At 67.4% G+C, this 56,893-nt stretch carries 43 protein-coding genes, 2 tRNA genes and 15 pseudogenes; 26 read left to right on the top strand and 34 right to left on the bottom strand.

Annotated features, from left to right (window positions below; translation table 11 throughout):
* Window positions 1-54 precede the first annotated feature (54 nt).
* From PE067_RS11225 to PE067_RS11140, 18 genes and pseudogenes are all read right to left on the bottom strand, one after another.
* Window positions 55-567, bottom strand: a complete 513-nt coding sequence (locus PE067_RS11225; RefSeq protein WP_276189441.1) for a sigma-70 family RNA polymerase sigma factor — start codon at window positions 565-567, stop codon at window positions 55-57.
* Between the two features lie 338 nt (window positions 568-905).
* Window positions 906-981 (bottom strand) — tRNA-Phe (locus tag PE067_RS11220).
* Window positions 982-1,057: 76 nt separating this feature from the next.
* A pseudogene (gene yacG / locus PE067_RS11215) lies at window positions 1,058-1,208 on the bottom strand (DNA gyrase inhibitor YacG).
* Window positions 1,205-2,272: pseudogene (locus PE067_RS11210) on the bottom strand (ribonuclease E/G). Before PE067_RS11210 ends, yacG begins: the two co-directional pseudogenes overlap by 4 nt.
* Window positions 2,269-2,892 carry a Maf family protein gene (locus PE067_RS11205; protein WP_062563788.1) on the bottom strand — a complete coding sequence of 208 codons (624 nt, stop codon included), beginning with the start codon at window positions 2,890-2,892 and terminating at the stop codon, window positions 2,269-2,271. The pseudogene PE067_RS11210 and the gene PE067_RS11205 overlap by 4 nt, the downstream one beginning before the upstream one ends.
* Before the next feature lie 13 nt (window positions 2,893-2,905).
* A complete protein-coding gene (gene infA / locus PE067_RS11200) occupies window positions 2,906-3,124 on the bottom strand; it encodes a translation initiation factor IF-1 (RefSeq protein ID WP_010397442.1) in 219 nt (72 codons plus the stop codon).
* Between the two features lie 170 nt (window positions 3,125-3,294).
* The gene (locus PE067_RS11195; RefSeq protein WP_276189440.1) at window positions 3,295-4,476 is read right to left on the bottom strand and encodes a flagellar motor switch protein FliM; all 1,182 of its coding nucleotides are present in this window, start codon (window positions 4,474-4,476) and stop codon (window positions 3,295-3,297) included.
* Window positions 4,473-7,193, bottom strand: a complete 2,721-nt coding sequence (locus PE067_RS11190) for an ATP-binding protein (RefSeq protein WP_276189439.1) — start codon at window positions 7,191-7,193, stop codon at window positions 4,473-4,475. Before PE067_RS11190 ends, PE067_RS11195 begins: the two co-directional genes overlap by 4 nt.
* Window positions 7,183-7,437, bottom strand: a complete 255-nt coding sequence (locus tag PE067_RS11185; protein WP_062563694.1) for a hypothetical protein — start codon at window positions 7,435-7,437, stop codon at window positions 7,183-7,185. The genes PE067_RS11190 and PE067_RS11185 overlap by 11 nt, the downstream gene beginning before the upstream one ends.
* On the bottom strand, window positions 7,434-7,790 hold the full coding sequence (locus tag PE067_RS11180; protein WP_062563695.1) for a response regulator: 357 nt from the start codon (window positions 7,788-7,790) through the stop codon (window positions 7,434-7,436). Before PE067_RS11180 ends, PE067_RS11185 begins: the two co-directional genes overlap by 4 nt.
* A gap of 22 nt (window positions 7,791-7,812) precedes the next feature.
* Complete coding sequence (locus PE067_RS11175) at window positions 7,813-9,096, bottom strand: helix-turn-helix transcriptional regulator (protein WP_276189438.1); 1,284 nt, start codon at window positions 9,094-9,096, stop codon at window positions 7,813-7,815.
* A 3-nt stretch (window positions 9,097-9,099) separates the two neighbouring features.
* The gene (locus PE067_RS11170) at window positions 9,100-9,336 is read right to left on the bottom strand and encodes a helix-turn-helix transcriptional regulator (protein ID WP_276189437.1); all 237 of its coding nucleotides are present in this window, start codon (window positions 9,334-9,336) and stop codon (window positions 9,100-9,102) included.
* Between the two features lie 145 nt (window positions 9,337-9,481).
* Window positions 9,482-9,676: pseudogene (locus PE067_RS21860) on the bottom strand (response regulator); the annotation flags it as partial.
* A gap of 107 nt (window positions 9,677-9,783) precedes the next feature.
* The gene (locus tag PE067_RS11160; protein WP_276189436.1) at window positions 9,784-10,077 is read right to left on the bottom strand and encodes a hypothetical protein; all 294 of its coding nucleotides are present in this window, start codon (window positions 10,075-10,077) and stop codon (window positions 9,784-9,786) included.
* Window positions 10,078-10,273: 196 nt separating this feature from the next.
* Window positions 10,274-10,426: pseudogene (locus PE067_RS11155) on the bottom strand (histidine kinase); the annotation flags it as partial.
* A 322-nt stretch (window positions 10,427-10,748) separates the two neighbouring features.
* Window positions 10,749-11,051, bottom strand: a pseudogene (locus PE067_RS11150) (LapD/MoxY N-terminal periplasmic domain-containing protein); the annotation flags it as partial.
* A gap of 221 nt (window positions 11,052-11,272) precedes the next feature.
* Window positions 11,273-14,398 carry an efflux RND transporter permease subunit gene (locus tag PE067_RS11145; RefSeq protein WP_062563699.1) on the bottom strand — a complete coding sequence of 1,042 codons (3,126 nt, stop codon included), beginning with the start codon at window positions 14,396-14,398 and terminating at the stop codon, window positions 11,273-11,275.
* A gap of 33 nt (window positions 14,399-14,431) precedes the next feature.
* Window positions 14,432-15,730: pseudogene (locus PE067_RS11140) on the bottom strand (efflux RND transporter periplasmic adaptor subunit).
* Between the two features lie 247 nt (window positions 15,731-15,977).
* On the opposite strand from PE067_RS11140, the gene PE067_RS11135 reads away from it, so the two are divergent.
* The gene (locus tag PE067_RS11135; protein ID WP_062563701.1) at window positions 15,978-17,609 is read left to right on the top strand and encodes an acyl-CoA synthetase; all 1,632 of its coding nucleotides are present in this window, start codon (window positions 15,978-15,980) and stop codon (window positions 17,607-17,609) included.
* Between the two features lie 148 nt (window positions 17,610-17,757).
* Here the strand turns inward: PE067_RS11135 and PE067_RS11130 are convergent, their stop codons facing one another.
* The 4 genes and pseudogenes from PE067_RS11130 to PE067_RS11115 form a co-directional block, all read right to left on the bottom strand.
* Window positions 17,758-18,231: a GNAT family protein gene (locus PE067_RS11130; RefSeq protein ID WP_062563702.1), complete on the bottom strand. Its 474-nt coding sequence runs from the start codon at window positions 18,229-18,231 to the stop codon at window positions 17,758-17,760.
* Window positions 18,228-20,084 (bottom strand): annotated as a pseudogene (locus PE067_RS11125) (M3 family oligoendopeptidase). The gene PE067_RS11130 and the pseudogene PE067_RS11125 overlap by 4 nt, the downstream one beginning before the upstream one ends.
* A gap of 81 nt (window positions 20,085-20,165) precedes the next feature.
* Complete coding sequence (locus PE067_RS11120; RefSeq protein ID WP_062563703.1) at window positions 20,166-21,110, bottom strand: alpha/beta hydrolase; 945 nt, start codon at window positions 21,108-21,110, stop codon at window positions 20,166-20,168.
* Between the two features lie 4 nt (window positions 21,111-21,114).
* Window positions 21,115-21,399 (bottom strand): SCP2 sterol-binding domain-containing protein, encoded by a 285-nt coding sequence (locus tag PE067_RS11115; RefSeq protein ID WP_062563704.1) that lies wholly within the window; start codon window positions 21,397-21,399, stop codon window positions 21,115-21,117.
* A 58-nt stretch (window positions 21,400-21,457) separates the two neighbouring features.
* Here PE067_RS11115 and PE067_RS11110 point away from each other — a divergent pair, with 58 nt between their 5' ends.
* From PE067_RS11110 to PE067_RS11090, 5 genes and pseudogenes are all read left to right on the top strand, one after another.
* Window positions 21,458-22,168 (top strand): tetratricopeptide repeat protein, encoded by a 711-nt coding sequence (locus PE067_RS11110; protein WP_276189435.1) that lies wholly within the window; start codon window positions 21,458-21,460, stop codon window positions 22,166-22,168.
* Window positions 22,168-25,080 (top strand): annotated as a pseudogene (locus PE067_RS11105) (helicase-related protein). Before PE067_RS11110 ends, PE067_RS11105 begins: the two are co-directional and overlap by 1 nt.
* A 142-nt stretch (window positions 25,081-25,222) precedes the next feature.
* Complete coding sequence (locus tag PE067_RS11100; RefSeq protein WP_276189434.1) at window positions 25,223-25,351, top strand: hypothetical protein; 129 nt, start codon at window positions 25,223-25,225, stop codon at window positions 25,349-25,351.
* Between the two features lie 176 nt (window positions 25,352-25,527).
* Window positions 25,528-25,866 carry a ferredoxin FdxA gene (fdxA, locus tag PE067_RS11095; protein WP_018000202.1) on the top strand — a complete coding sequence of 113 codons (339 nt, stop codon included), beginning with the start codon at window positions 25,528-25,530 and terminating at the stop codon, window positions 25,864-25,866.
* Between the two features lie 438 nt (window positions 25,867-26,304).
* Window positions 26,305-26,815: pseudogene (locus PE067_RS11090) on the top strand (CarD family transcriptional regulator).
* A 45-nt stretch (window positions 26,816-26,860) separates the two neighbouring features.
* On the opposite strand, the pseudogene PE067_RS11085 reads toward PE067_RS11090, so the two are convergent.
* A pseudogene (locus PE067_RS11085) lies at window positions 26,861-27,850 on the bottom strand (isocitrate lyase/phosphoenolpyruvate mutase family protein).
* Window positions 27,750-29,136: pseudogene (locus tag PE067_RS11080) on the bottom strand (dipeptidase). The pseudogenes PE067_RS11085 and PE067_RS11080 overlap by 101 nt, the downstream one beginning before the upstream one ends.
* Before the next feature lie 170 nt (window positions 29,137-29,306).
* Here PE067_RS11080 and hemA point away from each other — a divergent pair.
* From hemA to ispG, 3 genes and pseudogenes are all read left to right on the top strand, one after another.
* Window positions 29,307-30,537 (top strand): annotated as a pseudogene (hemA, locus tag PE067_RS11075) (5-aminolevulinate synthase).
* 105 nt (window positions 30,538-30,642) lie between these two features.
* Window positions 30,643-31,870, top strand: a pseudogene (locus PE067_RS11070) (RodZ domain-containing protein).
* A 114-nt stretch (window positions 31,871-31,984) separates the two neighbouring features.
* Window positions 31,985-33,109, top strand: coding sequence for a flavodoxin-dependent (E)-4-hydroxy-3-methylbut-2-enyl-diphosphate synthase (gene ispG / locus PE067_RS11065; protein ID WP_062563791.1), 1,125 nt, complete (start codon window positions 31,985-31,987; stop codon window positions 33,107-33,109).
* Window positions 33,110-33,457: 348 nt separating this feature from the next.
* On the opposite strand, the gene PE067_RS11060 is transcribed toward ispG, so the two are convergent.
* Complete coding sequence (locus PE067_RS11060; RefSeq protein ID WP_276189433.1) at window positions 33,458-33,640, bottom strand: hypothetical protein; 183 nt, start codon at window positions 33,638-33,640, stop codon at window positions 33,458-33,460.
* A 309-nt stretch (window positions 33,641-33,949) separates the two neighbouring features.
* On the opposite strand from PE067_RS11060, the pseudogene PE067_RS11055 reads away from it, so the two are divergent.
* From PE067_RS11055 to prfB, 5 genes and pseudogenes are all read left to right on the top strand, one after another.
* Window positions 33,950-35,068, top strand: a pseudogene (locus PE067_RS11055) (aminotransferase class I/II-fold pyridoxal phosphate-dependent enzyme).
* Window positions 35,065-35,880 (top strand): annotated as a pseudogene (locus PE067_RS11050) (N-acetylmuramoyl-L-alanine amidase); the annotation flags it as partial. The pseudogenes PE067_RS11055 and PE067_RS11050, both read left to right, overlap by 4 nt.
* 259 nt (window positions 35,881-36,139) lie before the next feature.
* A complete protein-coding gene (locus PE067_RS11045) occupies window positions 36,140-36,319 on the top strand; it encodes an N-acetylmuramoyl-L-alanine amidase (RefSeq protein WP_276189432.1) in 180 nt (59 codons plus the stop codon).
* Window positions 36,320-36,390: 71 nt separating this feature from the next.
* Window positions 36,391-38,925, top strand: a complete 2,535-nt coding sequence (locus PE067_RS11040) for a PBP1A family penicillin-binding protein (RefSeq protein ID WP_276189431.1) — start codon at window positions 36,391-36,393, stop codon at window positions 38,923-38,925.
* Between the two features lie 90 nt (window positions 38,926-39,015).
* Entirely contained in the window at window positions 39,016-40,143 is a 1,128-nt protein-coding gene (gene prfB, locus PE067_RS11035; RefSeq protein WP_276189430.1) for a peptide chain release factor 2, read from the top strand.
* A 3-nt stretch (window positions 40,144-40,146) separates the two neighbouring features.
* Here the strand turns inward: prfB and PE067_RS11030 are convergent, their stop codons facing one another.
* The gene (locus PE067_RS11030; protein WP_276189429.1) at window positions 40,147-40,410 is read right to left on the bottom strand and encodes a hypothetical protein; all 264 of its coding nucleotides are present in this window, start codon (window positions 40,408-40,410) and stop codon (window positions 40,147-40,149) included.
* A gap of 118 nt (window positions 40,411-40,528) precedes the next feature.
* On the opposite strand from PE067_RS11030, the gene PE067_RS11025 reads away from it, so the two are divergent.
* Window positions 40,529-41,575 (top strand): patatin-like phospholipase family protein, encoded by a 1,047-nt coding sequence (locus tag PE067_RS11025; protein WP_276189428.1) that lies wholly within the window; start codon window positions 40,529-40,531, stop codon window positions 41,573-41,575.
* A gap of 12 nt (window positions 41,576-41,587) precedes the next feature.
* On the opposite strand, the gene PE067_RS11020 is transcribed toward PE067_RS11025, so the two are convergent.
* Both PE067_RS11020 and PE067_RS11015 read right to left on the bottom strand, forming a co-directional pair.
* Complete coding sequence (locus PE067_RS11020; protein WP_276189427.1) at window positions 41,588-42,514, bottom strand: pseudouridine-5'-phosphate glycosidase; 927 nt, start codon at window positions 42,512-42,514, stop codon at window positions 41,588-41,590.
* On the bottom strand, window positions 42,511-43,407 hold the full coding sequence (locus PE067_RS11015) for a PfkB family carbohydrate kinase (RefSeq protein WP_276189426.1): 897 nt from the start codon (window positions 43,405-43,407) through the stop codon (window positions 42,511-42,513). The genes PE067_RS11020 and PE067_RS11015 overlap by 4 nt, the downstream gene beginning before the upstream one ends.
* A 231-nt stretch (window positions 43,408-43,638) precedes the next feature.
* Here PE067_RS11015 and PE067_RS11010 point away from each other — a divergent pair, with 231 nt between their 5' ends.
* The 9 genes from PE067_RS11010 (at window position 43,639) to PE067_RS10970 (ending at window position 52,276) form a co-directional block, all read left to right on the top strand.
* Window positions 43,639-45,012: a bifunctional phosphopantothenoylcysteine decarboxylase/phosphopantothenate synthase gene (locus tag PE067_RS11010; protein ID WP_276189425.1), complete on the top strand. Its 1,374-nt coding sequence runs from the start codon at window positions 43,639-43,641 to the stop codon at window positions 45,010-45,012.
* A complete protein-coding gene (locus tag PE067_RS11005; protein ID WP_276189424.1) occupies window positions 45,009-46,076 on the top strand; it encodes an aminotransferase class V-fold PLP-dependent enzyme in 1,068 nt (355 codons plus the stop codon). The genes PE067_RS11010 and PE067_RS11005 overlap by 4 nt, the downstream gene beginning before the upstream one ends.
* Before the next feature lies 1 nt (window position 46,077).
* Entirely contained in the window at window positions 46,078-47,601 is a 1,524-nt protein-coding gene (gene sufB, locus PE067_RS11000; protein WP_276189423.1) for a Fe-S cluster assembly protein SufB, read from the top strand.
* Between the two features lie 139 nt (window positions 47,602-47,740).
* Window positions 47,741-48,496, top strand: a complete 756-nt coding sequence (gene sufC, locus PE067_RS10995; protein WP_276189422.1) for a Fe-S cluster assembly ATPase SufC — start codon at window positions 47,741-47,743, stop codon at window positions 48,494-48,496.
* Complete coding sequence (locus tag PE067_RS10990; RefSeq protein ID WP_276189421.1) at window positions 48,496-49,848, top strand: SufD family Fe-S cluster assembly protein; 1,353 nt, start codon at window positions 48,496-48,498, stop codon at window positions 49,846-49,848. The genes sufC and PE067_RS10990 overlap by 1 nt, the downstream gene beginning before the upstream one ends.
* Window positions 49,845-50,348: a hypothetical protein gene (locus tag PE067_RS10985; protein WP_276189420.1), complete on the top strand. Its 504-nt coding sequence runs from the start codon at window positions 49,845-49,847 to the stop codon at window positions 50,346-50,348. Before PE067_RS10990 ends, PE067_RS10985 begins: the two co-directional genes overlap by 4 nt.
* Window positions 50,345-50,935 (top strand): YIP1 family protein, encoded by a 591-nt coding sequence (locus tag PE067_RS10980; protein ID WP_276189419.1) that lies wholly within the window; start codon window positions 50,345-50,347, stop codon window positions 50,933-50,935. The genes PE067_RS10985 and PE067_RS10980 overlap by 4 nt, the downstream gene beginning before the upstream one ends.
* Complete coding sequence (locus PE067_RS10975) at window positions 50,932-52,143, top strand: cysteine desulfurase (RefSeq protein ID WP_276189418.1); 1,212 nt, start codon at window positions 50,932-50,934, stop codon at window positions 52,141-52,143. Before PE067_RS10980 ends, PE067_RS10975 begins: the two co-directional genes overlap by 4 nt.
* A 56-nt stretch (window positions 52,144-52,199) precedes the next feature.
* Window positions 52,200-52,276, top strand: a tRNA-Arg gene (locus PE067_RS10970).
* Between the two features lie 167 nt (window positions 52,277-52,443).
* Here the strand turns inward: PE067_RS10970 and PE067_RS10965 are convergent.
* The 6 genes from PE067_RS10965 to PE067_RS10940 form a co-directional block, all read right to left on the bottom strand.
* Window positions 52,444-53,265: a hypothetical protein gene (locus tag PE067_RS10965; RefSeq protein ID WP_276189417.1), complete on the bottom strand. Its 822-nt coding sequence runs from the start codon at window positions 53,263-53,265 to the stop codon at window positions 52,444-52,446.
* Between the two features lie 13 nt (window positions 53,266-53,278).
* Window positions 53,279-54,817 (bottom strand): acyl-CoA dehydrogenase family protein, encoded by a 1,539-nt coding sequence (locus tag PE067_RS10960; protein WP_276189416.1) that lies wholly within the window; start codon window positions 54,815-54,817, stop codon window positions 53,279-53,281.
* A 22-nt stretch (window positions 54,818-54,839) separates the two neighbouring features.
* Window positions 54,840-55,256 carry a thioesterase family protein gene (locus PE067_RS10955; protein ID WP_276189415.1) on the bottom strand — a complete coding sequence of 139 codons (417 nt, stop codon included), beginning with the start codon at window positions 55,254-55,256 and terminating at the stop codon, window positions 54,840-54,842.
* A gap of 126 nt (window positions 55,257-55,382) precedes the next feature.
* Window positions 55,383-55,640: a hypothetical protein gene (locus tag PE067_RS10950; RefSeq protein ID WP_276189414.1), complete on the bottom strand. Its 258-nt coding sequence runs from the start codon at window positions 55,638-55,640 to the stop codon at window positions 55,383-55,385.
* A complete protein-coding gene (locus PE067_RS10945; RefSeq protein WP_276189413.1) occupies window positions 55,640-55,849 on the bottom strand; it encodes a hypothetical protein in 210 nt (69 codons plus the stop codon). The genes PE067_RS10950 and PE067_RS10945 overlap by 1 nt, the downstream gene beginning before the upstream one ends.
* Window positions 55,846-56,196, bottom strand: a complete 351-nt coding sequence (locus PE067_RS10940) for an ABC transporter permease subunit (protein ID WP_276189412.1) — start codon at window positions 56,194-56,196, stop codon at window positions 55,846-55,848. The genes PE067_RS10945 and PE067_RS10940 overlap by 4 nt, the downstream gene beginning before the upstream one ends.
* On the opposite strand from PE067_RS10940, the gene PE067_RS10935 reads away from it, so the two are divergent.
* Together PE067_RS10935 and PE067_RS10930 are read left to right on the top strand one after the other, a co-directional pair.
* The gene (locus tag PE067_RS10935; protein ID WP_276189411.1) at window positions 56,195-56,344 is read left to right on the top strand and encodes a helix-turn-helix domain-containing protein; all 150 of its coding nucleotides are present in this window, start codon (window positions 56,195-56,197) and stop codon (window positions 56,342-56,344) included. The two genes, PE067_RS10940 and PE067_RS10935, sit on opposite strands and share 2 nt — an antisense overlap.
* Before the next feature lie 63 nt (window positions 56,345-56,407).
* Entirely contained in the window at window positions 56,408-56,818 is a 411-nt protein-coding gene (locus PE067_RS10930) for a VOC family protein (RefSeq protein ID WP_276189410.1), read from the top strand.
* The last annotated feature ends 75 nt before the right edge of the window (window positions 56,819-56,893 follow it).

Genomic DNA, 56,893 nt, shown 5'->3' with positions numbered 1-56,893 from the left:
TGGCATCCGAGGATTGCAGCCGCGCCACCCACAGCGCCGCCTGTTCCTCGACCGTCACGGCGCGCCTCCGCCGCGCCGCGCCTCGGCGCAACCGATCAGCGCCCGCATGATGTGCTTTTCGACCATATTGCGCGAGATGCCGAGTTGCGCCGCGATCTCGCCATTCGGCAGCCCGTGCAGGCGGCTGAGGATAAAGACCTGCTGGCAGCGGCGCGGCAGGCGCCGGATCGCCCGCGCCAGCAGCGCCAGCTCTTGCCGGGCGGCCAGCAGCCGCTCGACGCCGGGGTCGGGGCAGGCGGCGGCCTCGGGGTCGGCGTCGGTGAACAACGCCCGGTCGCGGGCGGCGCGGCGGTCGATGGCGATGGCGACCGAGCGGGCGACCGCGAACAGATAGGCTTGGGGATTGGCGATGGCCTCGGGGCGGGGGGCGCCCATCAGGCGCAGAAAGGTTTCCTGCGTGGCATCGGCGGCATCCTGGGGCGAGCGCAGGGTGGCGCGAAAGAACCGCAGCAGGCGCGAGCCTTCGCTGGCGTGCAGCCGGCCGACCAGATCATGCGCGCCGGACATGGCGGCGGGTCTCAGGAGCGGCGGGCGCGGCTGGTCGCGCCGAAGAAGCAGCGGTCGGGCATGGTTCAGCTCCCTGCATCGGAAACCCAGGCTGGCGCGGCGCCTTGCACCCGCTGGCAGAGCGTGATGCCTGCCGCATTAGCGAGCCCCGGCGGCTGCGGCAAGCGTCTTGCGCGGCGAGGGCTGTGATGGGTTGCGCGTCCGCGACCGAAAGGCGGTGCCCGGGACATGTCGCCCGCGCGGGTGTCGCGATGCTGCGGCGGAAATCGTCCCGTGCGGAAGCCGACCCAAAGCGGCGCGGCTGACAGAAAAGCATGTATTTTCAAAGGGAGATGAAATGGTGCCCGGAGACGGATTTGAACCGCCGACACGCGGATTTTCAATCCGCTGCTCTACCAACTGAGCTATCCGGGCGCCGGCGCGTCTTGCTGCGGGCTGGCGCGTAGTTAGGCCAGGCTCGCCGCGCTGTCCAGAGTGAAATGTGAAATTTTCACTCCTCCTCGTCGCTTTGCGGCAGCGGCGGGCCGGGGATGCGGTAATCGCCGCGAAACCACCGCGCCAGATCGACATCGGCGCAGCGCCGCGAACAGAACGGCCGGTAACGCTCGGCAGACCGGCTTGCCGCAGATCGGGCATTTCATGCGCGGCGACGTCCGTGCTCGACCAGGCGTGAAAGCGGCAGGCGGTCGCGCTTGCGGCTGATCTCGTAAAGCCCCATCGCCGTCCAGCCGATCAGCACCGTCTCGGCCGATTCGGCGCGGAAGGCGGCGCGCAGCACCTGATCCAGCGTGCCGCGGTCGCGCTTGGGGCAGGGCGCGAAGTCCACGACGATCTGACCGCCCAGGCCGCGCAGTCGCAATTGCCGCGGCAGGGCGCGGGCCAGCGCGATATTCGCCTTGAGCCCGGCTGCGGGCGAGTGGTCGCTGCCGGTATTGACGTCGATGGCGACCAAGGCCCGCAGCGCCTCGATCTCGGCCCAGGCGCCGCCGCCCAAGTCGAGGCGGGGTCGCAGCAGTTGCCGCACGGCATCGGCCGCGCCGGTCGATCCTCGAATGCGTCCTCGCCCTCGGCAATGCTGTCGGGGGCGGGATCGGCCCAGTCCTGCCAGGCCTGTTCGGCCGGCTCGGGGGCGTCCAGCAGCAGCTCGGGCGCACCGTCGCGATCGGCGGCGATCGGCGCGGGCCAGGGCCAACAATTCCTGAAGCTCGGCGGCGATCTCGTCCTCGGGGGTTTCGGCAGCGATGCTGCGGAAGACCAGGCCCGGCGGCTCGTCCAGCCCGGCCAGCGCGGCCTCGCCAAGCTGGACCAGCGCTTCGCGCAGGGCACCGTCGCGGATCCGGCGCGACACGTTCACGCCGGGCGCGCCGGGGGTGACGATCAGCGTGCGGCCGCGGAAATTCAGCCGCGACGAGACCGGGATGGCCTTGCCTTCTTCGGCGCTGCCGCTGACCTGGACGACCAGCGACTGCCCCTCGCGCAGGCCGCCGCGGTCGCGCAGATAGCCGCGCGCGCCCGCGGGCAGGCGCAGGAAGACGCCGCCCTGGCCCTTGACCAGCCGGTCGACGCGGGCCCGGCAGATTGCGCCGGGCACCAGCGGCGTGGCGCCGGCGGGGTCGAGGATCAGATCCTCGAGCTGGCCGTCGAGCATCAGCGCGGCGGCGTTGCGACCAAAGACCTGGCCAAGGACGATCTGGCGACCCTTCATTCCGTGCGTTCCCGAATTCCGATTGCGGCGAGCAGCGTGGCGGTTTCGGCCAGCGGCAGGCCGACCACCGCGCTGTAGGAGCCCTGCATCCAGACCACGAAGGCCGAGGCCCGGCCCTGGATCGCATAGCCGCCGGCCTTGCCTTGCCATTCGCCCGAGGCGAGATAGGCGTCGATCTGGCCCGCGGTCAGCGGGCGGAAGCGCACGGTGGTCTCGACCAGCCGTTCGCGCAGCCGGCCGGCGCAGGCCAGGGCGACCGAGGTCAGCACGCGGTGGCGCCGACCTGACAGAAGCTCAAGGAAGCGGCGCGCCTCGGCGGCATCGGCGGGCTTGCCCAGGATGCGGCGTCCGGCGACGACGGCCGTGTCGGCGCAAAGCAGGGCGGCATGCGGGCTGAGGGCCTCGCCGGCCATTGCCTTTTCGCGGGCCATGCGCTGGACATAGTCGCGCGGCGCCTCGCCTCGCCTCGGGGTTTCGTCGATCTCGGTTGGAAGGACGCGGTCCGGGACGATGCCGATCTGCCGCAGCAGTTCGAGCCGGCGCGGGCTGGCCGAGCCAAGGACCAGTTCAGGCAAGCGCGAGGACGCGCCGGGGGCGGGGGGCAGGTCCGGGGCCGTCATGCCGGCCACGGTATCACTTGAAGCGGTAATTGATCCGCCCCTTGGTCAGGTCGTAGGTGTTCATCTCCACCTGCACCTTGTCGCCGGCAAGGACGCGGATGCGGTTCTTGCGCATCTTTCCTGCCATATGTGCGATGATCTCATGGCCGTTCTCTAGCTCGACCCGGAATGTCGCATTCGGCAGGAGTTCCTTCACGACGCCGGGAAATTCGAGCATTTCTTCCTTGGCCATGTCTTCTCCTGTAGGGGTGACCCGCGCCTTGGCGGGCGCAAGCTACATGCGTCCAGACGGGGCGCTTTTCAAGGGGAATCTGGCCTCTGGAGGCCGTTGCCGGGTTTTGGGGCGGCAAAAGCCCTCAAATTGTCGCAAAAGCCCCGCCGGACCGGATGCGACCCCGCTGCTTAGCCGGCAAAGCGGACCGGCGTCGCGTCGGGGTCGGGCTCGGCGCCGCGGAACGGATCGGCTTCGTGATAGTCCTGCAAGGGCGGCTCCTGCGGATCGGGCGGCAGCGACGTTGTGACGGCCGAGGCGGCGGCCAGGGAACCGGCCGGCCATGCCGGAGGAGCGGTTCGCGGGGCCGTCTCCTGCGCCAGATCGCGCAGGCGGATGGCGTGAAAGCCTTCGGCCTCGCCCAGCCGGCCGCGCGCCAGCAGCTGGCCTTGGGCGGTTTCGATGCGCGCGTCGTCCAGCACATTGGTCGGCAGGGGGATCGAGGCACCGGGGGTCAGGTTGCGCAAGAGCTGCAGGCTGACCTTGCGCCGGCACAGGATGCCGACCAGGGCGACCGGAGCCTGCTGCACCACCTCGGCGAGCGAGGCCCCTGGCGCCTGCCCGACCGGCGCGACCGGGCTGATGCCGGGCAGAACGGCGGCGGGCCGGGCCGCTTCGGACGGCGGGATGCGCATGTCGCGTTCCAGCGGCAGCGCGATCACCAGCGTGCCGTCGCGCTGTCCGCCCGGACCGATGCGAAAGCGCAGGGTCAGCCGCACCATGTCGCCATCCTCGAGCATCAGCGAAAGCGGGCGGGGATCGTCCATATAGGTGGCATAGCGGAAGGCGGCGAAATTCGGCGCGTCCTGGCCCTGGCATTCGCGCCCCAGTTCACCGAGCAGGGCATTGACGAAATCGGCCGAGATCGAGGCATCGGTGCGCGTCGGCTTGCGCGCCGGGGCGGGGCGGGCGGTGACACGGCCGATCGCCTGCATCTCGATCAGCGAGGCCAGCAGATTGGGGCAGATCGCGGCAACCCCGATGGCATCACGTCGCCCCTCGATCACGGCGAGCAGGGCGCGTTCCGGCAGGATCTCCGGCAGTTCCGACAGGGTCATGCGCGCCAGTTCGACCTTTTCGACGAAGACCGGCAATTGGGCCTGGCGTTCCGCCGCCCGGCCGAGCGCGGTCGCGGCCGCCCGCTCCAGCCGAAACTCGGCCGGTGTCGCGATTGCCGATTGGGCGCGGGCGTTGCCGCGCGCCGCGATCCAGCGGTGAAGCACGGGAGCACCCGCCGCAAGCGCGGGCCCGCTGCCTGCTGCCGGTCCGGTGCTGTCGGGGCCACCCGCCTGTTCCGTTGCTGCGCTGTTCATAACCCACGCGAATCCATAACGACTTTCGCGCAACATGCCATGCACAGGTTGCCAAATGGTTTAACGCGCCGCATTTTCATCATTTTCCGCCCGGCGCGCGGGCGCGGCGGCAGCGAAATACGGAAGCAGGCGCCGCCTTGGCCGGGCAGGTAAGCGATCGAGCCGCCCAGGAACTCCATGATTTCCTTGCAGATCGCCAGGCCCAGCCCGGCACCGCCGGCCCTGGCGGGATCGTTCAGCCTCGCGAACTTCTCGAAGATCAGCGCCTGGTTGCCGGCGCTGATGCCGGGGCCGTTGTCGGCGATATCGATCTCGGTGCCGCCGTCCGGGCTGCGGCGGCAGTCGATGCGGATCTGCGGCGCCTCGGCGCTGCAATATTTGCGCGCATTCGTGATCACATTGATCAGGACCTGAAGCAGCCGGTCCTGATCCGTGATCACAGGCAGGTGCTCGGCGGCGATATTGCGGCGGATGGCGAAGTCGCGCCCGGAGGCTGCGGCGCCGGCCGAGGCGAGCGCGCGCTCGATCAGGTCGTGCAGGTTGAAGACGCCGGGCTTCAGCCGCGCCTTGCCGGCCTCGAGCACGGAAAGATCCAGCAGGTCGTCCAGCAGACGGGTCATGCGGCCGGCCTCGTCATGGATGATGCCGGCAAAGCGGGCGCGTTCCTCGGTCGGAAGATCCGGCTCCATCAGGAATTCGGAAAAGGCGCGGATCGAGGTCATCGGCGTGCGCAGCTCATGGCTGATCTGGCCAAGGAAAGCGTCCTTCTGCGCGGAAAGCGCGGTGAGTTTCTCGTTGCTTTCCCGCAGCATGGCGGCGGTTCTTGCCAGTTCGGCCGAGGTGTTCTCCAGCCGCCGGTTGTCTTCGCGCGCGCGGCTGGCCTCGCCCGCCACCTCCATCAGGTCCGACACGGTGACCCCGCCGCGCCCGCCGACGCGGGTCATCAGCGCCGCGGCGGTGGCGGCGCCGACGGTGCCGGCCAGCAGCCGCTCGAAATCGGCGAGGAAGCGCGGCGTCAGGTCGGGCAGGTAACCGCCCTTGCCCTGGCTTTCGGCGGCGCGGCGAAAGGTTTCCAGCGCGTGGTCGTTGCCCCAGAGCCGCCCGGCCAGCGTCAGCAGCGCCTCGGGCTGCACGGCCGGGGCGCCGTCGCCGGGCGCGGCGTCGGGCGCGACGGCGTGGACGAAGGACAGCGACTGCAGCCGCTCGGCCGGTTCGGGGAAATCCATCAGCGAGATCAGCACCAGAAGCAGCAGGTTCACCGCCAGCGCCAGCAGCACGGCACCGGCGAAGGGGTCGATGCCTGCGGGCATCGCCGGCTGCGCCAGAAGCCCCAGCGAGGGCAGGAAGACCAGCAGCGTCCAGATCAGCGTGCCGCCGACCACGCCGGCAATGGCGCCGCGCCGCGTGGCGCCGCGCCACAAAAGCCCCGCGACCAGCGCCGGCAGCACCTGCGCCATGCCGGAAAAGGCCACCGTGCCCATGGCGGCCAGGGCCGAAGTGCCGCCCGACATGCGGTGGTAAAGCCAGCCCGCGCCGATGATCGCAAGGATCGCCAGCCGGCGGGCGTTGAGCATCAGCGTGCCCAGATCCTCGGGCGCGCGCGCCGGCCCGGCCAGCGCCGCCTGGCGCAGCCGCAGCCACAGCGGCACCAGCCAATGGTTCGCCATCATCGTCGACAGCGCGATGGCACTGACCACGACCATGGACATGGCCGAGGAAAACCCGCCCAGGAAGACCAGCGTCGCCAGGGCCTCGCGGCCCTGCGACAGCGGCAGGTCCAGCACGTAAAGGTCGGGATTGGCGCCCTTGGGCAGGATGTCGGCGCCGACCACGGCGATGGGCAGCACCAGGAAGGACATCAGCGCCAGATAGGCCGGAAAGGCCCAGCCGGCCTGGCGCAGCCGGTCCTCGTCGCTGGCCTCGACCACCAGGACGTGGAACATGCGCGGCAGCACCATCACCGCCGCGCCCGACAGCAGGATCAGCGTGAACCAGCGCTCGGGGTTGATCGGCCAGCCCTCGCCGCCGGCCGAGACGGACATGCGGTCGATGCGTGCCAGCACGTCGGCGGGGCCGTCGGCGATGCCCCAGATCACGAAGACCCCGACCGCGACGAAGGCGGCGAGCTTGACCACCGCCTCGACGGCGATGGCGATGACGACGCCGTGGTGGCGCTCGTCCACCGCAAGGTTGCGGGTGCCGAACAGGATGGCGAAGGCCGCGAGCCCCAGCGCCACCCAGACCGAGACATTGCGCGGCAGCGCGTGCTCGGGCGTGGCAAAGGCCGACAGCGCCATCGAGACCGACTGCAATTGCAGCGCGATATAGGGCGTCGCCGCCATTACCCCGATCAGCGTGACCAGCGCGGCCAGCCCCGCCGACTTGCCGAAGCGGCTGGAGATCAGGTCGGCGATCGAGGTCACGCGATGCATCCGCGCCACCCGCACCAGCCGGCGCAAGCCCCACCAAGCGCCGGAAAACACGATGCCGGGACCAAGATAGATGGTCAGGAATTCCAGCCCCGAGCGGCTGGCGTAGCCCACCGCGCCGTAAAACGTCCAGGCCGAGCAATAGACCGAGAGCGACAGCGTATAGATCACCGGCCGGTCCATCCAGCGCCAGCGCCCGGCGGCGGCGGCGCGGTCGGCGGCATGGGCCAGAAGGAACATCAGCGCCACATAGGCCACCGAAGCGGCGACCAGGGATTCAGGCGTCATCCTCGTCCTCCGCCGAGGGCCGTCCCAGCGCGCGATGCAGCGCGGCGGTCGCGGCGATGGCCAGCGCCCAGGCCACCGCCAGCCAGACCGCGCCGCGGGCATAGCTGAAATGCTGCGGCAGCCAGATCGGCGGGATCAGCACCAGCGCCGCGAACAGCACCGGGACCAGCCGGGTCGCCTCGGCCAGCCGGCGGCGGCGATAGGCGGTGCGGCCCAGGAACAGGCGGGGCGGGCGCAGCCTCATGCCTGCTCCAGCAATTCGCGCACCACGGCGCGCAGATCGGCATTGGCGAAGGGCTTGGGCAGCACGCGGTCGGCGCCGGGCGGCAGGTTGGCGGTGCCGCGCGCCGACAGGAGCAGCACCGGCAGCGCTGCGAGGGCAGGGTCGGCGCGCAGGTCGGCCAGGATCTCGGCGCCGGACCGGCCGGGCAGCATCAGGTCCAGGATCAGCATGCGCGGCGCCAGCGCCCGGATGCGCTCCAGCGCGCCGGTGCCCTCGGGCCATTGCTCGCAGCCCCAACCGTCGCGGGTCAGGATGAAGCGCACCGCCTCGGCGATGCTGGGCTCGTCCTCGATCAGCAGCACGTCGACGCTCATGCGCGGTTCTCCGGAATGGGGCTCATGCCGGGCCCAGGATCGAGGGTTCGTGCCGCGCCGGGCAGACCGTGCGCGGGCAGATCCGGCAGGCGGGACCGACGCCGAGCGCCGGGCGCGCGTCCTGGGGCCCGGCGGGGCGGATCAGCATCTGCGCCCGGCTCAGCACCGGGCCGTCGAAACCCATCGGCAGCAGCCGCTCGGCCACCGCCCAGGCGGCGAAGCGGCGGCCGCCGGCGGTCTCGATCAGCCGCGCGACCGGCAGCTGCGGCTGGGCCAGGGCCTCGAACAGCGGCCAGAGCGCGCAGCCTTCGCCGGGGCGGGGCAGCTCGAAGCCGGGCGCGGCGTGGCGAAAGGGCGTGGCGCCCGAGCCGTCGCAGACGATCAGCCCGGCCTGGGCCCAGGGACCGGGGCGCAGCATGCCCAGCCGGCGCAGCACCGGCTCCAGCGGCCGGCCCAGCCGCGCCGCGATCAGCGCCGGGTCGCCGCCGGTCTCGCCGGCCTCGTCCACCGCCGCCGCCAGCGCCGCGTCGGGCAGGGCGGCGCGGTCGCGGGCCTGCGCCGCCAGCAGGTCGCGCGCCATCACCCGTGCCGCGTCCGAGGCCAGTTCGGCCGCATCGGCCGGGTCGGGCTCTCCGGCGGCGATCCAGGCCTCGACCTCTTCCTGCGGCGACATCGGCACGGCCTCGTCCTCGAAACTGTCGAGATAGGCCACCAGCGATTGCGCGGTGCGCGACAGGCGCTGGCTGTCGCTGTCCAGGTTGGCGTGGAAGCGGTCGCGCCATTCGCTTTCGATTTCCGGCGTCTCGGCCAGGATGGTCGCGGTCGAGCGCAGCGCCGTCACTGCCGATTGCACCTCGTGCAGCGTGGTCAGCAGATAGGGGTCGCGGGTCATGCGGTCCGACAGCGCGACCAGCCGCCGTTCCAGCGCGTCGGCGCGGCGCACGGCCAGGGCCAGCACCGCCGCCCAGCCGGGAAAGCGGGCGGCGAATTCGGCGATCTGGTCCAGCTCGACCGGCTGCTCGCCCGCGCGCGCGGCCGCCTCGCGCAGGGCGCCGATCAGCGCCTCCTCGCGGTCCGAGGCAAGCTCGGTCGCGTCGATCTCCAACGCCTCGGCCAGCCGGGTCAGCAGCGCCTCGCCGACCGGGCGGCGGTTGTGCTCGATGAGGTTCAGATAGGCGGCCGAGATCTCGGCCCGCCGCGCCACCTCGGTCTGGCGCCGGCCGAGCGACAGGCGCCGCTCGCGGATGCGGGTGCCGATCAGCGGCCGGGCATGGGGCGAGCGGTGCGAGGCGGGCGGGCGCGCCATGGCTCAGACCTCGTCCCGGCTTTCGTCGAGATGGCGCACGGCCTTGACCACCAGATCGGCCAGGCTGGTGGCGCCCAGCTTGTCCTTCAGCGTCTGGCTGACGTTCGAGACGGTCTTGTAGCTGATATTGGCGCGGGCGGCGATGTCGCGATAGCTGAGGCCGCTGGCGATGGCGCGCAAGATCTCCAGCTCGCGCGGGGTCAGGCGCGGGCGGGCGGGGGCGGCGCCGGGCCGCTCCATCAGCGCGATCTTGCGGGCGAGGTCGGCGGGGACGTAATCGCGCCCGGCGGCCAGTTCGCGCAGCGCCTCGCAGATCTCGGCCGAGGGCGAGATCCTTCATCACGATGCCGTTGCAGCCGGCCTGCAAGGCGCGCCGGGCAATGAGCGGGCTGCGATGCATGGTAAAGACCAGGATCGGCAGTTCGGTCCCGGCGGCGCGCAGCCGCTCGATCAGCCGCACCCCGGCCAGCCGCGATTCGCCCATGGTCAGGTCGATCACCATCAGGTCCGGGGCCGCGCGCCGCCATGCCCGCCAGCCCTGCAAGGGCGTCGCCGCCGCGGTAATCCGACAGTCCAGCCGGCCTTTGGTGATCCATTCCCAGCCCTCGGCCACCACCGGGTGGTCGTCGACGATCAGCACCCGCAGGGCGGCGGGCTCGGCATCGGCGGCAGGGGCGCTGGCGTTCATCAATCGGTTTCCTGGTCCTGCGGTCCGGCCAGAGTCAGCCGGCATTCGGTCACGGTCATGGCGCCGTCGCGGCGGGGCGGCGTGTAGTCTCCGCCAAGCGCGCTGGCGCGGTCGCGCATGCCGGTCTGGCCCAGCCCCTTGCGGCCGGCGGGCCGGGGGCCGGCGCCGTCGTCCTCGACCCGGGCCAGCAGCGCGGCGCCGGGTGCCGTGGCCAGCGCGACCCCGACCCGCGTCGGACGGGCGTGGCGCAGCGCGTTCAGCACGCTTTCGCGCACGAAGCGGAACAGCGCCACCCGCGCCGCCTCGTCGGCCGCGGGCAGGTCCTGCGGCGCATCGAGCGCGAATTCGACCTCGGGCGCCATGTCGGCGAATTCGAACAGCAGGCTCCTGCAGCATTTCGGCCAAGCTCGCGCCCTCGGCCGGCGACAGGCGCAGGTCGTCGATGGCGGCGCGCGCGCTGGCCCGGATCGCCGCCGCATGGCGCGAGACCGCCGCCAGCGCCCCCGCCAGGGCCGGGTCGGCGGCCCCGCCGGCGCGTTCCCCGGCTTGGTCGATGGCGGCTTGCAGCGCGAAAAGCTGCGGGCCGACGCCGTCGTGCAGGTCGCTGGCGATGCGGGCGCGCTCGGATTCGGCCAGGGTCATCATCCGGCCCTGAAGGCGGCGGTTCTCGGCCCGCTCGCGTGCCAGATGGCTGGCCAACGCATTCACCCCGTCGCTGAGCTCGGCCCAGCTCGGCCAGCCCGGTCTGCGGCGCCCGCACGGCCAGGTCCCCCGCCCGCATCCGCGCCAGCGCCGCGCCCAGCACCCCCAGCCGGCGCAGCACCAGCCCGGTGATTGCCATGGTCACGCCCAGCACCGCCAGCGCCATGCCGCCCAGCAGCGGCAGCATCAGCCGGAAATCGGCCCAGGCCTCGGCGATCTCGTCGCCGGGATCGGTGCGGATCTCGAGCACGCCCAGCACGTTCGGATATTGCGAGACCGGGATCAGGTCGGCCCGCGGGGCCGGGCGCAGCAGGGCGGCGAACCAGCCCGGCGGCGGGTCGCGCGGGGGCTGCGGCGCCAGTGGCAAGGCCACCGGCCGGCCGGTGGCGTCGCGCAGCTCGGCCGAGACATGGCGCTGCGATTCGATGTCGGCGGCGATCTGGCGCGCCTCGGCCATCATGTCGCGACGCTCGAAGGCGGTGGGCAGGCGCATGGTGGCAAAGGCATTGGCCAGCCCGAAGGCGGCCTCGGTCTCGGCGCGCACGGCGGCGCGGGCGTTCAGCATCAGCACCGAGACGACGATGGCAAAGATCGCGAGCCAGGCCAGCGTCGCGCCCCCAGCGCCAGCGGGCGCAGCGCCACGCCATGCGGGCGGGGGCGTGCCTCATCCGCCTGCCGCACCCTGCGATCTGGCCGGTCGCCTCCATGTCCCCTCCTGCGGCCCCTTGGCGAAAGACTAGGCCGGCGCGCGAAAGCCCGCAAGCGGGCTGGCGCGGGCAGGCCAGGTCAGGTGCGGGCGGCGCCCGGCTCGGGTGCCTCGGGCCGGCCGAGCGCCCGGCGCACCAGCACGAAGAACAGCGGCACGAACAGCACCCCCAGCACCGTGGCCGAGACGGTGCCGCCCAGCACCGTGGCGCCGATGGTGTTGCGGCCGTTGGCGCCGGCGCCGGTCGACAGCACCAGCGGCAGCACGCCCAGCGAGAAGGCGACCGAGGTCATCATGATCGGCCGGAAGCGCTGGCGCGCGGCCTCGATCACCGCCTCGAACAGCGGCTTGCCGTGTTGCTCCACCTGCTCGCGGGCGAATTCGACGATCAGGATGGCGTTCTTACCGGTCAGGCCGATGACGGTCAGCAGCCCGACCTGGAAAAACACGCCATTGTCGAAGCCGCCAAGCCAGGCCCCGACCAGCGCGCCCAGGACGCCGATCGGCATGGCGAGCATGACCGCGAAGGGGATCGACCAGCTTTCGTAAAGCGCGGCCAGGCACAGGAACACCACCGCCAGCGACAGCCCGTAAAGCAGCATGGTCTGGTTGCCGGCCGCCTGTTCCTCCAGCGAAAGGCCGGTCCAGGCCACGTCGAAGCCGGGCGGCAGCTGCGCCGCCAGTTCCTCGATGGCGGCCATGCCCTGGCCCGACGAGACGCCGGGCGCCGGGTTGCCCTGGATGTTCATCGCCGGAACGCCGTTATAGCGCGACAGGCCCTGCGGCCCATAGCTCCAGCGCCCCTCGGCGAAGTTCGAGAAGGGCACCAGCCCGCCGGCACTGTTCCTGACCCGCCATTTGTCGATGTCGGTCGGCACGGCGCGCGACTGCGATTCGCCCTGGACATAGACCCGCTTGATGCGGCCGCGGTCGATGAAGTCGTTGACATAGCTGCCGGCCCAGGCGACCGACAGCAGGCTGCCCACGTCCGAGGCCGTGACCCCCATCGCCCCGGCCTTGCGCCAGTCGATGTCGAGCTTGTATTCGGATGCGTCCTCAAGCCCGTTCGGCCGTGCCTGGGCGATGCGCCCGTCCTGCGCGGCCATGCCCAGAAGCTGGTTCCTCGCGTCCAGCAACTGTTCATGCGGCTGGCCGGCGCGGGCCTGCAGATAGAAGTCGAAGCCCGAGACGTTGCCGAGCTCGATCACCGAGGGCGGCACGATGGGGAAGGCCATGGCGTCGCGGATGCCCATGAAGGCCGGGAAGGCGCGGCCGGCGATGGCCTGCACCGACTGGTCGGCGCCGGGGCGTTCGTCCCAGTCCTTCAGCCGCAGGAAGGCGATGCCCATGTTCTGGCCCGAGCCCGCGAAGCTGAAGCCCGAGACGCCGAAGAAGCTGTCGACATTCTCGGATTCGTTCTCGGCGAAGTAATGCTGGATCTGGTCGATGACCGCGTCGGTGCGTTCCTGCGTGGCGCCGGTCGGGCCCTGGATCAGCGCGAACATGATGCCCTGGTCCTCGTCGGGCAGAAAGCCGGTGGGCGTGCGCAGGAACAGGAACACCATGGCCGCGCCGATGGCGGCATAGATCAGCATCATGCGCAGCGGCCGGCGGATGATCCAGCCGACCGCGCCGCCATAGCCGCGCATGGTGCTGTCGAAGCCGCGGTTGAACAGGCCGAAAAGCCCGCGCGTCTTGTGGCCGTGCTCGTTTCTCAGCAGGGTGGCGCACAGCGCCGGGGTCAGCGACAGCGCCACGACGACCGACAGGCCCATGGCGCTGGCGATGGTCACGGCGAACTGCTTGTAGATCACCCCGGTCGAGCCGCCGAAGAAGGCCATCGGCACGAAGACCGCCGACAAGACCAGCGCGATGCCGATCAGCGCGCCGGTGATCTGGCCCATGGACTTGCGGGTGGCCTCGCGCGGCTCAAGTCCCTCGTCCTCCATGATGCGCTCGACGTTCTCGACCACGACGATGGCGTCATCGACCAGCAACCCGATGGCCAGCACCATGGCCAGCATGGTCAGCGTGTTGATGGTAAAGCCGAAGGCCGCGAGGATGCCGAAGGTGCCCAGCAGCACCACCGGCACCGCCAGCGTCGGGATCAGCGTCGCGCGCCAGTTCTGCAGGAACAGCAGCATGACGAAGAACACCAGCACGATGGCCTCGACCAGCGTCTTGACCACCTCCTCGATGGAGATCAGCACGAAGGGCGTGGTGTCGAAGGGGATGACGTAATCCATGCCCTCGGGGAAGAAGCGGGCGAATTCCTCCATCCGCGCCTTGACCCGTTCCGCCGTGTCGAGCGCGTTCGCGCCCGAGGCCAGGCTGATCGCCAGCCCCGAGGCCGGCTGCCCGTTGTAGCGGGCGTTGGTCATGTAATCCTCGGCGCCGATCTCGACGCGGGCCACGTCCTTCAGCAGGATCAGCCCGCCGTCCTGTTCGGCGCGCAGCACGATCTGCTCGAAATCCTCGGGCGTCGACAGCAGCGATTGCGCGGTGATGGTGGCGTTCAGCATCTGGCCCTGCGGCGCCGGCTGGCTGCCGAAGCTGCCGGCCGAGATCTGCGCGTTCTCGGCCGAGACCGCCGCGACCACGTCGCCCGGCGTCAGCTCATAAGCGGCCAGTTTCGACGGGTCGAGCCAGATGCGCATGGCATATTGCGCGCCGAAGACCTGGATCGAGCCCACGCCCTCGATCCGGCTGAGGTCGTTGACCAGGTTCGAGATCAGGTAATCCGACAGGTCCACCTGCTCGAAACTTCCGTCGGGCGAGGTCAGGCCGATGACCATCAGGAAGCCCGAGGCCGATTTCTCGACCGTCAGGCCCTGGCGCTGCACGGGTTCCGGCAGCAGCGCGGTGGCCTGGGACAGCTTGTTCTGCACCTGGACCTGGGCGATGTCGGGGTCGGTGCCGGTTTCGAAGGTCAGCTCGGTCTGCGAACTGCCGGAGGAGGTCGAGCTGGACTTGAAATAGCGCAGCCCGTCGAGGCCGGTCATCTGCTGCTCGATCACCTGGGTCACGGTATTGGCCACCGTCTCGGCCGAGGCGCCGGGATAGGTGGCGCGGATCGTCACCGTGGGCGGCGCGATCTGCGGATATTGCGCGACGGGCAGGGACAGGATCGACAGGATCCCCAGACCCATGATCAGGATCGAGATCACCCAGGCGAACACCGGACGGTCGATGAAGAAGCGGGCCATATGCGGTTCCTGTCTTTCCTCGCGGTGTCGCGGTCAGTTCGCGGGCTGGGCCGGGTCCGCCGCCTCCGGCGCGGCCTCGGCGGGCGCGGCGCCTTGGGCCGGCGCGGCGTCGTCGGCGGCTTGTTCGGCCGGCTCTTCGGCAGCGGGCTGCTCTGCGGGCTGGCCGGCGGCAGCGTCGCCGCCCTCGGCCGGCACGGCCTCCGCATCGGTGCCTTCGGCCGCCTTGCGTTCCTCGGGGGCGACGGTCATGCCGGGGCGATCTTCTGGACGCCCTCGACCACGATGCGGTCGCCGTCGTCCAGACCTTCACTGACGACCCATTGGCTGCCGTGGTCCTGCAGCACGGTCAGGCTGGCGCTGCTCGACGACGTCCTGGGCATTGACCACCAGCGCGATGGGCTGGCCGCGCCGGTCGCGGCTGACGCCTTCCTGCGGCGCCAGCACCACGTCCCTGGCGGTGGCCTGCTGCACCACGGCCTGCACATACATGCCGGGCAGCAGGATGCGGTCGGGATTGGCGAAGGCCAGCCGCAGCGTGACCACGCCGGTCGTCTCGTTCACATAGGGCTCGGCGGCGGTCAGCGTGCCCTCCTGGTCGAATTCGGTGCCATCCGCCAGGCGCAGCGTCACCTTCTGCTCGGCATGTTTGGCGCCTTCGTTCTGCGCGGCCATGGTGCGGCGGAAGCGGATGACCTCAGCCGCCGATTGCGTCACGTCGACATGCACCGGGTCCAGCTTGCGGATCACCGCGAGCGGCGTCGCCTGGCTGGCGGTGACCAGCGCGCCCTGGCTGGTCTGCGCCAGACCGATCTCGCCGTCCAGCTCGGCGCGGATGGTGGTGCGCTCCAGTTCGATATTCGCGGTCTGCAGCTGCGCCTCGGCGACCTTGACCGCGGCCTCGGCGGCGTCGCGCGCGGCGATGGCGCTGTCGGTCGAGCTTTCCGAGGCGACGCGGCGGTCGCGCAGCGCGCCGACGCGCTCGGCCTCGCGCCGGGCATTCTCGGCCTGGGCGCGGGCCTGGGCCACGGCGGCCTCGGCCTGGGCCACGGCGGCCTGGTAGGTGGTGGCGTCGATGCGGAACAGCGGGTCGCCGACCTTGACATGGCTGCCCTCGTCGAACAGGCGCTCGGTGACGATGCCGTTGACCTGCGGGCGCACCTCGGCCTCGGCCGAGGCGGTGACGCGGCCGGGCAGGGTGGTGGTCAGGGGCACATCCTGGGCCCGCAGCGTGACCACCGTGACCGGGGTCGGCGGCTGCTGGCCGGGATCCTGCGCCAGGCTCGGCGCAGGCATCAGCCCCGCCGCGATCGGCAGAAACAGGGAAATCGCCATGCGGCGCGCGGGCGCTGACATCGTTCTTGCTCCGGGCAGTCTGGTCACGCTCCGATAACGAACAGTTTGGCCGGCGATTATCAATCCCAAATCCGCCCGGAATGCGCCGCCCGGATTCTTACCCTGGATTTTCTTCGTTCTCCAAATACCCACCCGGACCGCGCCACCGGGCGCTGGCAATCGCCCCCTTGGCAAAACCCGTCGCGACTGGCTTAGTCGCGGGCGCGCGATCGCGACGGAGGGGCAAGTGCCGCATTACGATATCTACAGCCAGGGCCTGGACATCTGTCCGGCGAATTACGCGCAGCTTTCGCCGCTGCGTTTCCTGGAGCATACCGCCCAGGTCCATCCTCGGGCGCTGGCCGTGGTGCACGAGGGCGTGCGCCGCAACTGGGCCGAGACCTATGCGCGCTGCCGCCGCATCGCCGGGGCGCTCGCCGCGCGCGGCATCGGCAAGGGCGACACGGTGGCAGTGCTGTCCGCGAATATCCCCGAGCTGTTCGAGAGCCATTTCAGCGTGCCGATGACCGGCGCGGTGCTGAACGCGATCAACACCCGGCTGGATGCCGAGGCGGTCGCCTTCATCCTCAGCCATGGCGAGGCCCGCGTGCTGCTGGTCGATCCCGAGTTTTCGGAACTGGCCGAGCGCGCCGTCAAGATCGCGCGCGGCCGCGAGATCCTGGTGGTGGACATCCTCGACCCCAGCTTCCAGGGCGGCAGCCGCGTGGGCGCGCTGAGCTATGACGACCTGCTGGCCGAGGGCGATCCGGACTTCGACTGGCAGATGCCGCCCGACGAATGGGACGCGATCTCGCTGAACTATACCTCGGGGACGACGGGCGACCCCAAGGGCGTGGTCTATCACCACCGCGGTGCGGCGCTGAATGCGCTGGCGAACATCACCTCGTGGCAGATGCCGCATCATGCGCGCTATCTGTGGACGCTGCCGATGTTCCATTGCAACGGCTGGTGCTTCCCCTGGACCATCGCCGCCAATGCCGGGGTCTGCGTCTGCCTGCGCGCGGTGCGGGCCGAGCCGATCTTCCGCCTGATCCGCGACGAGCGGGTCACGCATTTCTGCGGCGCGCCCATCGTGATGAACATGCTGGCCAATGCCCCCGATGCGCTGAAGGACTTCGACCATCCGGTCAAGGCCATGGTCGCGGGCGCACCGCCCCCGGCCTCGGTCATCGCGGCGGTCGAGGCCATGGGCATCGAGATCACCCATGTCTATGGCCTGACCGAGACCTATGGCCCCTCAGTCGTCTGCGCCTGGAAGACGGAATGGGACGGGCTGGAGGGCGAGGCGCGCGCCCGCATGAAATCGCGCCAGGGCGTGCGCAACCCGGCGCTGGACGGGCTGATGGTCGCCGACCCCGAGACGCTGGCCCCAGTGCCCGCCGACGGTGAGACCATGGGCGAGGTCTTCATGCGCGGCAACAACGTGATGAAGGGCTATCTGAAGAACCCCTCGGCCACGGAAAAGGCATTCCGGGGCGGCTGGTTCGCCTCGGGCGACCTGGGCGTGATGCATCCCGACGGCTATATCGAGCTCAAGGACCGTTCCAAGGACATCATCATCTCGGGCGGCGAGAACATCTCCTCGATCGAGGTCGAGGACGTGCTCTACAAGCACCCCGACGTGCTGGAGGCCGCGGTGGTCGCCCGGCCGGATGAGACCTGGGGCGAGACGCCCTGCGCCTTCGTGACGCTGAAGCCGGGCCGCGCGGCCGAGGCCGAGGCGCTGATCGCGTTCTGCCGGCAGAACATGGCGCGCTACAAGGTGCCGAAAACGGTGGTGTTCGGCGAGTTGCCCAAGACCTCGACCGGCAAGATCCAGAAGTTCGTGCTGCGGGACCGGGCGCGCGCCCTGGGGTGAAGCCGGGTGCCCCGGCGCGCGGTCGGCGGGGTATTTGGAAAACAAAGAAGGCCCGGGCGCGGAGAGAGAGGCGCGCGGTCCGGGCCTTTTGGCGCGGTCGGCGGAGTATTTGGAAAACAGTGAAGGCTGGAGGCGTCGGGTGCTGGCGTCAGGCGCGCAGCGGCAGGCGCAGGATATGCTGCGGGCCGATCTGGCCGCCGTGGTGGAGCGCGCCGGTATCCCGGAAACCCGCCGCCAGATAGACGGCGCGGGCCAGGGGGTTGGCCTCGTTCACCGTCAGCACCAGCGCGCGGGCCTGGGGATAGCGGCGCGCGACATAGGGGCCGAGCGCCCGCATCGCCGCCTTGCCGCTGCCCTTGCCCTGCTCGCGCGCGTCCACCATCACGCCGCGCAGGCCCAGTTCGTCCGGCGCGGCGAAGTCGTAGCGCGCAGCATAGGCGCGGTCGATCTTGAAGAAGCCGACCGGCCGGCCGTCGCGGGCGATCAGGTGGAAGTCGCAGCCCGACTCGTCGGCCTGGAAATGGCCGGCGATGGTGCCGCAGAAGGGTTCCTGCTGCGGCGTCACGGCGATATGGGCCACGCGGTCGTAACCGTCGCGGCCCAGCGGTTCCAGCGTGATCACGCCTCCATCGCCTCGAGTTCGTCGATGAAGCCCTCGATCATCGCGAGGCCCTTGTCCCAGAAGGCCGGGTCCGAGGCGTCGAGGCCGAAGGGCGCCAGCAGTTCCTTGTGATGCTGCGCGCCGCCGGCCGAGAGCATGGCGAAATATTTCGCCTGGAAGTCGGGCAGCCCGTCCTCGTAGGCGGCATAGAGCGCATTCACCAGCCCGTCGCCGAAGGCATAGGCATAGACGTAGAAGGGCGAATGCACGAAATGCGGGATATAGGTCCAGAAGGTCTCGTATCCCGGCATGAATTCGAAGGCATCGCCCAGCGATTCGGCCTGGATCGACATCCAGAGATCGTTGATGTCCTCGGGCGTCAGGCTCGCCCTTGGCGCGGGCGGCGTGCAGCTTGCATTCGAAATCGTAGAAGGCGATCTGGCGCACGACCGTGTTGATCATGTCCTCGACCTTGCCGGCCAGCAGCGCCTTGCGCTGGGCCTTGTCGCTGGTCTTGGCCAGCAGCGCGCGGAAGGTCAGCATTTCGCCGAAGACCGAGGCGGTTTCCGCGAGCGTCAGCGGCGTCGAGGCCAGGAGTTCGCCCTGTCCGGCCGCCAGGCGCTGGTGGACGCCGTGGCCCAGGCTCATGCGCCAGCGTCATCACGTCGCGCGGCTTGCCGAGGTAGTTCAGCAGCACATAGGGATGCACGGTGGTGACGGTCGGGTGCGCAAAGGCGCCGGGCGCCTTGCCGGGCTTCACGCCGGCGTCGATCCAGCCCCGCTCGAAGAAGGGCTGCGCCAGTTCGGCCAGTTTCGGCGAGAAGCCGGCATAGGCGTCGAGCACGGTCGCCTCGGCCTCGGGCCAGGCGATCAGGCGCGGCGTCTCGGTCGGCAGCGGCGCGTTGCGGTCCCAGACCTGCAGCTTGTCGAGCCCCAGCCAGCGCGCTTTCAGCCGGTAATAGCGATGCGACAGGCGCGGATAGGCGGCGGTGACGGCATTGCGCAACGCCTCGACCACCTCGGGTTCGACATGGTTCGACAGGTGGCGCGCGGTCTGCGGCGTCGGCATCTTGCGCCACTTGTCCTCGATGGATTTTTCCTTGGCGAGCGTGTTGTGAATGCGCGCGAAAAGCTTGATGTTCTTGCCGAAGACCGCGGCCAGGGCCTTGGCGCCGGCCTCGCGCCGGGCGCGGTCGTGGTCGGTCAGCAGGTTCAGCGTCGCCTCGATACCCGGCTCTTCGCCGTCCACGTCGAAGGTCAGCCCGGCGGTGGTCTCGTCGAAGAGCCGGTTCCAGGCGGCGGCGCCGACGACTGAATTGTCGTGCAGGAAGCGTTCCAGCTCGTTCGAGGAGCCGATAGGGACGCATGGCGCGCATGCGGTCGAACACCGGCTTGTAGCGCGCGGGGCCGTTCGGGGCCGCGAAGACCTCGGCATAGCGGGCGTCGGGGATGCGGTTGAATTCCAGGCTGAAGAACACCAGCTTGGTCGTCGCCGTGGTGATGCGGTCCTGCATGTCGCCCATCAGCTTGGCACGGGCCGCGTCGGTGGTGTTCTGGTAATAGCGCAGCCCGGCATAGGACATGAGCCGCCCGGCCAGAATGTCGATGTCCTGGTAGCGCTCGATGCATTCCAGCATCTTGTCCGGCCCCAGCGCGACCAGCTTGCCGTCATAATCGCGCGCGAAGGCGGAGCAGGCCGCCTCGACCGCCTCGAGATCGCGGGTCAACTCCGGCGCGTCGGGTGCCGGGTAGAGATCGCTTAGATCCCATTCCGGCAATTGGCCCAGTTCGGGGGCGTCGGCGGCAACGGGAAGCGCGTTCTCGTCCCGCGGCAGGGCGCGGAGGGGCAGGGGGCGGCAGGCAGAAATCGTCATGATCGGTCCTTTCCTCTGGCCCATCATGTGACCTTTGCCGCGCCGGGGCGCAAGTCCCAGAGGCACCGCCCGGCCCGCGGCCTAGGCCGTCATCACCGCCGCGAAATGCGCCAGCGCCGCCTGCAGGAACAGGTCGCGGACGGGATCGCGCTCGATCATCGGCTCGTGCCGGCACTCCTCGAGTTCGAGAAGCCGGGCGCCCGGCCAGGCGGCGGCGCGGCTGCGGATGGCCTGGGGCGAGACGATGCGTTCGCCGTCGCCAAGCGCGATCAGCGCCGGCAGGCCGGGCGCGGGCAGCGTGGCCAGGCGGCGGCATTCCAGGATCGCCTCGCGCAGCCAGTCGTTGCTGGCGCCGCCGACCGAAATGTCGCGCCAGGCGGCGGCCTCGGCCACCAGCCGGCCCCAGCGCTGGCCGTCATGGGTCAGCAGGTTGTCGTGGAACGGGTCCAGCAGCACGAAGCTTTCCTCGCCGCCGGTGCGGGGCGCGGGATGGCCGCCGCGACCCAGCCGCGACAGCAGCGTCGCCAGCGCCAGCGCCGCCGGCTCGGGGATTCCGCGCAGGTTGATGCCCCACATGGGCGAGGAAAACACCACGCTCGCCACCGGCAGGCCGCCGTCCAGCGCCGCAAGCCCGATGGCCCCGCCCATGGAATGCGCCAGCAGATGCCAAGGCTGCGGCAGGTCCAGTTCCTGCGCCGCCACCACCAACTCGACCACGTCGCGCTGGTAGTCGGCGAAACTGCCGATATGGCCGGGGCGGGTATTGTCCTGCAGCCGGTCGGACATGCCTTGCCCGCGCCAGTCCATCGACAGCACGTCAAGGCCCGCCGCATTCAGGTCCGCCGCCACGGCGGCGTATTTTTCCAGATATTCGGTGCGCCCGGGGAACAGCAGCACCGTCCCCGAGGCGCCGCCCGCCGCCCAATGCGCCGCCCGCAGCCGCACCCCGTCCTCGGCCCGCAGCCAGAAGGCGCGGGCGAGCGGCAGCGGGTCGCCCGGAAGCGTGTTGAAGGGCGCCGGGTTCATCGCGTCAGGACAGAAGCGCCCCCAGGCGCATGGCGGTGCCCATGGCGCCATCGACCTTGAGCTTGCCGGTCATGAAGGCGGTCGTGGGGTTCACGTCGCCCGCGATGATGCCCTCGAAGGTCTCGCGGCTGGCGGTCAGCGTCACCTCGGCCTCGTCATCCGCGGCGCGGGCGCCGTTCGCGTCGATATAGACCGAGCCTTCGCCCTCGATGACGAATTTGGCGGTGCCGTCGAAGCCCTTGGCTTTCTCGTCCAGCGCGGCCACGGCGGCCTCGACCACTTTGCTCATTCCATATCTCCTGTTCTCGTCTCTGGTATTGGTTGGGTGGGAGGTTTACATGGGGAATATGCGTTGGCCAGTCCCTGATTTCCATCATGCCGTCGCGGCAGGGCTTTTCCTGGGGCTGCTGGTCCCCGGCGCGGCCCCGGCATGGCCGGATGGCGCCTTTCGGGCGATACCGGTTCAGGATGCGGCCCCGCAAGAGAATTCTCCTGAAAATGAGAGCGATCCGCCCGCGGCCGACCCCCTGGCCGAGCCCGCCGCCCCGGCCGAGCCGACCGTCGCGGCGCTGGCCCGCGACCGCGAGGACCTGGACCTGCTGTTCGCCGAACTGGCCCAGCCCGAGGGCGAGGCCTGGGCCCAGGCCGAGACCGACATCCTGCGCATCTGGTCGCGCTCGGGCTCGGCCGCCATGGACCTGCTCTACAAGCGCGGCGAGGCGGCGCTGGACGCGGGCGACACGGCGACGGCCATCGGCCACCTGACGGCGCTGACCGACCATGCCCCGGATTTCGCCGCCGGCTGGTATCTGCGCTCGGTCGCCTTCTACCTGGACGGTGATTACGGCCCCGCCATCGCCGATATCGAACAGGTGCTGCGGCTGGAGCCGCGCCATTTCGGCGCGCTGACCCAGCTTGGCACCATGCTGGAGGAGCTGGGCGACAAGCGCCGGGCGCTGGAGGCGTTCCAGGCCAGCCTGAAGATCCACCCGCACCAGCAGGACGCGCAGGATGCGGTGACGCGCATCGAACAGGAATTGCAAGGCACGGACGCCTGATGAACGACAGATCCCGGGTCACGGCCGTGCTTGGCCCGACCAATACCGGCAAGACCCATTATGCCATCGACCGGATGCTGGCGCATCGCACCGGGGTCATCGGCCTGCCGCTGCGCCTGCTGGCGCGCGAGGTTTATGACCGCATCGTCAAGGCGCGCGGCCCCTCGGTCGTGGCGCTGGTCACGGGCGAGGAGCGCATCGTCCCCGAGCGCGTGCAATACTGGGTCGCCACCACCGAGGCCATGCCCGAGGTCGGCGCCGATTTCGTCGCCATCGACGAGATCCAGCTTTGCGCCGACCCGGAACGCGGCCATGTCTTCACCGACCGGCTGCTGAACATGCGGGGCCTGCACGAAACCCTGCTGCTGGGCAGCGACACCATGCGCCCGGCCATCGCCGCGCTGGTCCCCGGCGTGCAGTTCATGCGGCGCGAGCGGTTTTCCACCCTGTCCTGGGCCGGCTCGAAAAGATCAGCCGGATGCCGCCGCGCTCGGCCATCGTCTGCTTCTCGGCCGACGAGGTCTATGCCACGGCCGAGCTGATCCGGCGCCAGAAGGGCGGCTGCGCCGTGGTCATGGGCGCGCTGTCGCCCCGGACGCGCAACGCCCAGGTCGCGATGTATCAGAACGGCGAGGTGGATTTCCTGGTCGCCACCGACGCCATCGGCATGGGGCTGAACCTCGACATCCGCCACATCGCCTTTTCCGGCACCGAGAAATTCGACGGCCGCCGCTATCGCCCGCTGTTCCCGCATGGGCTGGGCCAGATCGCCGGCCGCGCCGGGCGCCATACCGAGCCGGGCACCTTCGGCGTCACCGGCGACGCCTCGCCCTTGGACGAGGGGCTGATCGATGCGATCGAGAACCACCGCTTCCAGCCCATCGCGCGGCTGATGTGGCGCAATGCGGCGCTGGAATTCGGCACGGTCGAGCGGCTGATCGCCAGCCTCGAGGCCGCGCCGCAGTCGGAATGGCTGAGCCGCGGGCGCGAGGCCGACGACCTGCGGGCGCTGAAGACGCTGACCTCGATGCCCGAGATCCGCGACATGCTGACGCATCCCAAGGATGTGCGGCTCTTGTGGGACGTGTGCCGGATCCCGGATTTCCGCTCGATCTCGGCGGCGGAGCATGCGACGCTGCTGGCGCGCATCTTCGGCTTCCTGCGGGTCGGCACTGTGCCCGGCGACTGGCTGCGCAAGCAGATCGAGCGCATCGACAAGACCCAGGGCGATATCGACACATTGTCGAAACGATTGGCATTTATCCGGACCTGGACCTATGTCGCGCAGCGTTCGGGGTGGGTTTCCGACGAAAGTCATTGGCGCGCCGAGACGCGCGCGGTAGAAGATCGACTGTCGGACGCGTTGCACGCGGCGCTGACGCAAAGATTCGTGGACCGGCGCACCTCTGTGCTGCTGCGCCGGCTCAAGCAGAAGGAGAGCCTTTTGGCCGAGGTGAATGACAAGGGCGAAGTGACGGTCGAGGGCGAATTCGCCGGCCGACTGGAAGGCTTCCGCTTCCATGCCGATCCGAATGCGACCGGGGACGAGGCGAAGATGCTGTCCCGCGCCGCCTATGAGGCCCTGAGGCCCGAGTTCCACCTGCGGGCCGATCGCTTCTACAACGCGCCGGACACCGAGCTGGACTTTACCGAGCAGGGCGGCCTGATGTGGGGTTCGTCCGCCGTCGGCAAGCTGGTCAAGGGCACCGAGCCGCTGAAGCCCGGCGTCGAGGCCTTCGTCGACGAAGAGGCCGGCCCGGACATCGCCGAGAAGGTGCGCCGCCGGCTGCAGCATTTCATCGACCGCAAGATCGCCACCGCCTTCGAGCCGCTGCAGGCGCTGAAGAATGACGAGACGCTGACCGGCCTGGCCCGCGGCTTTGCCTTCCGCCTGGTCGAGGCGCTGGGCGTGCTGCCGCGCGAGGGCGTCGCGAACGAGGTCAAGGAGCTGGACCAGGAGGCGCGCGGCCTGCTGCGCAAGCATGGCGTGCGCTTCGGCCAGTTCACCATCTTCCAGCCGGCGCTGCTGAAGCCGGCGCCGACCCGGCTGCGGCTGGTGCTCTGGGGTCTGGATCAGGGGCTGGCGGAGTTCCCGGAAAGCCCGCCCCCGGGCTGGTGACGATCCCGAATCTGCCGGACGTGCCCAAGGGCTATTACACGCTCTCGGGCTATCACCCGGCGGGTGAACGCGCGATCCGCATCGACATGCTGGAACGGCTGGCCGACATGCTGCGCGGCCAGGACAGCCGCGGCGGTTTCGAGGCGACCCCGGACATGCTGTCGATCACCGGCATGACACTGGAACAGTTCTCGGGGCTGATGGGCGGCCTCGGCTATCGCGCCGAGCGCGGCGAGCGTCCCAAGGCCCGCGCCGAGGCGCCGGCGCCCGAGCCCGCGCCCGAACCGGCCGATCACGAGCATCCGCTGACCGAGGAGGAAAGCGTGCTGGCCGCCGAGACCCGCGCCAGGTGGGAGGCCGAGCAGGCCGCCCGCAAGGCTGCCGAGGCCGAGGCGGCGGGCGAGGCGGCCGAGGAAGCCGCGCCCGAGATGGAGGTGTTCTACACCTTCACCTGGGCGCCGCGTCCGCGCGGTGGCCATCGCCGCCCCGAGCGCGGCGAGCGTCAGGGTCAGGCTGCGCAGGGTGAACGCGCGCCGCGTCCGCAAGGGGAGCGCGGCCCGCGCCAGGACCGCGACGGCGACAAGCCGCGCGAAGGCGGCAAGCCCTTCGAGGGCAAGCGCCGCGGCGACGACAATCGCGGCGAGCGCGGGCCCAAGGGCAAGCCGCGCTTCGACAAGGGCAAGCCCCGCCACGAGGGCCCGAAAGCTTCGAGGCCCGCCCGCCGCGCGCCGAGAAGCCGATCGATCCCGACAGCCCCTTCGCCATCCTGGCCTCGCTCAAGAACAAACCGTGAGCGAGGCGGCGGCGGACACGGTCCGGCTGGACCGCTGGCTGCATTTCGCCCGGGTGTTCAAGACCCGCACCCTTGCCGCCGATGCCATCGTCGGCGGGGGATCCGGCTGAACGGCCAGCCCTGCAGCAAGCCCGCCCAGCCGGTGCGACATGGTGACACGGTCACCGTCTCGGCCCATGGCCGGGTCCGGGCGCTGCGGGTGCTGAACTGTGGCGAAAGACGCGGCCCGGCAACCGAGGCCGCAACGCTTTACGAGGAAATCGGCCCCTGATTCGGCGCTGCGGCGCGGCATTCCCGGAACCCCGTTCCGCGGCCGCGCGCTGGCCTGGAATGTCGTCCCGCGGCCCCGGCCTTGCCTGTGATGCCCGTCTTTTCACCGGCGCCGGCCTTGAATGATGATCGCGTCAGGCGTAACTACCCGCTCAGGAAAGCAGGAACCAGCGCCCCATGACCTACGTCGTCACCGATAACTGCATTATGTGCAAATACACCGATTGTGTCGAGGTATGTCCCGTCGACTGTTTCTACGAGGGCGAGAACACGCTGGTCATCCACCCCGACGAATGCATCGACTGCGGGGTCTGCGAACCGGAATGCCCGGCCGACGCCATCCGCCCCGATACCGAGCCGGACATGGAGACCTGGGTCGAGTTCAACCGCAAATATGCCGAACTCTGGCCGGTCATCACCCGCAAGAAGGACCCGATGCCCGGCTATGAGGAGATGGACGGCCAGCCCGGCAAGCTCGAGAAATATTTCTCGGAAGCGCCCGGCGAGGGGGATTGAGCCTGCGCCCGGCCGATCATGCTGCGCTGCGGCGACTGTGGTCGATGGGCATCAATAGTCGTATTTGTCTGCAAGGACGTAGCGTAAGGCAGCGGGAATCGTTAGACGGCGCTTTGTGGACAAGGACGAGCGATTCGTCCCCGTCCACGCATCGGTTCTGCCGGTGAAGGGTTGCGAGTTCCTGATTTTACGATGGTTTTTCACAGACGGCGGAACCGATGCCGCTTTGCAGCGAGGCTTTGAATCGCGGCGTATTTTATGATATGATGTCGGCATATCGCGCCGATCAGGCCGCCTTGGTGGCTTGGTCGGCGTTGCTGCCTGTTCTGTCCGCAATCCGGCCAGATCCGCGAAAACGATGAATTGGCCCGTAAGGGGGGATCGTCCCGCCTTGGGGTTTTTTGTGCCGCAGCGCGGCGCAACTGCGAAGGAAGCCCAATGTCGAAAGTCAAGAAGACCGAGTTCCGTCCCGATGATTTCGTGGTCTATCCGACCCATGGCGTGGGACGCATCGTCTCGATCGAAGAGCAGGAGGTCGCCGGGCTGCGCCTCGAGATGTTCGTGATTTCGTTCGAAAAGGACAAGATGACCCTGCGCGTGCCGACCGCCCGCGCCTCCGAGATCGGCATGCGCGGCCTCTCGACCCCGGACCTGGTCGAGCGCGCGCTGGACACGCTGAAGGGCAAGGCCCGCGTCAAGCGCCAGATGTGGTCGCGCCGCGCCGTGGAATACGAGGCCAAGATCAACTCCGGCGACCTGATCTCCATCGCCGAGGTGGTGCGCGACCTGCACCGCAGCGACGACCAGCGCGAGCAGTCCTATTCCGAACGTCGAGCTCTATGAATCGGCGCTGGACCGGCTGACCCGCGAAGTCGCCGCGGTGGCCGGCATGGACGAGGCCGGCGCGCAGAAGAAGGTCGAGACGGTGCTGACCGCCCGCGCGGCCTGATCCGGCACGGCAAGACCATCCGGGGCGCCCTTGGGGCGCCCTTTTTCATGCCCGCATGATCGCCTCGATCTCGGCCCCCGGCAGGGCGTCCCGGGCATAGGCAAAGGTGCCGAAGTCGCGCACTTCGCGCGCCGCCCGCATCAGCCCGCCAAGCGCCGCCCGCGCGAAGGAACCGCCGACGCTGACCCGGCGCACGCCGGCCTCGGCCAGTTCCGCCAGGCTGTAGCTGGGTCCGCGCAGCCCCATCACCACGTTCACCGGCTTGTCGAGCGCGGCGCAGACCCGGCGGATCGCCGCGAGGTCGGGCAGGCCCGGCGCGTAAAGCACATCGGCCCCGGCCTGCGAAAACGCCTGGAGCCGGCGGATGGTGTTGTCGAGGTCCGGGCGGCCGCAGAGGAAATTCTCGGCCCGCGCGGTCAGCAGGAAGGGCAGGCCGCGCGCCGCCTCGGCCGCCGCCCGCACCCGCGCCACGGCCTCGGCGAAGTCGAAGATCGGCGCGGCGGGATCGCCGGTCGCATCCTCGATCGAGCCGCCGACCAGCCCGGTCGCAGCCGCGCGGCGCATGGTCTCGGCGCAGCCCTAGGGCGTGGCGGCAAAGCCGTTGCCGAGATCGGCCGAGACGGGCAGCGCCGTCGCGGCCACGATTTCCGCCGCATTGGCCAGCACCGCCTCGAGCCCCAGCGCGCCCGGGTCGTCGGGCCGGCCCCGTGAGAAGGCTAGGCCCGCGCTGGTCGTCGCCAAGGCCGGAAAGCCAAGGCTCGCCAGCAGCCTGGCCGAGCCCGCATCCCAGGGATTCGGGATGACGAAGGCCCCGGGTTGCGCATGCAGCGCCTTGAATTGCTGGAACTTCGCTGTTCTGATCCGCCATCGCCGCCCCCTTGCCGATACCGTCGCCAGTCTAGCGGATCGGAACGAAAAGGGAACGGCGTTTGCGTCAGGCCAGCGCCGCGAGGATGCGCGCCCAGCTGCGCGCGCCCTTGGCAAAGCTTTCCAGGTTGTATTTCTCGTTCGGGGAGTGGATGCGGTCGTCGTCATGGCCAAAGCCGATCAGCATCGAATCCATGCCGAGGATCGCTTTGAAATCCCCCGCGATGGGGATCGAGCCGCCGGCGCCGATATAGGCGGCCTCGCGGCCCCATTCCTGCGACAGCGCCTGTTTCGCCGCAGCAAAGGCCGGGTCGCGGATGTCCATGCGGCTGGCCTGGCTCGCGCCATGGCCGTGGAACGCGACCGTGCAATCGGCGGGGATGGCGGCGCGGACATGGGCGCGGAAGGTTTCGCGGATCGCCTGCGGGTCCTGGGTGCCGGTCAGGCGGAAGCTGACCTTGGCGCGCGCCTCGGCCGGCAGCACGGTCTTGAAGCCCTCGCCGGTATAGCCGCCCGAGATGCCGTTGATCTCGAAGGTCGGGCGGTTCCAGACCATTTCGAGCCCGGTGCGGCCGGTCTCGCCGATGGGCAGGCGCAATCCGACGCGGGACAGGAAGTCGCCGGCGTCGAAGGCCAGGGCGTCCCAGTCGGCGGCGAGCTCGTCGCTGAGTTCCTCGACGCCGTCGTAAAAGCCGGGCAGGGTAACGCGGCCGTCGGCATCCTTGATCGTCGCCAGCAGATCGACCAGCAGCTGGACCGGGTTCGCGGCGAGGCCGCCGAAGCTGCCCGAATGCAGGTCGCGGTCGGCGGCACGGACCACGATTTCCTCGCCCAGCAACCCGCGCAGCTCAGGTGGTGATCGCCGGGCGGCCGTCGGAATACATGCCGGTGTCGCAGATCATGGCGATGCCGGCGCGCAGCTCGTCCGCGTTCTCGCGCAGGAAGGGCTGCAGGCTGGGCGAGCCGGATTCCTCCTCGCCCTCGAAAAGCAGCACCAGGTCCGAGGGCAGGGCGCCATGCACCGCCTTCCAGGCCCGGAAGGCTTCGACGAAGGTCATCAGCTGGCCCTTGTCGTCGGCGGCGCCGCGGGCGCGGATGACGCGGCCCTCGGGCGTGTCCTGGACCTCGGGCTCGAAGGGCGGGCGGTCCCACAGTGCCAGCGGATCGACCGGCTGCACGTCATAGTGGCCATAGAACAGCAGCGGCCGGCGCGTGCCCTTCGGCGAATGCGCCACCACCATCGGATGGCCGGGCGTGTCGCGGACCGAGGCCTCGAAGCCCAGCCCGGCCAGTTCGGCGCAAAGCCATTCGGCGGCGCGGCGCACGTCGCCGCGATGCGCCGGATCGGTCGAGATCGAGGGGATGCGCAGGAACGCCTTCAGCCGCTCCAGCGCCTGCGGCAATTCCGCGTCCAGCGTTGAAAGAACTTCGTCGATTCGGGTGCTGTCAGCCATCTTTTCCCTATTCCTGAATGATTTGCTCAGAGATTTCGGCTGGTTCGATGGTCGCAATGCGACAATTTTGCCCTATATTTTCTCTGAATTGACACGTATCAAGTCATGACCCGCGGGATCGGAGCATGATCCCCCAAGCGAGCAAGTTCAAGCAAGGCAAGGGACCGCAGATGGATTATTCAGCCGCCCTCGATCAAGCCATCGGGAAGCTGCACGAGGAGGGGCGCTATCGCACCTTCATCGACATCGAGCGGCGCAAGGGGGCCTATCCGCAGGCGATCTGGACCCGGCCCGACGGCTCGGAGACCGAGATCACCGTCTGGTGCGGCAACGACTACCTGGGCATGGGCCAGCATCCGGTGGTGCTAGCGGCCATGCACGAGGCGCTGGATTCGACCGGCGCCGGCTCGGGCGGGACGCGCAACATCTCGGGCACCACGGTCTATCACAAGAAGCTGGAAGCCGAGATCGCCGACCTGCATGGCAAAGAGGCGTCGCTGGTGTTTTCCAGCGCCTATATCGCCAATGACGCGACGCTTTCGACGCTGCGCAAGCTGTTCCCGGGCCTGATCATCTATTCCGACGCGCTGAACCACGCCTCGATGATCGAGGGGATCAAGCGTTTCGACGGCGCCAAGCGCATCTTCCGCCACAATGACGTCGCGCATCTGCGCGAGCTGCTGGAGGCCGACGATCCCGAGGCACCGAAGCTGATCGCCTTCGAATCGATCTATTCCATGGACGGCGATTTCGGCCCCATCGCCGCGATCTGCGACCTGGCGCGCGAATTCAGCGCGCTGACCTATCTCGACGAGGTCCATGCCGTCGGCATGTATGGCCCCCGCGGCGGCGGCGTGGCCGAGCGCGACGGGCTGCTGGACCGCATCGACATCTTCAACGGCACGCTGGGCAAGGCCTTCGGCGTCTTCGGCGGCTATATCGCCGCCTCGGCCAAGATGGTGGACGCGATCCGCTCCTATGCGCCCGGCTTCATCTTCACCACCTCGCTGCCGCCGGCGGTGGCGGCGGGCGCGGCGGCCTCGATCGCCTTCCTGAAGACGGCCGAGGGCCAGGTGCTGCGCGATCAGCAGCAGCTGAACGCCCGCATCCTGAAGATGCGGCTGCGCGGCTTGGGCATGCCGATCATGGACCATGGCAGCCATATCGTGCCGGTGCATGTCGGCCATCCGGTGCATTGCAAGGCGCTGTCGGACATGCTGCTGGCCGATTTCGGCATCTACGTGCAGCCGATCAACTTCCCGACCGTGCCCCGCGGCACCGAGCGGCTGCGCTTCACGCCCTCGCCGGTGCATGATCCGCGCCAGATCGACCAGCCTGGTGCGCGCCATGGACAACCTGTGGTCCCAGTGCAAGCTCAATCGTTCAACCTCTGCGGCCTGATTTCGGTTTCAGGGTGAACAGCTCTCGCGCCCGTGATAACCTTGCTTTAATCAATCCGTAAGAATCTCCCGATTCGGGAGGGCAGAAGAGAATGGGGCAGGCGCGATGATCGGGCTGAGGGGGAATCCCCCGTCGCATGGCCATGACGAGGCTGCGGCTTTGCCGCATGGCTTCGACGATCCTGATATTCGACTCGGCGACCTGATGCGGGGCGAACGCGCCACGCTGGGCAAGTCGCTGCTGGACGTGCAGCGCGAGCTGCGCATCCGCGCCTCTTATGTCGCCGCCATCGAGAATTGCGACATCTCGGCCTTCGACACGCCGAGCTTCATCGCCGGCTACGTCCGCTCTTACGCGCGCTACCTGGGGATGGATTCGGACTGGACCTTCCGCCGCTTCTGCCAGGAATCCGGCTTCCAGCCCACGCATGGCATGGCGCCGGCCGCCTCGGGGCCCAAGCCGCAGCGCCGGCCCTCGGACCCGGCCGAGGCGCTCGCCAATCCGCATCCGATCTTCCTGCCCAAGCCGGAAAGCATGTGGTCCTCGATCGAGCCGCGCGCCATCGGCTCGCTGCTGGTCATGGTCGCGCTGGCCTGCGGGCTGGGCTATGGCGGCTGGGCCGTGCTGCAAGAGGTGCAGAAGGTCAACCTGACCCCCGGCGACCAGGCGCCCGGCATGATCGCCGCGCTGGATCCGGTGCAAGAGGCGGCCGAGCCCGAGACCGTGGAATCGGCCCAGGTCAACCTGCCACGTCCCGAGGGGCTGGATCGCACCTATCGCCCGCAGGCGCTGGAGGTGCCGGTGCTGGTGGCCCGCGACGGCCCCATCGCCGCCATCGACCCGGGGCTGGCGGCCCCGGTCGCGGCGCAGCCCGAAGCCGCCATCGCCCAAGCGGTCACCGCCCCGGCACAGGCCGAGCGCGTCTTTGGCCCCGAGATGCCGGCCGAGCAGCATGGCCGTACGCACCATCGCCCCCGACGCCGCCGAGATCGAGATCCTCGCCGCCCGTCCGGCCTGGGTCCGCGTCACCTCGGCCGACGGCACCGTGCTCTTGGAAAAGACCATGGACGCCGGCGAACGCTTCGCTCTGCCCAAGCTGGAAGCGCCGCCGATCCTGCGCGCCGGCAACTCGGGCGCGGTCTATTTCGCGGTGAACGGCCGCACCTATGGCCCGGCCGCGCCGGGCGCCAAGGTGGTGAAGAACGTCGAGCTGTCGCCGACGGCGCTGACCGCCAAATTCGCCTTTGCCGACCTGACCAAGGATCCCGAACTGGCGCAGATGGTGGCCATGGTCGCAGCCCCGGGCGATGCCCCGGCGCCGGTGCAGGAATAGCCGTCTTCCCCGGTCACGGATGCGACATTGCCGGAGGGGTGGCTTGCCGACCCGGCCGCATGCGCCTATCTGTCGGGGACGAACCCGCCTCTTGCGCAGGAAAAGGCCGCCGCCATGTCGCATAACCCCATCCGCCCCTGGCGCAACATCGACCGGCGCAAGTCGCGCCAGATCATGGTCGGCAAGGTGCCGGTGGGCGGGGACGCGCCGATCAGCGTGCAGACCATGACCAACACCGACACCAGCGACGTCAGGGCGACGCTGGACCAGGTGCTGCGCGCCGCCGATGTCGGCGCCGACATCGTGCGCGTCTCGACCCCTGACGAGGCCTCGACCCGCGCCCTGCGCGAGATCTGCCGCGAAAGCCCGGTGCCGATCGTCGCCGACATCCATTTCCACTACAAGCGCGCCATCGAGGCCGCCGAGGCCGGCGCCGCCTGCCTGCGCATCAACCCCGGCAATATCGGCGACGAAAGCCGGGTGCGCGAGGTCATCAAGGCTGCCCGCGACCACGGCTGCTCGATCCGCATCGGCGTCAACGCCGGCAGCCTGGAAAAGCACCTGCTGGAAAAATACGGCGAGCCCTGCCCGGATGCGATGGTGGAATCCGGTCTCGACCATATCAGGATCCTGCAGGACAACGATTTCCACGAATTCAAGATCAGCGTGAAGGCCTCGGACGTCTTCCTCGCCGCCGCCGCCTATCAGCAGCTGGCCGAGGCGACCGACGCGCCGATCCATTTGGGCATCACCGAGGCGGGCGGGCTTACGGCCGGCACGGTGAAATCCGCCGTCGGTCTGGGCAATCTTCTATGGATGGGCATCGGCGACACGATCCGCGTCAGCCTGTCCGCCGACCCTGTCGAAGAGGTCAAGGTCGGGTTCGAGATCCTGAAATCGCTGGGCCTGCGCACCCGCGGCGTGCAGATCATCTCCTGCCCTAGCTGCGCGCGGCAGGGCTTCGACGTCATCAAGACCGTCGAGACGCTGGAAAAACGCCTCGAACACATCAAGACGCCGATGAGCCTGTCGATCATCGGCTGCGTGGTGAACGGCCCCGGCGAGGCGCTGATGACCGACATCGGCTTCACCGGCGGCGGCGCCGGCGCCGGCATGGTCTACCTGGCCGGCAAGCAGAACCACAAGATGACCAACGACCAGATGGTCGATCATATCGTCGAACTGGTCGAGAAACGCGCCGCCGAGATCGAATCCGCGCAATCCGCCGCCGCCGAATGAAAGGGGCGGCCCGCCGGACCGCTCCCCATACTTCTTTGCTCTGCAAATACCCAAGCGACGCCGGCGCCCGGCTCAGCCGTTTTCCGCCCGCGCCCGCGCAATCGCGCCCTGCAGCCCGTCCGCCGGCACGCCGCGCAGCATCTCGCCGCCGATGATGAAGGTGGGCGTGCCCATCACGCTCATCTGCTCGGCCAGCTCGGCGGTTCTTGCGCAGCACGGCCGAGACCTCCTCGGTATTCATCCGGTTCAGCACCGCCTTGTCGTCGACGCCCAGGCTCGCCCGCAAGCGCGGTCAGGCTTTCCAGGTTCACCGGTCCGCGCGATTCCATCAGCGCGTCATGCGCCTTCTTATAGGCATCCGCGCCCGCCTCCTGCTGCACCGCCACGGGATTGCCGCCGACCAGCTGTGGCCGTCCTGAAAATGGCGTCGCGATTGTTTTCGACCAGCAGCTTGTCATTCTGCGCCTCTTGCGAGGCCCGGCGGGTTTCCAGCACGTTGATCGATTCGACCAGCACCTCGGGATTGGCCATCGATAGTCGCGGATCGCCTCGCCAAAGGCCTGCTTTTCGGGTTCGACATGTTTGCCGGGTCAAAGGCCATGGCGGGCAGGGCGGTCGGCCGACAGGGCGGCGGCGACAAAAAGGGCTTTCATGGCATTCCTCATGATTTCGCCAAAGGATGCCCGCGCTGATCGGGGTTGCAAGAACACCTTTGCGTGATTTCGGCGCGGGCCGGGACCGACTTGACCCTGCCGGGCGCAGTTGGGATAGGAACGGCACAAGAAAAGATGGGCGCAACATATACGGTCGGAACGCGGGCAGGTCGATCCCTTTATCGTCATGGATGTGATGGAGGCGGCGCGTCGGGCCGAGGCCGCCGGGCGCAGCATCATCCATATGGAGGTGGCCACGGCACCCGCGCGCCGGTGCGCGTGCGGCGCTGGCGCAGGCGCTGGAGCGCGAGCCGCTAGGCTATACCGTCGCGCTTGGCCTGCCGGAACTGCGCCAGGCATCGCGGACCTGTATCGCCGCTGGTATGGCGTCGATCTGGACCCGGCGCGGGTCGTGGTGACGCCGGGGTCCAGCGGGGCCTTTATCCTGGCCTTTTCGGCGCTGTTCGACGCGGGGGACCGGGTGGCATTGGGGGAACCTGGTTATCCCAGCTATCGCCAGATCCTGCGCGCCATGTCGCTGGAACCGGTCGGCATCCAGGCCCTGGCGCGGGACCGCTATCAGCCGCGCCCCGAACAACTGCCCGAAGGGGCGCAGGGGCTGATCCTTTAGCTACGCCCGGCAATCCCTCTGGCACGGTGCTGACCCAGGGCGAAATCGCAGGGCTGACGGCGCGGGCCGCGGATCTGGGCATGGCCGTCATCTCGGACGAGATCTATCACGGGCTGGGCTATGACAGGCGTTGCGTCAGCGCGCTGGAGGTGACGGATGATGTCTTTGTCATCAATTCGTTCTCCAAATATTTCAGCATGACGGGCTGGCGGATCGGCTGGATGGTGGTGCCCCGAAACCCACTATCCACCCGCACGGTCGAACGGATCGCCCAGAACATGTTCATCTGCCCGCCCCATGCCAGTCAGGTCGCCGCATTGGGCGCGCTGGACAGCACGGCAAGAGGCCGATGCGGATCTGGCCGTCTATGCCGAAAACCGCCGCCTGATGCTGGAACGTCTGCCGCAGATGGGCTTTACCCGCATCGCCCCGCCCGAAGGCGCATTCTATATCTATGCCGATGTGTCGGACCTGACCGATGACAGCCTGAAATTCTGCGCGGAAATTCTTGAAAAGGCGGGGGTTGCCGTGACGCCGGGACTGGATTTCGATCCTCGGCGCGGGGCGCAGACCCTGCGCTTCAGCTATGCCCGTTCCACCCCCGAAATTGCCGAAGGGCTGGACCGGCTGGCGCGTTTCATGGCGACGCGCGGCGTGGATGTCGCGGGGCAATGATCCTGCGACGGACATATGGCCTGCTGGTCGCGCTGATTGTTCTGCTGCTGGCCGCGCCGCTGATGGCGCAGGACAGCACGCGCCCGGCCGTCTTTGATCCGGCGCGGTCGGGCATCACCGCCGAAGGCCGCGACCGGGGCAAGCCACGCCCGCTGGATGTGACGCTTGGCCTGTCTCATGCCGTGCCTTATCGCGTGTTCTTTCTGGCCGATCCGCCGCGCCTTGTCGTCGATTTCCGCGAGGTGGATTTCGCGACGAACAGCCCCGAGGCACTGAGCGGCGCCGATCTGCTGCCCGCCCTGCGGCGGGGCCGCTTCCGCGAGGGCTGGTCGCGGCTGGTCGCGGAACTGCCCGGCCCCTATGGGCTGACCAGCGCGATCCAGAACCAGCCGGGCGGCGATGCACCGGGTGGCGCAGTGATTCACCTGCGCCTTGATCCGGTGCGCGAACGTGATTTCACCGTGCGCAATGACACGATGGGCGCGCTGTGGGATCTGCCGGAAAACGCCGTGCCGCTGGCCGCACCGCGGGGCGTGCCGGGGCTGGACCGGCCCATTCGCGTGGCAATCGACCCCGGCCACGGCGGCATCGACCCCGGCGCGCAGGTCGGCCCGATTTCCGAGGCGGCTGTGATCCTTGGCTTTTCGCTGGAACTGGCGGAAACCCTGCGCCGTTCGGGGATCGAGGTCGTGGCGACCCGCGACAGCGACATCTTCGTGCCGCTGGAACGGCGCATGACCATCGCGCGGGCAGGCGGGGCGGATCTGCTGATTTCGCTGCATGCCGATGCGCTGCCCGAAGGGCAGGCGACCGGCGTCACGATCTATAACTGGGACCCGACGGCGAATGACCGCGCCGCCCGCGAACTGGCCGCGCGCCACGACCGCGACGACCTGCTGGCCGGTATCGATCTGGAAGGGGCCGAGGATGAAATCGTCCAGACCCTGATCGACCTTGCCCGCACCGACACCCAACCACGCGCCGGGAATTTCGCGGGCATGCTGGCATCCGACATGTCGCGCAGCGGGTCTGACATGCACCCGCCGTCCGGTCCGTGGCGCTGCGTTTTCGGTGCTGAAGGCGCCCGATATCCCCTCGGTTCTGGTCGAATTGGGCTTTCTGACCGACGAACGCGACCGCGCCAATCTGCTGGACCCGCAATGGCGAGGCCGGATGGCGGGGTCAATCACCCGCGCGATTCTGGCATGGGCGGCGGATGAGCAGGCCCGCGCCGCACTTTTGCGCAAGTAGCGCAAGGTTGCTTTGACGGCTGAACCCGCGCCCGCTATAGAACCCCAAGCATTCCCCAGAAGGCTCTCCTGTTGTTCCGCTTTGTCCTGTCGTTTCTTGGCGCGATCTTTTCATGGGTCGTCACCGCCGCCGCCTTCTTCATCCTGACCGTGGGCGGGGTGCTGTGGATCTATTCGCAGGACCTGCCCAGCCACGAACAGCTGGCCCAATACACCCCCAAGACGATCAGCCGGATCTATTCGGGCGAAGGCAAGATGATGGACGAATTCGCCGAGGAACGGCGGATCTTCGTGCCCGTCGACGAAATCCCGGACATCGTGAAACAGGCCTTCATCTCGGCCGAGGATCAGAATTTCTATCACCATCAGGGCTTCGACCCGATGGGGATTGCGGCCGCCCTGCGCGATGCGGCGCTTGGCGGGCGGTTGCGCGGGGCCTCGACCATTCCGCAGCAGGTGGCCAAGAATTTCCTGCTGTCGGGCGACCGCACCGCCGAACGCAAGATCAAGGAACTGATCCTGTCCACCCGGCTGGTGCAGGCCCTGCCCAGGGACCGGATCCTGGAGCTTTATCTGAACGAGATCTATCTGGGGCAGAACTCCTATGGTGTGGCCGCCGCCGCACTGACCTATTTCAACAAAAGCCTGGACGACCTGGCCCTGAACGAGGCCGCGATGCTGGCCGCCATGCCGCGCGAACCGGGCCGTTCGCATCCGGTGCGCGATCATGACAAGGTCCTGTTTCGCCGCAACGAGGTCCTGCGCGAGATGCAGGAAAACGGCTATCTGCAGGACGCCGCCTATCGCAGCGAAATCGAACAGCCGATGCGCACGGTTCAGGGTGGCGATTATCCGAATTTCCGTTCGACCCTGCCGCCGCGCGACTATTTCACCGATGAAATCCGCCGCCAGTTGTCGCGCGAATTCGGCGAGGAGGAATTCTTTGGCGGCGGCCTGTCGATCCGCGCCACGGTCGATGCCGACCTGCAGGTGATCGCCGCAAGGGCGCTGCAAAGGGCGCTGGAAAAATACGACCGCAGCCGGGGCATCTGGACCGGCACGCGCCGGACCATCCCCGCGGAATCCCTGACCGCTGAGGCGGATTGGCGGCAGGCCCTGCGCGCCGCCGACGTGCCGCGCGACATTCAGGGCTGGCACCCGGCCGTCGTGCTGTCGCTTGGCGAGAATGACGCCCGCATCGGCATCGAAGGCGTCCCCGAGGACGAGGACGGCCACTGGATCCCCGCCAAGGATGTGCAATGGGCGCGCAAGCGTCTGCCCGACGGCCGGCTAGGCCGTCAGGCGCGGGTGGCGTCGGATCTGGTCGAGGTCGGCGATGTCGTGCTGGTGCGCCAGATGACCAGCGACAGCGACGGCAGCTTTATCCGCTGGACCCTGCGTCAGGTGCCGGAAATTCAGGGCGGTTTCATGGCGATGGACGTGAACACCGGCCGGGTTCTGGCGATGCAGGGCGGCTTTTCCTATCAATCCTCGGTCTTCAACCGGGCGACGCAGGCGCAGCGTCAGCCGGGGTCCAGCTTCAAGCCCTTTGTCTATGCGGCGGCGCTGGACAATGGCTATTCGCCCGCGACGATCGTCGTCGATGAACCGATCACGCTGAACACGCCGCAGGGGCTGTGGGCGCCCAAGAACTCCAGCGGGAAATTCTATGGCCCGACGCCCTTGCGCACCGGCATCGAGCAGTCGCGCAACCTGATGACGATCCGCATCGCGCAGGATATCGGCATGAACACGGTCGCGAAATATGCCGAGGATTTCGGGGCTTACGACCATCTGGGCAATTTCCTCGCGAACTCTCTGGGGGCGCAGGAAACCACGCTGATGAAAATGGTCGCGGCCTATGCGATGTTCGCCAATGGCGGCGAAAGGGTCGAACCGACGCTGGTTGACCGCGTTCAGGACCAGCGCGGCCGCACGATCTATCGCCACGACCGCCGCGAATGCCGGACCTGCGGCCAGCCCGCATGGCCCGTCGGTGCGGGGCCGGTGATTTCGACGAACCGCGAACGGGTGATGGATGCGATCACCGCCTATCAGATCACCTCGATGATGGAAGGCGTGGTCCGTCGCGGATCGGGTCGCGGGGTCAACCTGCCGGTCCCGGTCGCGGGCAAGACCGGCACGACCAATGACGCCAAGGATGTCTGGTTCATCGGCTATACCTCGAATATCGTGGCGGGCTGCTATCTGGGTTACGACCAGCCGCGCACGCTTGGCCGCGGGGCCTTTGGCGGGACGCTTTGCGTTCCGGTGTTTCAGGAATTCATGGAAGAGGCGGTCCGGGAATATGGCGGCACGCCCTTCAAGGTTCCGCCGGGCGGCCATTTCGTCAACATCGACCGCTTTACCGGCCAGCGCCTTGGCCCGAACGCCAAGGGCGACAATGTCATCGCCGAATATTTCCGCGACGGGGCGCAGGGCAAGGACTTTATCGACGGGGGCTGGGACCGCGTCGATCCAGACACGCTGCCGCTCTATTCGCGGGGCGATGGCGGCGGGCAGGCGGTCACGACCTCGACCGGGCAGAAAAAGGTCATCCCGAAAAAGGCCGATTTCGGCACCCTGTCTTCGGGCGGGCTGTATTGACGGCCGGGCGCGCGGATCATCGCTTGGGCTTGTTCCCGGGCCGATCCGGCGCTATTTCCCTTTGTCTCGACTACTCCAAGGACGAAACCCATGCGCGCCGAAACCCAAGCCACGATCGACACGATCCGCAAGTCGCTGAAGCTGCTGGCGCAGCGCATGGATTGGGAAACCGCCCCCCACCGGCTGGAAGAAATGAACGCGATGATCGAGGATGGCGACCTGTGGTCCGATCCCGCCCGCGCGCAAAAGCTGATGCGGGACCGTCAGATGCTGTCGGACGCCGTCGGCACCTACAAGCTGATCGAAACGGGGCTCAAGGACAATGTCGACCTGATCGAACTGGGAGAGATGGAGGGCGACACCGAAATCGTCACCGAGGCCGAGGACGCGCTGAAATCCCTGTCCGAACTGGCCGCGCAAAAAGAGCTGGAAGCCCTGCTGAACGGCGAGGCGGATGGCAACGACACCTTCCTTGAAATCAACGCAGGCGCGGGCGGCACCGAAAGCGCGGATTGGGCGTCGATGCTGGCGCGGATGTATGTGCGTTGGGCCGAGAAAAAGGGCTATAACGTCGAACTGCAATCCGAAACGCCGGGCGAAGAGGCGGGCATCCGTTCCGCCGCCTACAAGATTTCCGGCCCGAATGCCTATGGCTGGCTGAAATCGGAATCGGGCGTGCATCGTCTGGTCCGCATCAGCCCCTATGACAGCGCGGCGCGGCGGCACACCTCGTTTTCGTCGGTCTGGGTCTATCCGGTGGTCGATGACAATATCGAAATCACTGTGCCCGACAATGAAATCCGCATCGACACCTATCGGTCCTCGGGCGCGGGCGGGCAGCACGTCAACACCACCGACTCGGCCGTCAGGATCACCCACATCCCGACCGGGATCGTCGTGACCAGTTCCGAAAAATCGCAGCACCAGAACCGCGCCAACGCCATGGCCGCGCTGAAATCGCGCCTGTATCAGATGGAGCTGGACAAAAGGAACGCCGAAATCAACGCCCAGCACGCCGCCAAGGGCGATGCGGGCTGGGGCAACCAGATCCGGTCCTACGTCCTGCACCCCTATCAGATGGTCAAGGATCTGCGCACCTCGCATGAAACCTCGGACACGCAAGGGGTTCTGGACGGCGATCTGGATGCCTTCATGGCCGCGACGCTGGCGCTGGATGTCGCCGGGAAATCGCGCGCCGAGGCGAATGCCGAGGACTGATCCCTAGCGCCGGCTGTCCAGCGCCATGCGGATCGCCAGACCTGCCAGAACCGTGCCCATCAGCCAGCGCTGAAACAGCGCCCATGCCGGGTTGCGCATCAGAAATACGGCGATGGCGCCCGCCGTCACACCGCTCAGCGACACCAGCCCCACCCTTGGCCCCTGACAGATCAAGCGCGAGATCAGCCAGATCATGTTCGGCCCCGGCGTCAGTGCCATGCCAGGCGCGATCAGCGCAAAGTTCGGCAGCGATTGCGGATCGGGCATGGCATCCCCCTGTCACCCGTGCATTCGCGCCACGCTAGGCGCGCAACGTCCCGTTCGCCAGCGGTTTTCTTTCCCACCTCGCCCGTTATGCTGCATCCGCAAAGCGAAGGGATAGGGAATGGCGGTCAAGATCAATCTGGCCCTGCAGGGCGGCGGGGCGCATGGCGCCTTTTCCTGGGGCGTCACCGACCGGTTGCTGGAAGATGACGATATCGAGATCGCGGGCATCAGCGGCACCTCGGCCGGGGCGTTGAACGGCGCGGCGATCAAGGCGGGGCTGTCGATCTCGCAGGGGCCGACCGGCAGGCGCGCCGCGCGCGAGAACATGGCCTTTGTCTGGTCCCAGGTCTCGCAGGTCAGCGACAGCGGTTGCGTGCGCTGGCTTTACAGCATGTTCCCCGCGCCCCGCCAGTTCCAGCGCTGGACCGAGACGTTTTCGCCGATGGCATGGTTGGAAAACGTCTATCGTTTCGTCAGCCCCTATGATTTCGGGCCGTTCTATTCGAACCCCCTGGCCAATATCATCCGCGACATGCCCCATCCCCGGCTGGACCGCGATGGCGGGCCGCGCCTGTTCATCAGCGCGACCAATGTCAGGACCGGGCGGATCCGCGTTTTCGACAACCATGAAATCACGGCCGATACGATCATGGCCTCGGCCTGCCTGCCCACCGTGTTCAAAGCGGTCGATCTGGTCGATCCCAGGACCGGCCAGACGGAAGCTTATTGGGATGGCGGCTACAGCGGCAATCCCGCGCTGTTCCCGCTATATGCGCCCGCCCTGCCGCGCGATCTGGTCATCGTGAACATCAATCCGATGGAAAAGGCCGGCACCCCGAAAACCCCGGTCGAGATTGCCGACCGGATCAATGAAATCAGCTTCAACGCCTCGCTTCTGTCCGAATTGCGCGCGATTTATTTCGTCAAGCGCCTGTTTCGCGAAGATCGCCTGCAGGGCCGCCCGATGAAGGATGTCCTGCTGCATATGATCAGCGATGATGTCTATCCGGGCACGCTTGGCCATATGTCGAAACTGATGCCCAATCCGGGGCTGGTCGATGACCTGTTCCGGGCGTGTCGCGCTGCGGCCGATGCCTTCATCGAAAATCACAAGTCGAAGCTGGGACAGGCCGACAGTTTTGACGTGTCGGCCCTGTTTTCCTGACCGGGGCAGGGATCATCCCCCTTGCCGCGCCGTTTCGGTCGCGATCCGCGCGGCCAGCCGGGCATTGTTCAGGACCAGCGCGATATTGGCATCCAGCGACCGCCCCTGCGTCAGTTCAAGGATGCGCTGCAACAAGAACGGCGTCACGGATTTCGCGGTGATCCCCTGCGTCACGGCATCGCGCAGCGCGGTTTCGACGATGGGAATCATCACCTCGCGCGGGATTTCATGTTCATGCGGGATCGGGTTCACGACCAACTGCCCGCCTGCCAGCCCCAACTGCCGGCGCAGGTCTGCACTGGCGGCGATCAGGCCGGGATCATCCATCCGCAAGAGGGCCGAAAGCCCGGAATCGCGCGACCAGAAGGCGGGCAGGGTGTCCTGACCAAAGGCGATGACCGGCACGCCCAATGTTTCCAGAACCTCCAGCGTCTTGGGCAGGTCAAGGATCGCCTTGGCGCCCGCGCAGACCACCGTGACCGGGGTGCGTGCCAGTTCCTGAAGATCGGCCGAGATGTCGAAACTGCTTTCGGCCCCGCGATGCACGCCGCCGATCCCGCCGGTCGCAAAGGTTGCGATCCCGGCCAGATGCGCACAGATCATTGTGGCCGCGACCGTCGTTGCGCCGGTGCGGCCAAGCGCCAGACAGGCGGCCAGATCGGCGCGGGACAGTTTCATCACCTGATCCTGCGGGGTTTCCGCCAGATGCTGCAACATGGCGCCGTCCAGCCCGATACGGATGCGCCCGCCCATGACCGCGATGGTCGCGGGCGTGGCGCCGCTGTCGCGCACCGCTGCCTCGACCCGTGTCGCGACCTGCAGGTTCCGGGGATAGGGCATGCCGTGTGTGATGATGGTCGATTCCAGCGCGACGATGGGCTGGCCTTTGGCCTTGGCCGCGGCGACTTCGGGCGAAAGGGACAGCAGTTCCGCGCTCATTGTGCCACCTGCCCGGAAACCAGCGCGGCGGCAGCGGCGACGGCGAAATCCAGCGCGCTTTGCCCGGCCTCGCCCCGCATTTCCGCGACCAGATGCGCGGCCACGAAACGATCACCCGCGCCGGTCGTGCGCAGGATTTCGACCCTTGGCGGGCAAGAGGTCAGCGCAGGCTGTCCCCGGCGCAGATCGACCACCGGATTCGGCCCTTCGGTCACGATGACGCGCTCTGCGCCCCGGGCGATGACGGCCTGCGCCGCGGTCAGGGAATCGGTGCTGTCTGTGCCCGCCAGGACCTCTGCCTCCTCTCGGTTCAGGTAGAAACAGGTGCCCGGCCGCGCAAATAGCGGCAGCAGGCGATCGGCCTTTTGCGGGCTGGCGGGGACGACGCGCAACTCGGCTGCGGCGAAACAGGGGTCCTGGACGATATCGGCCAGAACGGCGGTGGTCAGGTTGCCGTCCAGCATGATCCGGCCCGCAAAGGGCGCGGCGGCAGAGCCAAGCCGGCCATCGCGCAGGGGCGCCAGCACCTGCACCCCGGCGGTTTCCAGACAGCGCGCATCGGCGACGGCGGCGAACAGGCCCTGCGGCCCCTCGATCGCGACATAGCAATCCGAGGACATCGAGGCATTGCGGTGGATATGGCCGGTGCCGATCCCAAGGCGCGAGGCCTCTTCGATCAGCACATCGCCCGCGCCGTCACAGCCGATCGCGGCCAGCAGCTCGGCGGGCTGGCCCAGCCCCGTCAGGCTGTTGGCGACATTGAAGGCGACGCCGCCCGGCAGTTGCGCGATGCTGCCGGGCATGTCGGCACCGGGCGCCATCGCGCCGAAACTTTGCCCGATCACATCCCACAACAAGGCCCCGATACACAGGACCGCCGGTTGATCCGTCATGCCACGACCTCAAATCATTACGAAAAAGCACAGCATTACGGCCAGTCATGGCATGGTCGGCCGCTCTGGTCCAGCCATTGGCCGCAATGATGGTTTCCGGGCGGTTAACTGCGGCATGGGACAGGGACCGGGTGACGGGCGGTGACGAAGGCGGTTGACCCAAGGGGATTGCTTGTCGATTGGCCCGTCTCGGCCTATGTCCGGGTAGGACCGTAGCACAGAGAGGTGGCGATGGAAGGCAGACGCATCCTGCTGATCGTCGGAGGCGGAATCGCCGCGATCAAGATCCCCGAGCTGATCCGGCTGATGAGGCAGGACGGCATGTCGGTGACGCCGGTGCTGACGCGCGCGGGGGCGGAATTCGTGACGCCGCTCAGCCTGTCGGCGCTGGCCGAGGCGCCCTGTCATCAGGAGCTGTTCGACCTGACGCGCGAATCCGAAATGGGGCATATCCAGTTGTCGCGCGCCGCCGATCTGGTGGTAGTGGCGCCCGCGACGGCCAATCTGATGGCGCGGATGGCGGGGGGGCTGGCCGATGATCTGGCGACGACCCTGCTGCTGGCCACCCACAAGCCCGTGCTGATCGCGCCCGCGATGAATGTGCGGATGTGGGGCCATGCCGCGACGGTCCGCAACCGCCAGCAGTTGAGCGACGACGGCATCCGCTTTGTCGGGCCGGACGAGGGCGTCATGGCCTGCGGCGAATTCGGCGAGGGGCGGATGGCCGAACCGGCGACGATTCTGGCCGCGATCCGCGCGCAGTTGAGCGCCGAGCCTCCGCTGCGTCTGCGCCCCGAAACGGCTGTCACGGGTCCGGTGCCGTCGCAGCTTCCCGAACTGGCGGCCGATCTGGGTGGGCTGGGCGATGATGCCGACAGGCCGCTGTCCCTGGGCGATCCGCTGCCGCCGGACGGGCCCATGCCCGAAACGCCTGAACCCGGCCCGTTGCAGGGGCAGCATGTCATCGTCACCTCTGGCCCGACGCATGAGCCGATTGATCCGGTGCGCTATATCGCCAACCGTTCCTCGGGGGCGCAGGGGGCGGCGATCGCGGCGGCTCTGGTGGCGCTTGGCGCGCGCGTCAGCTTTGTCACCGGCCCCGCGCAGGTGCCCGCCCCCGAAGGGGTCGAGGTGATCGCTGTCGAATCCGCACAAGAGATGCGCGACGCCGTCGAGCTGGCGCTGCCCGCCGATGCCGCGATCATGGCCGCCGCCGTGGCGGATTGGCGCATCGCCAATGCCAGCAGCGACAAGATCAAGAAAGATGCCTCGGGCAGCATGCCGGTGCTGGAACTGGTCGAAAACCCCGATATCCTGGCCTGGATCAGCCGCCTGCCGCAGGACCGCCCCCGGCTGGTCGTCGGTTTTGCCGCCGAAACCACGAATGTCCTGCAGCATGCGACCGAAAAATGGATGCGCAAGGGCTGCGACTGGATCGTCGCCAATGATGTCAGCCCAGAGACCGGCATCATGGGCGGCAGCGAAAACGCGGTGACGCTGATTTCGCGCAAGGGCCCGGAAAAATGGCCGCGCCTGTCCAAGCCCGAGGTCGCCCGCAGGCTGGCCGCGCGCGTCGCCGATGCCCTGACCCATGGTGTCGCATGAACAGGGTCTATCTGGACTGGAACGCCACCGCCCCCCTGCGCCCCGAGGCGCGCGAGGCGATGTTTCAGGCGACCGAAATCATTGGCAACCCGTCGTCCGTCCATGCCGAAGGCCGGGCCGCGAAATCGGCGCTGGAACGTGCGCGCGAAGATGTCGCGGCGGCCCTGGGTGCCGAAGGCGCGGATGTGATCTTTACCTCCGGCGCGACCGAGGCGGCGGCGCTGGCGCTGGCCGGGCGCGATCTGGCCTGCGCGCCGGTCGAACATGACGCGATCAAGGCATGGTGCCGGGCCGATCTGGCCGTGGATGCGGGCGGCATCGTCACCGTGCCCGCGCCCGATCAGTCGACCCTGCAACTGGCGAATTCCGAAACCGGCGTGATCCAGGACCTGCCGCAGGGGCTGGCGGTCAGCGACCTGACCGGTGCCTTTGGCAAGATCCCCTTTGCCTTCAACTGGTTGGGCATTCAGGCCGGGATCGTTTCGGCGCATAAGCTGGGTGGGCCGCGCGGGATCGGCGCGCTGGTCGTGCTGCGTGGCACCGATATTCAGGCCCGGATCAAAGGTGGTGGACAGGAACAGGGACGCCGTGCAGGCACGGAAAACTTGATCGGTATCATGGGCTTTGCCGCCGCCGCAAAAGCCGCACAAAATGATCTGGCGCAAGGTTTATGGGATAAAACCCGTGAATTGCGCGATCTGTTACGGGCAAGACTGGAAACCGGGGCGGAAAATGTTACATTTCCGGGCAGCGATTCCCTTTGTCTGCCGAATACGCTTGCCGTCCTGACGGATGGTTGGCGGGGCGAGACTCAGGTGATGCAAATGGATCTGGCCGGTTTCGCCGTTTCGGCGGGTTCGGCCTGTTCCTCGGGCAAGGTCCGGGCCAGCTCGGTGCTGCAGGCGATGGGCGTTGCGACAGAATATGCGGGGGACGCGATCCGCATCTCGTTCGGTCCGGCGACGGACGAACGGGATGTCATGCGTTTTGCCGATGCCTGGCTTGCCCAATGGCAGCGCTGGCGCGATCGGAACAATATGCGGGTGACCGCAGGAAGGGTTTGAAATGGCTGATCTTGCCACCGACGCCATCGAAGTCCGTGAGGGCGTAGACCGCGAAACGGTCGAGACCGTCCAGAACATGGGGTCCTACAAATACGGTTGGGACACCGAGATCGAGATGGAATATGCCCCCAAGGGCATCAACGAAGATATCGTCCGCCTGATCTCGGAGAAGAATGAGGAGCCGGAATGGATGCTGGAATGGCGTCTGGCCGCGTTCCGCCGCTGGCAGACCATGACCGAGCCGCGTTGGGCCCTGCTGACCTATCCTGAAATCGACTATCAGGATCAATATTACTACGCCCGCCCCAAAAGCATGGAGGTCAAGCCCAAGTCCCTCGACGAGGTCGACCCCAAGCTGCTGGCGACCTATGAAAAGCTGGGCATCCCGCTGAAGGAACAGATGATTCTGGCCGGCGTCGAACGCGGCGAGGATGCGGGCGAAGAACGCCGTGTGGCCGTCGATGCAGTCTTTGACAGCGTGTCCGTGGGCACCACCTTCAAGGACGAACTGGCCAAGGCGGGCGTGATCTTCTGTTCGATTTCCGAAGCGATCCGGGAACATCCAGAACTGGTCAGGAAATATCTGGGCTCGGTCGTGCCGCAGTCGGATAACTTCTTTGCCACGCTGAATTCCGCTGTTTTTTCAGATGGTTCCTTTGTCTATGTGCCGCCGGGCGTGAAATGCCCGATGGAGCTGTCGACCTATTTCCGCATCAATGCGGAAAACACCGGCCAGTTCGAACGCACCCTGATCATCTGCGACAAGGGCGCCTATGTCAGCTATCTGGAAGGCTGCACCGCGCCGAAACGCGACATCGCGCAACTGCATGCCGCCGTCGTGGAAATCGTCATTCTGGAAGATGCCGAGGTCAAATATTCGACCGTCCAGAACTGGTTCCCCGGCGATGAGGAAGGCAAGGGCGGGATCTACAATTTCGTCACCAAACGCGCCGATTGCCGCGAGGCGCGCGCCAAGGTGATGTGGACGCAGGTCGAAACCGGAAGTGCGATCACGTGGAAATACCCGTCCTGCATCCTGCGCGGTGACGATCTGTCGGGCGAGTTCTATTCGATCGCCATCGCCAACAACATGCAGCAGGCCGATACCGGGACCAAGATGATCCATCTTGGCAAGAATTCCCGTTCGCGCATTGTTTCCAAAGGGATTTCTGCGGGTAAGGCGCAGAACACCTATCGCGGTCTGGTGACCATGCACCCGCGTGCGACCAACAGCCGGAACTATACGCAATGCGACAGCCTGCTGATCGGCGATCAATGCGGCGCCCATACGGTTCCCTATATCGAGGTCAAGAACAACTCGTCCCGCGTCGAACATGAAGCGACGACCTCCAAGGTGGACGATGACCAGCTGTTCTATTGTCGCGCCCGTGGCGTTGGCGAGGAGGAGGCCGTGGCGCTGGTCGTCAACGGTTTCTGCCGCGACGTGCTGCAGGCGCTGCCGATGGAATTCGCGATGGAGGCGCAATCGCTGGTCGCCATCTCGCTGGAAGGTTCGGTTGGATAGCGCCGGTCCGGCCGGGGGCTTTGCCTCTGGCCGCCGGGACGCAGATCGCACGAGGTCGCGAACCGGTCCGCGAAACAGAAACATGCAAGCGACAAACCCGTCCGGGGTTGCGTCCGCGAAAAGATGACAAAGGGAAAATATGCTGGAAATCAAAAACCTGCACGCCGAACTTGAGGATGGCAGCAAGCAGATCCTGAACGGGGTCAACCTGTCGGTCCCCGCCGGTCAGGTCCATGCGATCATGGGACCGAACGGTTCGGGCAAATCGACCCTGTCCTATGTGCTGTCGGGCCGCGACGGCTATGAGGTCACCGAGGGCTCGGCCAAGCTGGAGGGTCAGGACCTGCTGGACATGGAACCCGAGGAACGCGCGGCGGCGGGCCTGTTTCTGGCCTTCCAGTATCCGGTCGAAATCCCCGGCGTCGGCAACCTGACCTTTCTGCGCACCGCGCTGAACGCCCAACGCAAGGCGCGCGGCGAGGATGAACTGTCCTCGGGCGAATTCCTGAAAATCGTCCGCGAAAAGGCCAAGACCCTGAACATCGACAGCGACATGCTGAAGCGTTCGGTCAGTGTCGGCTTTTCGGGCGGCGAGAAAAAGCGCAATGAAATCCTGCAGATGGCCATGCTGGAGCCGCGCATGTGCATTCTGGACGAAACCGACAGCGGGCTGGATGTCGATGCGATGCGGCTGGTCGCGCAGGGCGTGAACGCGCTGCGCTCGCCTGATCGGTCATTCCTGGTCATCACGCATTATCAACGCCTTCTGGACCATATCAAACCTGATGTCGTGCATATCATGGCGAATGGCCAGATCATCAAGACCGGCGGCCCCGAGCTTGCGCTTGAGGTTGAAAACAGCGGTTACGGTGATCTGCTGTCGGAGGTCGGATGATGGCAGATCTCGCGATCCGCGAAAGCCAGGCGCAAGCCAAGCCGGCCGCGGGCGATGCGCTGACGCAGCGTCTTGCCGTGCTGCCGCACCCGGCGAGCGGCATCACCGCCGCCGCGCGTCAGGATGCGCTGGCGCGTCTGGAAAAGATGGGCCTGCCCGGACGGCGCGATGAATACTGGCGCTTTACCAATCCCGGCGTCTTCAACGACCCGGTGCCTGCGCCGATCCCGGTTCAGACCGACGCCAACGATTCCCCCCTGTTCGAGGATATCGACCGGCTGCGGCTGGTTTTCGTCGATGGGCGTTTCGACGCGGCGGCATCCGATGCGCTGACCGGAGAGGGGTTCCAGATCGACCTGCTGTCCGCCGCCGAAGCCACGGCATCGCATTGGGCGGGCGAGGTTTATGGCGTGCTGGAAGCGAATGGCCAGACCCCGGTCAGCCGCCCCTTTGCCGCGCTGAACACATTTGCCGCGACCGAAGGCGTGCTGATCCGCGTTTCGGGGCAGGTCGCGCGTCCGGTGCATATCATCCACCGCCGCCGCTCGGATGCGGCGGATGTGAACCTGCACCATGTCCTTTTGCTGGAAGAGGGCAGCGAATTCACGCTGCTGGAAACCGGCATGATCGGTGCGCGCTCGAATATCGTGATCGAGGCGGATCTACGTGCCGGTGCGCGTCTGCATCACATCACGGCCAAGCTCGCCTCGCATCCCAAGGTCGGCATCGGTCATATCTTTGCCCGCGTCGCCGCCAAGGCGCAGTTCAAATCCTTTGAGCTGTCGGTCAATGGCCGGATGATGCGCCATGAAAGCGTCGTGGATATCGCCGGCGACGATGCCGTGGCCCATGTCGCGGCGGCGGTTCTGGGCAATACGGCGGATGGCCCGTTCCATCATGACAACACCGTTTTCATCACCCATGCGGGTGAGCGTTGCGAAAGCCGTCAGGTCTATAAAAAGGTGCTGAGCGACGGGGCCGTGGGCGTGTTCCAGGGCAAGATCCTGGTCAAGCCGGGCGCCCAGAAAACCGACGGCTACCAGATCAGCCAGTCGCTGCTTCTGGATGGCGACAGCCAGTTTCTGGCCAAGCCGGAACTGGAAATCTATGCCGATGACGTGAAATGCAGCCACGGTTCGACCACCGGCGCGATCGACGAAACGGCGCTGTTCTATCTGCGCTCGCGTGGGGTGCCGCGTGAACGGGCGACGGTGCTGCTGGTCCTGTCCTTCCTTGCCGCCGCGCTGGATGAGGTCGAAAATGCCGATCTGCGTGAACGCATTGCCGAAAGGCTGGAAGAATGGCTGATGCATCGGGCCCAAAACGACCGGACCCAGAACCCGCCCGCATGAGCCGATCGGGCGTGAACCGGGCGGGGATCGTTCCGCTGATCGTGCAAAGCTGGCGCGCCCCCGCGCGGGTCTTTGCCGGCTTGTGCGGCATGCCGGATCGCGCGCTGATCATGGTGCTGATGGTCGCGATGCTGATCTTTCTGATCGCACAGGCCCCCGGACATGCCCGCGCGGCGGAACTTGACCCATCCGTGCCGCTGTCGGCGCGGATGGCGGGGGCGCTGTTTGCGGTGATGTTCGTGATGCCGCTGGTCTTTTACCTGCTGGCCTCGGTCGTTTCCGTGCTGTCACGGCTGTTTCCGCGCCGGATCAGCGCCGAAAACAGCCGCCTTGCCCTGTTCTGGGCCCTGCTGGCCGTCTCGCCCGCCATGCTTCTGGCGGGGATGGTGGCCGGGCTGGTCGGGCCGGGGGCGGCGCTGATCCTGTGTCAGGCTCTTGCCGGTCTGGGATTTCTGTATATCTGGGGTGCAGGGCTGCGGGTGCTTTCGGAAAAGACATGACCTTTGATGACCTGAAACAGCTGGTGATGCTCAGCCTGCGCGAGCCGGGCAGGGCGCTGGACACCCTGCGCGCGCTGGCCCCTGACATGCCGTCGCGCTGGATGGCGCTGGTTCTGGCCGTGTCGCTGTCGACGGCTCTGGCAGGGCTGGCGCGGATGCTGTTCCCGGTCGATACCGAAAGCCCGGTGTCGCAGCTGATCGGTCAGCCTCTGATGCTGGCCTCGGTGCAATTCACGGGCATGGTCATTGCGGCCGCGCTGATGACGGTCGTCGGCCGCGCCTTTCGCGGTCACGGAACCTTCGCCGATGCGTTGCTGGTCGTCGCCTGGATCGAGCTCTTGCTGGTCGCCGTTCAGGCCTTTCAGGTCGTTCTGGCGCTGATCTTTCCGATTTCGGCGGTTCTGATGTCGCTGGTCGCCTTTGGCCTACTGATCTACCTGACCCTGCAGTTCACCAAGGCGCTGCATGGTTTTCAGAACAGCTTTCTTGTCCTTCTGGGATTTGTCGGTTCCGTCTTTCTGTTCGCGATGGTCCTGTCCCTGCTGGGCGTTTCCCTTGGCTATATGCCGGAGGTTCCCGCGCAATGACCTATGATGTCGAAAAAATCCGGCAGGAGTTTCCGATCCTGTCCCGTCAGGTGAACGGCCGGCCGCTGGTCTATCTGGACAATGGCGCCAGCGCGCAGAAACCGCGCGCCGTGATCGACGCGGTCATGCAATCCTATACTCAGGAATATGCCAATGTTCACCGTGGGTTGCACTATCTGTCGAACCTGTCCACCGAACGCTACAGATCGGTGCGCGGCATCATCGCCCGCTTTCTGAACGCCCCCGACGAAAACGAGATCATCTTTACCTCGGGCGCGACCGAGGGGCTGAACCTTGTCAGCTACGGCTGGGCCGCGCCACGCCTGCAGGCGGGGGACGAAATCGTGCTGTCCGTTCTGGAACATCACGCCAATATCGTGCCCTGGCATTTTCTGCGCGAACGTCAGGGCGTCGTCCTGAAATGGGTCGAGCCGGAAGCCGATGGCAGCCTGCCCCCGGAAAAGATGCTGGCTGCCGTGACCCCGCGCACCCGGCTGATCGCCGTCACCCATATGTCGAATGTCACCGGCACCGTGGTCGATGTCGCGGCGATCGCGCGCGGCACCGATGTCCCCGTGCTTGTCGACGGCAGCCAGGCTTCGGTCCATATGCCGGTCGATGTCGCAGCTCTGGGCGTCGATTTCTACGCGATCACCGGGCACAAGCTCTACGGCCCCTCGGGCTCGGGGGCGATCTGGATTTCGGCAGAACGCCAGCAGGAAATGCGGCCCTTTCTGGGCGGCGGCGACATGATCCGCACCGTCACCCGCGATGCCGTGGAATATGCCGCGCCGCCCCTGCGGTTCGAGGCGGGCACGCCGGGCATCACCAACCAGATCGGTCTGGGGGCGGCGCTGGAATTCATGATGGATCTGGGCATGGACAGGATCGCCGCCCATGAACGCAGCCTGCGCGACTATGCCCGCGACCGGCTGCGCAGCCTGAACTGGCTGCAGGTTCAGGGCGATGCCCCGGACAAGGGCGCGATCTTTTCGATGACGATGGACGGCGCGCATGCCCATGACATCTCGACGATTCTGGACAAGCGCGGAATCGCGGTCAGGGCAGGGACCCATTGCGCGATGCCGCTGCTCGAGTTCTTTGGCGCCAGCGCCACGGCACGGGCAAGCTTTGCGCTTTACAACACCCATGCCGAGGTCGACGCCCTGATCGACGGCCTGACCTTCTGCCGAGAGCTTTTCGCCTGAATCCCATCGCGCCCCATTGCGATGCCCGGAGTTTGCGTTTAACAAGATCGCCAGATGCACCCATAGCTCAGCTGGATAGAGCGCTGCCCTCCGAAGGCAGAGGCCAGAGGTTCGAATCCTCTTGGGTGCGCCAGTAAATACAGGACATTAGCTGATTTCCTGATTTTTCGGTGAAGGTCTGCGCACAGATTCGCGTTTGTCCAGTGTAGCGTGACACGAAGTCTTGCAGGGTGTGACACGAATATTTGCAGCAATTGGATTTTGATTTCAGGGGCCGTGAACACCTGTTTCAGAGCCCCTTTAATCGGGCAGCGGTAACGGCTCTGGCAGCGGGTCTGCGATGTCCGCCGCATCGACGCCGGCGGTGCCGCCGAAGCCCGCCATCCGCTCGGACTGAAGTGTATCCCAGGCGATCTGATCCACATCCCCGTCGCCCTCGCGCACAAACGGGCACCGCTCTTTCGTCAGGAACGAATATGTCAGATAGGAGACCCCGCGCGCATACTGGCTGGCCGCGCGCAGATGCAGGCCGTCGACGAAGATGTCGTCGCCAAACTCGCGCCGCAGCGCCCGCACATACTGGCCTGTCGGAATAACCCAGACAGGGGTGCCGAGGTGGTCGGTCAGCCACTGGCGATAATATGCAAAGGCTGCCACGCCGGTCCCGTCCAGATCGACCGCCTGCGGCGACCAGGGCTGGAACAGGATCAACTCTGCGCCGCGCGCGGCAGCCGCAAGCCCGTGCCAGTAGAGCGCCTGAAGGCTGTTCACCATGCTGGGGCCCGGCGCTGGAAACCCGGTGGCCAAGTCTGCCACATCCGACACCAGGACGAGGTCATAATCGCTGTTACGCGCATGGCCATTCAGGTCCCAGACCGCTCGGGACGACCCGAACGGCACGAAATCCGACAGGGTGCTACCCGGCCAGTCGGAATAAAGAATACCTCCGTGCTGGCCGTCAGATGTCACGCCGCCCCAGGCCGTCTGAACAAAGCTATGGCCTGCAAAAAGAAGCGTGCCGGTCGCCGGGGCAGCGATCCGCTGCATCGGATCGACCGGCTCGCCGCCGCCACCAGAGCGGATGCGCATGGGCGGCCAAAATCGGTCCAGATGTAGCCGCATCAGAAGCCCCGGATCACGGCCAGCGTGGTGCTGCCGCTGGACGTGCTGGCGCGCACCGATACAGCGTTTTCGACCTGAAAGGCCCCGCCGTCGCCGGGCAGGCGCAGGGCGGCATCGTCGCTCGCCGGATCCTGCGGATAGATATCGACGGGCACGGCACCCTGATTTTGCAGAACATCGCCCGCCTGCAAGGCAATTGGGTCGGACAGAATGGCGCGGATGATGTGGCGGGGCATTGGTGTCTCCTTGGGTCAGGTTGCGTCGGACGGCCTTTGGTGGCCTGAATGCTGGTGATCAGCCCGGCGCTGGACAGCTCATGCGTGACATTCTTGAGGTGCCATTCGCCGTCCAGTTCCGCCCGCAGCCCCGCCAACTGGACGAGGCCACCGCCGAACAGGCGCGGTTCGAGACCGGCAATCGTGGCGTCCAGCGTCATCGCCGCGCGTTCTGCACCGGTCAGGGCCGATTCGGCAGCGCGGGTCCAGCCGTAGTCATAGCCATATGTCACCGCGACCTGACCGAAATCCGAGCGGTTGCGGATGTCGAACCCGCGCGTGTCCCATTCCGAGACCTGCCGGACATCAATGTCGCGCAAGAGCCTGCTGTGGGTGTCATAGGCCGAGACCGTGAGGTCCAGAAACGGATTATCCGCCGGATCGAAGCGATAGCTGACCGAGGTCGAGCGCCAGCCCAGCTTCTGATCCTCGGGGACAGCATCGGGCAGGTCCGGCGGGATGCCGAAATTCGAGCGATAGGCCCGTCGCCCGCTGTCACGCCGCCAGGTGCTGCTGAAGGTCGGCTCATGCCCCTCGGCCGGGCGGAAGCGCAGCTTGACCAGCGCATCCAGCGGGTCGTTGCCGGTATCGGCGCCCCGGTTGCCATCACCGTCCTTGTAATCGTCGGCCCAGGATTTCGTCAGATGGACAAGATAGCCGAAACGCGCGTCCGGGCTGCCGTAGAAGGCCAGGCCGGGCGTCACACGCTTGCCATTGGTCTGGGCCGAGAGCTTCAGCATGTAGCCCTGGCTGCGGCCGGGCAGCAGCAGGTCCTCGGGGTCCTTGGTTTCATAGCGGATCGCACCGCCCAGTGCCCCCGGACCGGCCAGCGCCGAACCGGCCCCGGGCGCGACCTCGACGCGTTTCAGCAGGTCCGGGTCGATGCCGAAATTGCCGGAATGGGTATCGGGGTCGGCGATGGCCGTGGCGCGGAGCTCTCCGGCGAGGACGCGGCGAAGGTAGCGGCGGCGCTGCGTCTCGGTGCGGTAAAGCTCCAGCGCCCGGATCATCCCCGCCTGACCGATCACCGACAGCACCAACCCCGGATGGCGGATGGTCGACGCCAACCCTTCCAGCGCGGCAGTGAAGCTCCTGCAGTCCACGCCCCGGCCGCCATGTTCCGGCGGCACGACCATGCGCCACAGCCCCGCCTGCGCCAACTGGTCCCAGCGGCGGCGGTCGAAGGTGCCGGGCGGCGGCTCGCCCGGTTCGGGTTGCCCGATATGCGCATATTCCGCGCGGATCGCGGCCCGCGCCTCGTTCCAGTGCAGATGCATGGTCTTGCCTCCGACAAGCGGGTCAGGCAGGGCTTTGATATTGGGCGACGGCGGCCTTGAATTCCTCGGGCACCGGATAGGTCTTTTGCGCGTCGTAATCGAACATGACATGGGTCCAGCTGGCCCGCGCCACCTCGCGCCCGCTGTCGTCGGCGACCTGCATGACATGCTCCATCTCGAAGCTTTTGTTGCCGAATCTGGTCACGCGGCTGAGGATCGAAATGCGGTCGCCATAGACAGCCTGCGAGACATATTCGCAGGAGGTGCGCACCATGATATGCGGCAGCTTGCGGCTCTTGGGTAGCTCCAGCAGCGTATGCATGTATTCCAGATAGGCCGATTGCAGGTAATCATAATAGATCGGGCTGCTGACATGGCCCATGGAATCGGTGTCGCGGTAGCGCACCTCGATCTGCGTCTCGAACGGTTTTTCGTCCATTTCGTCCTCCGGTCGGTTGGGGTTGTCAGACATATGCGCGGCAGCATCTGGCGACAGGGCTGGAGGGGCCGTGGATGGTGAAGCCCATCGGCACCGGGCCGTAGCGGCGCAGGATGCGCAGCCCGTTCAGCCCGGCGGCGGCACCTGTCCCAGGCTGAACAGGATCACCGCCGGGATCAGATAGACCCATGGCGGCACGGTCTGCATGATATCGAGGATCGGGCACAACGCCGCCTCAAGACGCGGCCGACGCGACGCCATGATCCCAAGGGGGACAGCGATCGCCACAGCCGCGACGACCGCGGTAAAGACCAGCACGACCGTCTGCATGGATTGCGGCCAGAGGTTCATCAGCCAGCAGAAGCCGAGGCACAGGAATGCCATCAGCGCCACTCGCCAGTTGCCCAGGATGGCACTGCTGCGATGATCAACAGGATCACCACGAAGGCTGGCGGAGAGAGCAGCGGCGACTGGAAAGCGCCAAGAACGGCCTCGACCACGCGGCCGATGATATCGAACAGCCCGTGCATATTGGCATTCAGCCAGTCCACGAAGGGCGCAAGCCAGGTGCCGATGGAAAGCTGGTAGGTCATGCGCTGCGCCCTTTCTTTTGCGCCATGCTTTGGGTCAGGCGGTCGATGACCATGGTCAGGATCATGATGGCGATGGCGGCATCGATGGATTTGACGATATCCAGCGTGCGGATCGCGTCATAGATCGTTTGGCCCAACCCGCCCGAGCCGACGATTCCGGCGATGACCATCATGCCGAAGGCCATCATCAGCGTCTGGTTGATTCCGGCCATGATGCTGGGAATGGCGAAAGGCAGGCGGATCAGGAACATCTGGCCGCGCCTCATGCCGAGGGACTTGCCCAGTTCCAGAAACTCGGCCGGGATGCGGGAAATACCCAGGGCGGTCAGCCGGATCGCCGGTGGCATGGCAACCATCAGCGTCGCAGCCAGTGCCGTCGCCGGACCGCTGGCCGAAATTGCGGCAGAGGCCGGGTATGCCGATCAGGCCCATTTCAGCCGCGAGTTCCGGGAATTCGGCGGCACCACCCCGGCGGGCTGGCGCGCGCGACGGTAACATTTCCTCAAGACGGCGCGCGGGCGGCATGTCACCCTGAGCCGTCAGGCAAAGGAGGAACGCATGATGGAAGCACCGCGCATCTACCCGACCTTCCGCTTCCGCGACGCGGCGGCGATGATCGACTGGCTGGAAAGGGCCTTCGGTTTCACCACCCATGCGAAATACATGGATGGCGACAGGGTCGCCCATGCCGAACTGGCCTTTGGCGCGTCGATGATCATGTGCGGCGACGACAGGGACGACAGCTATGGCGAAATGGTGGGCCGGCCCATGGGGCAGGGCGGCAAGTCGCTCTATATCGCCGTGGACGATGTCGACGCGATGTTTGCCCGCGCCGAGGCCGCCGGCGCGGTGATCGAGGAAGGGCTGACCGACCGCGACCATGGCAGCCGCGAATTCATCTGCCGCGATCCCGAGGGCAACCTGTGGTGCTTCGGCACTTACTGGCCGCAGATGACCGACAAGGGCTGAGCCCCGTGGCCGCGCGGATATCGAACCGGATCGCGTCTGTCATCGACGCCCTGCCGCCGGCGCCGGGCCAGAGGG

This window comes from Paracoccus sp. DMF-8 (assembly GCF_029309835.1).
In the GTDB taxonomy this organism is placed as follows: domain Bacteria; phylum Pseudomonadota; class Alphaproteobacteria; order Rhodobacterales; family Rhodobacteraceae; genus Paracoccus.
The sequence above is the reverse complement of the archived record's forward strand: the minus strand, read 5'-3'. Positions and strand labels throughout refer to the sequence as shown.

Bases quoted from the DNA above. Each gene is read 5' to 3' on its own strand.
- PE067_RS11225 (WP_276189441.1), bottom strand. From the start codon at position 567: ATGTCCGGCGCGCATGATCTGGTCGGCCGGCTGCACGCCAGCGAAGGC.
- PE067_RS11205 (WP_062563788.1), bottom strand. From the start codon at position 2,892: ATGACGGCCCCGGACCTGCCCCCCGCCCCCGGCGCGTCCTCGCGCTTG.
- infA (WP_010397442.1), bottom strand. From the start codon at position 3,124: ATGGCCAAGGAAGAAATGCTCGAATTTCCCGGCGTCGTGAAGGAACTC.
- PE067_RS11195 (WP_276189440.1), bottom strand. From the start codon at position 4,476: ATGAACAGCGCAGCAACGGAACAGGCGGGTGGCCCCGACAGCACCGGA.
- PE067_RS11190 (WP_276189439.1), bottom strand. From the start codon at position 7,193: ATGACGCCTGAATCCCTGGTCGCCGCTTCGGTGGCCTATGTGGCGCTG.
- PE067_RS11185 (WP_062563694.1), bottom strand. From the start codon at position 7,437: ATGAGGCTGCGCCCGCCCCGCCTGTTCCTGGGCCGCACCGCCTATCGC.
- PE067_RS11180 (WP_062563695.1), bottom strand. From the start codon at position 7,790: ATGAGCGTCGACGTGCTGCTGATCGAGGACGAGCCCAGCATCGCCGAG.
- PE067_RS11175 (WP_276189438.1), bottom strand. From the start codon at position 9,096: ATGGCGCGCCCGCCCGCCTCGCACCGCTCGCCCCATGCCCGGCCGCTG.
- PE067_RS11170 (WP_276189437.1), bottom strand. From the start codon at position 9,336: ATGGAGCGGCCCGGCGCCGCCCCCGCCCGCCCGCGCCTGACCCCGCGC.
- PE067_RS11145 (WP_062563699.1), bottom strand. From the start codon at position 14,398: ATGGCCCGCTTCTTCATCGACCGTCCGGTGTTCGCCTGGGTGATCTCG.
- PE067_RS11120 (WP_062563703.1), bottom strand. From the start codon at position 21,110: ATGAACCCGGCGCCCTTCAACACGCTTCCGGGCGACCCGCTGCCGCTC.
- PE067_RS11115 (WP_062563704.1), bottom strand. From the start codon at position 21,399: ATGAGCAAAGTGGTCGAGGCCGCCGTGGCCGCGCTGGACGAGAAAGCC.
- PE067_RS11110 (WP_276189435.1), top strand. From the start codon at position 21,458: ATGCGTTGGCCAGTCCCTGATTTCCATCATGCCGTCGCGGCAGGGCTT.
- fdxA (WP_018000202.1), top strand. From the start codon at position 25,528: ATGACCTACGTCGTCACCGATAACTGCATTATGTGCAAATACACCGAT.
- ispG (WP_062563791.1), top strand. From the start codon at position 31,985: ATGTCGCATAACCCCATCCGCCCCTGGCGCAACATCGACCGGCGCAAG.
- PE067_RS11060 (WP_276189433.1), bottom strand. From the start codon at position 33,640: ATGGCCAATCCCGAGGTGCTGGTCGAATCGATCAACGTGCTGGAAACC.
- prfB (WP_276189430.1), top strand. From the start codon at position 39,016: ATGCGCGCCGAAACCCAAGCCACGATCGACACGATCCGCAAGTCGCTG.
- PE067_RS11030 (WP_276189429.1), bottom strand. From the start codon at position 40,410: ATGCCCGATCCGCAATCGCTGCCGAACTTTGCGCTGATCGCGCCTGGC.
- PE067_RS11025 (WP_276189428.1), top strand. From the start codon at position 40,529: ATGGCGGTCAAGATCAATCTGGCCCTGCAGGGCGGCGGGGCGCATGGC.
- PE067_RS11020 (WP_276189427.1), bottom strand. From the start codon at position 42,514: ATGAGCGCGGAACTGCTGTCCCTTTCGCCCGAAGTCGCCGCGGCCAAG.
- PE067_RS11015 (WP_276189426.1), bottom strand. From the start codon at position 43,407: ATGACGGATCAACCGGCGGTCCTGTGTATCGGGGCCTTGTTGTGGGAT.
- PE067_RS11010 (WP_276189425.1), top strand. From the start codon at position 43,639: ATGGAAGGCAGACGCATCCTGCTGATCGTCGGAGGCGGAATCGCCGCG.
- PE067_RS11005 (WP_276189424.1), top strand. From the start codon at position 45,009: ATGAACAGGGTCTATCTGGACTGGAACGCCACCGCCCCCCTGCGCCCC.
- sufB (WP_276189423.1), top strand. From the start codon at position 46,078: ATGGCTGATCTTGCCACCGACGCCATCGAAGTCCGTGAGGGCGTAGAC.
- sufC (WP_276189422.1), top strand. From the start codon at position 47,741: ATGCTGGAAATCAAAAACCTGCACGCCGAACTTGAGGATGGCAGCAAG.
- PE067_RS10990 (WP_276189421.1), top strand. From the start codon at position 48,496: ATGGCAGATCTCGCGATCCGCGAAAGCCAGGCGCAAGCCAAGCCGGCC.
- PE067_RS10985 (WP_276189420.1), top strand. From the start codon at position 49,845: ATGAGCCGATCGGGCGTGAACCGGGCGGGGATCGTTCCGCTGATCGTG.
- PE067_RS10980 (WP_276189419.1), top strand. From the start codon at position 50,345: ATGACCTTTGATGACCTGAAACAGCTGGTGATGCTCAGCCTGCGCGAG.
- PE067_RS10975 (WP_276189418.1), top strand. From the start codon at position 50,932: ATGACCTATGATGTCGAAAAAATCCGGCAGGAGTTTCCGATCCTGTCC.
- PE067_RS10965 (WP_276189417.1), bottom strand. From the start codon at position 53,265: ATGCGGCTACATCTGGACCGATTTTGGCCGCCCATGCGCATCCGCTCT.
- PE067_RS10960 (WP_276189416.1), bottom strand. From the start codon at position 54,817: ATGCATCTGCACTGGAACGAGGCGCGGGCCGCGATCCGCGCGGAATAT.
- PE067_RS10955 (WP_276189415.1), bottom strand. From the start codon at position 55,256: ATGGACGAAAAACCGTTCGAGACGCAGATCGAGGTGCGCTACCGCGAC.
- PE067_RS10950 (WP_276189414.1), bottom strand. From the start codon at position 55,640: ATGGCATTCCTGTGCCTCGGCTTCTGCTGGCTGATGAACCTCTGGCCG.
- PE067_RS10945 (WP_276189413.1), bottom strand. From the start codon at position 55,849: ATGACCTACCAGCTTTCCATCGGCACCTGGCTTGCGCCCTTCGTGGAC.
- PE067_RS10935 (WP_276189411.1), top strand. From the start codon at position 56,195: ATGGCAACCATCAGCGTCGCAGCCAGTGCCGTCGCCGGACCGCTGGCC.
- PE067_RS10940 (WP_276189412.1), bottom strand. From the start codon at position 56,196: ATGCCACCGGCGATCCGGCTGACCGCCCTGGGTATTTCCCGCATCCCG.
- PE067_RS10930 (WP_276189410.1), top strand. From the start codon at position 56,408: ATGATGGAAGCACCGCGCATCTACCCGACCTTCCGCTTCCGCGACGCG.